Source organism: Priestia sp. SIMBA_032 (assembly GCF_046535215.1).
Taxonomy (GTDB): Bacteria; Bacillota; Bacilli; order Bacillales; family Bacillaceae_H; genus Priestia; species Priestia aryabhattai.
On sequence record NZ_JAWRXD010000006.1, the window covers coordinates 230686 to 287058 of the forward strand.

The window sequence follows — 56373 nt, forward strand, 5'->3', positions numbered from 1 at the left end:
ATGTTAGGAGAGAGCCTGCTTAGGGTTGACACTGACCAGTTAGTCATTTATATTTTAAGTTGTTGTGACCAATCAGTCAATTTTATTAGTATACATATATTTGAAGGAGGATATGCATTGGGGAAGTTTATTAAATTTTCATTGAAAAATAAATTTGCAGTATGGCTGTTAACACTCTTTGTTATTATTGCAGGGCTGTATTCAGGATTTAATATGAAGCTAGAGACTATTCCTGATATTTCAACGCCTGTTGTAACAGTCAGTGCAACTTATCCGGGAGCCACTCCGGAACAAGTGGCAGACAAGGTGAGTAAGCCGATTGAACAAAAGCTTCAGGGACTGAGCGGTGTTGACACAGTTAGCTCGTCTTCTTATGAAAATATGGCTACCATTCAAGTTGAATATAGCTTTAGTAAAAATATGGAGAAGGCAGAAGACGAGGTTAGACGAGCTCTTTCAAACGTGGATCTGCCAGATGATGTAGAGGAACCAAATGTTTCAAGACAAAGCATCGGTGATTTTCCGATTATTTCATTAAGTGTTTCAGATGATAAAAAATCATTAGAAGAATTAACGAAGTATGTAAAAAATACCGTTGTTCCACAAGTTGAAAAAGTGCAAGGAATTTCTTCGGTCAGCGTGTCAGGAGAACAAGTTGAGGAAGCAGAACTTGTATTCAAACAAGACAAGCTCAAGCAGCTGGGACTCGATGAAGATACGGTGAAAAAGCTGATCCAAGCATCTGATGCAAAAGTGCCAGCTGGTACATATACGATGGATGGATCTCAAAAATCTGTTGTGGTAGATGGAAAGATGACAACAGAAAAAGAATTGGAAAACTTAGAGATTCCAGCTGTGCCTAGTCAAGGAGCTGCTCAAGGTCAGCAACAAGGAATGAGCCAGCAGCAGACACAAGGAGCCGTGCAGCAGGCGTCGTCCGCAGCTTCGATTCCAACTGTGAAATTAAAAGAAATTGCGGATATTAAAGTGACGGGGAAAGCAGAATCCATTTCTCGCACGAACGGCAAGCCTTCAATTGCTGTACAAGTTGTCAAAGCGAAGGATGCGAACACAGTAAATGTTGTAAATGATATTAAAGAAAAAATGAATAGCCTAGAAAAGAAAAATAAAGACCTTCACGTTGACAATATTTTTGATCAAGGTAAACCGATTGAAGATTCTGTTCATACGATGCTAAATAAAGCTATTATCGGTGCGGTCTTTGCGGTTATTATTATTCTTTTGTTTTTACGTGATATTCGTTCAACGATTATTGCCGTTATTTCGATTCCACTTTCGTTATTAATCGCCATTTTGGCGCTCAAATCAATGGATATCTCTTTAAATATTATGACGCTTGGAGCGATGACTGTAGCCATCGGAAGGGTTGTAGATGATTCCATTGTCGTTATTGAAAATATTTACCGCCGCATGGCTTATCAGGAAGAAAAGCTTAAAGGAAAAGATTTAATTGTCGCGGCGACGAAAGAGATGTTTGTTCCAATTTTCTCTTCTACAGTCGTAACCGTGGCCGTATTCTTACCGTTAGGTCTCGTAGAAGGACCGGTAGGAGAGCTATTCTTACCGTTTGCGTTAACGGTTGTTTTTGCACTGTTAGCATCACTGCTAGTAGCAGTAACACTTGTGCCAATGCTTGCTCATTCGTTATTTAAAACAAACGTAAAAATAAAAGAAGAAAAACCAAGCAAACTAGCGCACGGATATAAGCGGATTTTGAACTGGACGCTAAACCATAAGCTTATTTCCTTTGGGTTAGCCGTACTACTGTTAGTAGGAAGTTTATTCTTAGTTCCTTCTATTGGAGTGAGCTTCTTATCATCCGATCAAGAAAAAACGCTGACGCTTACGTATACACCGAAAGCCGGACAGTCTCAAAGCGACGTAGAAAAAGCAGCAAATCGTGCAGAAGCGTACTTGATGAAGCGAGATGGTGTCAAAACGGTTCAGTATTCGTTCGGTGAAGGTAACTCTTTTAATCCGGGAAGCAAAAATAACGTTTTAACATTTGTGCAATATGACGAGGATACACAAAACTTTGATAAAGAGCAGGATAAAGTATTAAAGGCTCTTAATAAACAAGCGAATCAAGGTGAATGGGGCTCAATGAATACGGCGTCTAGCGGCAGCAATAATTCATTAAACGTCCTGATTTACGGAGATAGCTTAGATGAAATCAAACCTTATGCTGATAAAGTTCAGCATGTATTAGAAAAGCATAAAGAACTGAAAAATGTCGATTCTACGCTTTCAGATACGTTTGATGAATATACGTTAGTACCGAACCAAAAGAAAGCCGCTGAACTCGGCTTGTCTGCTAGTCAAATCGGCATGCAAATTTCCAACCTTGGACAGCGTGAAGTATTAACAACTATTCAAAAAGACGGAAACGAAATTAACGTGTACCTACCAAAAGAAAAAGAGGATTTTTCTACTTTTGCCGAACTTTCAAGCACAAAAGTGACCTCTCAAACTGGACAGGAAGTTACATTAAATGAAGTTGTAGACATTAAAGAAGGGAAGACATCGAATACGGTAACGCGCCGTGATAATAAGATTTATGCAGAGGTAAGTGCCGATATTAAGAGTGACGATGTAGGAGGCGTTTCTTCTAACGTCCAAAAAGAAGTGAAGAAAATTGATTTGCCAAGTGATATGGATATTAACTTTGGAGGAGCATCAGAGCAAATTAATGACTCATTTAGTCAATTAGGAATTGCCATGCTCGCAGCTATTGGTATCGTGTACTTCGTACTTGTACTGACATTTGGTGGAGGTTTAGCGCCATTTGCTATCTTATTCTCACTTCCATTTACACTCATTGGTGCGCTAGTGGCGCTTTTAATCTCTGGGGAAACGATTAGTATTTCTTCGATGATCGGAGCTCTTATGTTGATTGGAATTGTGGTAACCAATGCGATTGTTCTGATTGACCGCGTGATTCATAAAGAGCAAGATGGTCTTTCAACGCGTGAAGCTTTACTAGAAGCTGGAATGACACGTCTTCGCCCGATTTTAATGACAGCTATTGCAACGATTGGTGCACTGCTTCCATTAGCTTTTGGATTTGAAGGTGGAGGCCTTATTTCAAAAGGGCTAGGGGTTACCGTGATTGGAGGACTAACAAGTTCTACGCTGCTTACGCTCATTATCGTTCCAATTGTCTATGAATTTTTTATGAAGTTTAAGCGCAAAAAAGTAAAAGAGTAGAAGCAAGACAAATTTCCGCTTTTGAGGTGAATAGCGATGAAGTCAATTGATAAACTAATGAAACAGCTGATTCAACAAGGAATTAAAGCAAAGAAGGTGACGATTGATAAATCAAAGCGCCAGCAGTGGATGTCCATGTCATTGCCTAAAACGGCATGGCAGCATTCAAAATAAAAAAAGAGCTGACTTAGAGTCAGCTCTTTTTTTATTAACGATCTGTATCTTCAAATGATCCTTCTTGATAGGCATCGCTTACTTGCTCATGTGTTTCTGCTAGACCTTGTGAGAGCGCATCTTGTCGGTTATAATCTTCTGTTTCGAACTGACGGTCAGCCATTTCATTTGTATCTGGCTGCTTTTTAGGCTGTTTTTTTGAATTCATTTTCACCACTCCTATTTAATAAAGTGAGACCACGGTTAGTGTGCGATGAAAGGAAATACATTATGCATGCAAAAAGAGCTTCGATTCGTCGAAGCTCTTTCTTTCATATTATTATTGTTTTTTATCTAAGAAGATTTTTTCAATATCATCAAGTACGATATTAGCTGCTAACACACCGCCTGCTGTATTCCAAGTAGCATCATCTACTTTATGAACATGGTCTTCTTGAGCCACTTTTAGCTTTTTAAAGAGAGGATCGTTTATCCATTCTTTTTCAAGCTTTGTTGCTTCACCGTCTCCTGTTTCATAAGAGAAGTAGAATAGCTGATCGCCGTCCATTGCGGGAATGCGTTCTTTTGTTGCATTCATTTCCGCAAAATCATCCTTGTCTTGAGATTCAGGGCGAGCAAAGCCAAGCTGATCTAAAATAACGCCTGAGAACGAATCTTTATGATAGATACGAACGTCTCCAGCTGTAAAGCGTACAACTGAGATTTTTTGTTTTAACTGATCACCAAGGCGTTTCTTTAAACCCGCTACGCGGTTGTCGTAGTCCGCTAATACTTCTTTGCCTTTTTCTTCTTTATTTACCGCTTTTGCATATAGCTTAAAGTTTGATTTCCAGTCTCCGCGCAGCTCGTCAGAAAATACAGTCGGAGCAATTTGACTTAGCTGATCGTAAACTTTTTCTTGGCGCATCTTATTTCCGATAATCAAGTCAGGCTTTAAAGCAGCGATTGCTTCTAAGCTCGGCTCGCTTTCTGTACCTACACTTTTAACGCCTTTCATTTGACCTTTAATATGGTCATACCACGGATTTCCTAACCATGATTGAACAGCACCAACAGGCTTTACACCCATTGCAAGAAGAGCTTCAGTACCTTCGTTTGTTAAAACGACCACTCGTTTAGGTGTTCCTTTAATGTCTGTTTTATCCATTGCGTGTTTTACTGTATAAGTTTCGCCAGAACCCTCAGTTTTTTCTTTTTTATCGCCGTCAGCGCTGTTTGAATTACCGCAGGCTGCCAGCACAAGCAGTGTCATAATGGTAAGAATGGATAACAAATATGACAACTTGCTTTTACGATATGTATTCACGTCTTTTCCCCCTTGTGAGTGATAATGATTTTCATTAACAATTAAGATAATATTCTAACTTTTAAGCGGTGTCAATTAAAAAATGAAAATGATTCTCAAAATCATTGACACTTTTTTCAATGTTTCCTAAACTAAAGGTTAGATATATATAGGAATCATCTTAGAGGAGAGCAATGAAAATGATGCTACGCAGTGTTCAAATGAAAGTAATGGGGCTCATCATTGGAATCATGCTGCTTTTAATCTGTATTGGATTAAGTATCGTACTGGGATACACAGATACAAATATCAAAACAGCATTTGAAGCTTTTCAAGCGTTTAACGGTTCGAATGAGCACATAGTTATTCAAAATATTCGATTGCCGCGCGCTATAATCGGTGCTGTGGTAGGTATTTGTTTAGGAATTGCAGGAGCAATGATGCAGGCGTTAACGAAAAACCCACTTGCTTCACCGGATATTATTGGTGTGAACGCTGGGGCCAGCTTTTTTATTGTTGTTGCAGTGATGATTTTTTCGGTCAATTCACTTCAAGCTTTTACATGGATTGCATTTGTAGGAGCGGCATTAACCGTAGTGGTTGTCTATTTTCTTGGGTCCATCGGAAAAGAAGGATTAACGCCTATTAAACTGACGCTCGCAGGAGCGGCTATTGCAGCCTTTTTCTCTTCTTTAACACAAGGACTGCTGGCTGTGGATGAATCTTCGCTTGATCAAGTTCTCTTTTGGCTGGCTGGGTCTGTGCAAGGACGCAAGGTGGAAATGCTGTATGGCATACTGCCTTATGTAGTGCCAGCAATTATTGTTACTTTTTTTATCGCTTCAAAAATTAATATTTTAACGATTGGTGAAGATGTAGCTAAAGGATTAGGTCAAAGAACGGCTCTTGTCAAAATTATAAGCGGAATCATTATTGCAATCTTAGCCGGGGGAGCCGTTGCAGTAGCCGGTCCGATTAGCTTTGTAGGAATCATTGTTCCTCACGTTGTAAGAGCAATTGTAGGACAAGATTATCGCTGGGTATTTCCCTATAGTGCGGTTGTCGGTGGGATTTTAATTTTATTAGCTGATGTTGGCGCAAGGTACGTCATTATGCCTCAAGAAATCCCTGTTGGAGTCATGACTGCTGTTATTGGTACACCTTTCTTTATCTATATGGCAAGGAAAGGGGCGAAGGCGTCATGAAAACATACTTATCTCTTCGTTTAAAGAGAATTTCATTTTTAGTTAATATAAAAGCTGCTCTAATCATTATCGGATTTTCAGCTGTCCTTGTTGCACTCTTTTTGGTAAGTGCAGGTACGGGTGATTTATTTATCAATCCTTTTCGTGTGATTAACATTTTAGCGGGGCATGGACTGGAGTTTGAACGGTTAGTTGTTACCTCCTTTAGACTTCCGCGCATTATCGTTGCCATTTGTGCCGGTATTTGTTTAGCCATTGCCGGTGCTATCTTGCAGGGGCTTGTGAGAAATCCGCTTGCTTCACCAGATTTAATCGGACTAACAGGAGGAGCGTCAGTCGGTGTGGTGTTATTTTTGACACTATTTAGTGATAAAAGCAACTCGTTAACCGTAAGTATTAATTGGATGCCTGTTAGCGCATTTTTAGGTGCATTGGCAGTGGCGCTTTTACTTTATGTGTTTGCCTGGAAAAATGGCGTCTCTCCTATTACACTAGTATTAATAGGAATTGGATTAACAGCGTTAACGAAAGCTATGACCACGCTGTTTATGATTATGGGTCCTATCTATCGCGCCAGTCAGGCAAATATTTGGATTACGGGAACGGTGTATGGCTCAAACTGGGCCAGTGTTTCCGTACTAGTTCCTGTTACAATAGGGCTGGTTATAATCACAATTTTAATGATTCGAAATTTAAATGTTCAAGAATTAGGTGAAGAAATTGCGACTAACGTTGGAAGTCGCGTTCAAAAAAATCGATTGGCACTATTGCTGATGAGCACAGCTTTAACAGGAAGCGCCGTTGCATTTGCAGGCGGAATTAGCTTTGTAGGATTACTTGCTCCACATATTGCCCGAAAGCTTGTAGGTTCATCATTCGGAGCTTTAATACCACTATCGGCACTAATCGGAGCGATTTTAATCACAGCAGCAGATTTAATTGGCCGAACATTCTTCTTGCCAATCGAAGTGCCAGCAGGTGTATTTACAGCTGCAATTGGCGCACCGTACTTCATTTATTTACTATACAAACAAAGAAACGTATAGCATTCTTTGTAGAAGGAGCGATTCGCATGCATTCATTAGAAACAAAATCGCTAACATTATCATATGGAGAAGCGATGATTATAGATGAGCTTGACGTTACCATCCCAAAGGGTGAGATTACGGTTTTTATCGGCAGTAATGGATGCGGAAAATCTACGCTGCTGCGTTCACTAGCAAGATTATTAAAGCCACATGCCGGCTCTATTTTACTAGAAGGCTCTAAAATTTCCTCTCTTCCTACAAAGGAAATTGCAAAGCAGCTAGCAATCCTTCCGCAAGGTCCTGTTGCACCTGAAGGATTGACTGTGCTGCAGCTTGTTAAGCAAGGGCGCTATCCGTATCAAAATTGGTTCCGTCAGTGGTCTCAAGAAGATGAAGAGAAAGTACAAAACGCGCTTGAAGCCACAGGTTTAGCAGACTTGGCTGATCGTCAAGTTGATTCGCTTTCCGGAGGACAGCGTCAGCGCGCATGGATTGCCATGACATTAGCGCAAGATACGGATATTATTTTACTTGATGAACCAACAACGTATTTAGATATGACGCATCAAATTGAGATCTTGGACTTGTTGTTTGAACTCAATGAAAAAGAAAATCGTACCATCGTAATGGTGCTGCATGATTTAAACCTAGCCTGCCGCTATGCTCATCATATTGTGGCGCTTCAAGATAAAAAAATCTATGCACAAGGAAGACCAGAAGAAGTCATTAACTGCGATTTAGTACAGCGAGTCTTTAATATGAACTGTGAAGTGACGGTGGATCCGTTATTTGGAACACCTCTTTGTATTCCTCATGGGCGCGGACGGTGTATTGTGAATAAGCTGCGCGTTGAAACGCAGCATGCTCAATAAGAAAGAGCAAAGCGAGTTAGCAGAAAAATTTCGCTGTACGTTTAAAGATAACTCGCTGTATAGGTTGTCTCCCTCCAGCTGCATGGATGAAAGTACGCTGAGAGTGGAGTTGCTATGGATTCAACAGACGATGGAGGCTGCTAACTTGAGAGCAGCTGCTTCCATGTTAGCGAAGCGATATAGCTTTGTTGCGGTGGCGGCTTTGTATTCATTTATTGTGTTTCAAAAAAAGATAAACGCATCGACTGAAAATGTTTTGTTGCATACAGAAGACGCTGAAACGATGTGGCTTCCAAAAGTGTTTATCTCAGAAATTGAGACAATAGAAGTAACAGAGGGCAATCGGAAAATTCTTCTTGATGAACTTCTTGATGAATTGTTTACTCATCAAATTGAGCCGATATGGTCAGCACTGTGTAAAGTAACAAAAATTTCAAAGCTGACGCTGTGGGAAAACGTAGCTGTTTATATCCACTGGCTTTACGATTTGCTTTTAGCAAATGAAGAAATAGACAATGTGGAAGTGCAAAAAGTTTTACAGTACGTGTTAGAAGAAGCTGAGGGACATCAATTTGGTTCATATCATCATAATCCACTTGCTCGGTACAGTCCACTTCCTCAATATGTAGAGAAGCAAAAGCAGGAGGTAAGAGTTCGGCAAACGTGCTGTCTGTCTTACCAAACAGGAGCTAAAGAGACTTATTGTCGAACGTGTCCGGTTATTTGTAAACCAAAGAAAGGAGTGATTGTGCATGAATAAAACCTTTCAAGATCAATTCGACGGTTTGATTGAAAAGTATACGGAACTAATGGTGGGTGAAAGTGACGAGCAGCTGCAGGGAAAAGTGAAAATGTGGGCACTTTACAACCATATCTCAAAATCTATGCCGCCTTTAACAAAGCATTGGAATCAATTATATCCAGAAGCAAAAGCGGAAATGGTCGAGATTGTGAAGGAAATAAAAGAGCTGAATGAAGCGCATCGAGCGGCACAGCGAAAACCAGAATAAAAACATTCATCACAAAGCTGATGGATGTTTTTTTATCAAAAAGCTCTCGGTCGCTTTTTGATTTTGTATGCATATGTTAATAAAGGGTGCCTATCTATCTAGTTTAAAAAATGGTAAAATTAATGATAATTAAATAAAATTTGTGAGGTGTATGACAAGTGAAGGCGGGGGGTTGCTTTGGAACAAACGATAAGAAACTTTTTTTTATTGTTATCAAAAAGCAAAAAGTTAACAAAGCTGGCTAAGCGCTATGGCTTACGTTTTGGAGCAGCACGTTTTGTTGCAGGAGAAACCATCGACGAAGCGGTTAGTGTGATAAAAAAGCTAAATGAAAAGGGGTTAAAAGTAACGATTGATTATCTGGGAGAATTTGTGGAAAGTGAAGCTGAAGTCGATCATGCAGCGGCTCAATGCATAAAGGCCATCCACCTTATACACAAAGAAAGATTAGATTCAGAAATTTCTTTAAAATTAACGTCTATGGGACTGGATATTTCAGAAGATTTAGCGCTTCATCATATGCGGCGTATTCTTGAAGAAGCAGAAAAATATAGCGTATTTGTGACGATTGATATGGAGGACTATAAGCGCTGCAGCAAGACGATTAAGCTATTTAAACAATTAAAAAATGAGTATGAACACGTAGGGACTGTGCTTCAAGCATACTTATATCGTACAGAAAGTGACGTCCGTGAATTAGATGCTTATGCTCCTAAATTAAGGTTAGTGAAAGGAGCGTACAAAGAAGCGGCAGATGTGGCGTTTCCTGATAAAGAAGACGTTGACGAAAACTTTCAGAACATCATTGGACTTCACTTATTAAACGGCCACTACACAGCAGTTGCTACTCACGATGAACGAATCATTCAGTATACAAAAGAGTTTGTTAAAAAGCATGGAATTTCAATGAATCAGTTTGAATTTCAGATGCTATACGGCATTCGATCAGAAAGGCAAGTTCAGCTCGTAGCAGAACAATATAAAATGAGAGTTTACGTTCCTTATGGAACGGACTGGTATGGGTATTTTATGAGGCGCCTTGCAGAAAGACCTGCAAACGTCGCATTTGTCTTAAAAGGAATCGTAAAAAAATAATAGTGAAATGGTCGTGATGACAAAGTAAGAAATAATCAAAAATCGAACATGATTCGATTACTCATGTTCGATTTTGAGGTTAATGTCCTTGAGTATTATGCTTTGTGTACTGTTGGTTTTGAGATGTCTTTTTGCCGCGACCGTGCGGTTCATTAACCGGTCCAGCATTTCCTTTAACGCTTGCTGCGCTTACGCCTGCTGACGATGGATCCTTCTTTAATTTGCTCACAAAATCACCTCCTGTGTATTAAGATAACCAAACACATTAAAAATAGTTAGAGATAATATTGTGAATATATTGCGAAAATTTAAAAAATGTTTTATAGTAAAAACAGAGATTAACTGTGACTCTCTTTTTTTACACATAAAATGAATGACCATTCATTCAATATATTAAAGGGGATGTGGGGATAATTATGAACATAAAAAAAGCCGCCGTTTTAGGTTCAGGAGTTATGGGCTCTGGAATTGCAGCTCATTTAGCAAATGTAGGAATTCCAACGCTTTTGCTAGACGTGGTTCCAACTTCATTAACAGCAGACGAGGAAAAAAAACAGCTAACGCTTGAAGATAGGCAAGTGAGAAATCGGTTGAGTACAACTGCTCTAGCTAAATTAACGAAGCAAAAACCGGCGCCTTTAACGTCTAAGTCGTCACTATCGTTAATTACGCCAGGGAATTTTGAAGATCATTTGCAGCAGTTAAGTGAGTGCGATTGGATTATTGAAGTAGTAGTCGAACGTCTTGATATTAAACAGCAGCTGTTTGAAAGAATTGACAGTGTGCGAAAAAAAGGAAGTATCGTAAGTTCAAATACTTCGGGAATATCCATCCATGAAATGGCCAAAGGACGCTCAGAAGATTTTAAAGCGCATTTCTTAGGAACGCACTTTTTTAATCCACCGCGTTATTTAAAGTTATTAGAAATCATTCCAACTCATGAGACAAAATCAGAAATTGTTGAATATATGAAAACGTTTGGTGAAGATGTATTAGGTAAAGGAGTAGTTATTGCAAAAGATACGCCTAACTTTATCGCCAACCGTATCGGTACGTACGGTTTACTTGTGACCGTTCAAGAAATGTTAAAAGGTAATTACAGCGTGGGAGAAGTTGACTCTGTGACGGGTCCCTTAATTGGAAGACCAAAAAGTGCAACGTTTCGAACGTTAGACGTAGTGGGACTAGACACATTTATTCATGTGGCCAACAATGTGTTTGAAAAAGTGGAAGGCAAAGAAAAAGAAGTATTCGATGTGCCTTTATTTATGAAACAAATGCAGGAAAATGGCTGGCTAGGAAGCAAGTCGGGGCAAGGCTTCTTTTTAAAGAAAGGCAAGGAAATTCTAGAACTTGATCCTAGTACACTTCAATACGTCGAGAGAAAGAAGTTAAAAACAGCTTCTACGGAATTAAGCAAGCAGGCAAAAGGGCTGCAAAACAAAATGAAAGCGCTTATATATGCTGATGATCGTGCTGGGCAGCTTCTTTGGAACATCATCAGTCCCGTTCTTGTGTATGCAGCTCAGTTAAAAGATGAAATTGCCGACGATATCGTGGCTATTGATCAAGCTATGAAGTGGGGGTTTGGCTGGAAACTGGGTCCGTTTGAGACTTGGGATGCAATTGGTTTAGAAAAATCAATTGAGAAGATGGAGCAGGAGGGCTTAGCAATTCCGCAGTGGGTAAAACAAATGCAGGAAAACGGATTTACAAGCTTTTATAAAGAAATGGAAGGTCAAACGCTTTACTACGAAGATGATGAGTATAAAGCGGTAAAAGAAAATAAAAAGGTGATTCACCTGTCATCTTTACGCTCTCAAAATAATGTCATTTTAGAAAACAGCGGAGCGAGTTTAATTGATTTAGGAGATGATGTGGCGTGCCTGCAGTTTACTTCTCCTAACAATGCAATTGGGCTAGATATTATCAGCTTATTAAATCAGTCTCTTGAAGAAGTGAATAAGAACTATAAAGGGCTGGTCATAGGAAATCAGGGGAAAAATTTCTGCGTTGGCGCTAACTTAGCTATGATTTTAATGGAAGCACAAGATGACAATTATTTTGAAATTGAATTTGTTATTAAACAATTTCAACAGGCAATGATGAAGGTGAAATACAATGAGAAGCCGGTTGTTGCAGCTCCGTTTGCAATGGCTCTTGGAGGCGGAGCAGAAATTTGCTTGCCGTCAGCTAAAATTCAAGCTTCTGCTGAAACTTACATGGGCCTTGTAGAAGTAGGAGTCGGGTTAATTCCTGGCGGAGGAGGTAACAAGGAGCTTTATATCAAACAGTTAAGTGGTTTACCTAACGGTGTAACGCTCGATCTTCAGCAAATTGCGAATAAAACATTTGAAACAATTGCTACTGCAAAAGTATCAGCTTCTGCTGCAGAAGCTAGACAGCTAAACTTTTTAAATCGCCATGATGGCATCAGCGTAAACGGAGATCACTTGCTGAATGACGCGAAGAGCTCCGTCCTTGCTTTACATGACACGGGCTATAAACCGCCTGTAAAAGCTAAGGTTCCTGTCGTTGGAGAAACAGGATATGCAACGTTGCTGCTAGGAGCTCAATCCATGAAGTATTCAGGATATATATCAGAACATGATTATAAAATTGCTAGTCAGTTAGCATTTGTGTTAGCTGGAGGACGTGTAGCGTTTGGTTCGGAAGTTGATGAAGAGTATTTGCTGGACTTAGAGAGAGAAGCATTTTTAAGCCTGGTTGGAGAAGCGAAGTCTCAAGAACGTATGCAGCACATGTTAGTTAAAGGAAAACCACTGCGCAATTAAGGAGGAGAAAAAATGAGAGAAGCAGTTATTGTAGCAGGTGCTAGGACACCGGTCGGAAAGGCAAAAAAAGGTTCATTGGCAAGTGTTAGACCTGATGATTTGGGAGCCATTGCGGTTAAAGAAACTCTTCGCCGAGCAGGCGGATACGAAGGACCAATTGATGATTTAATTATTGGTTGTGCGATGCCTGAAGCAGAACAAGGTTTAAATATGGCTCGAAATATTGGCGCTCTTGCAGGTTTGCCTTATACGGTGCCAGCAATAACGATTAATCGTTATTGTTCATCAGGTTTGCAAAGTATTGCCTACGGTGCAGAACGAATTATGCTAGGGCAAGCCAAAGCAGTATTAGCTGGAGGAGCAGAATCAATGAGTTTTGTTCCGATGTTTGGAAACGTAGCGCGTCCGAATGTTCAGCTGGTTGAAAATGCGCCGGAGTATTATATGGGCATGGGACATACAGCAGAACAAGTGGCGATGAAATACGGCATTTCACGTGAAGACCAGGATGCATTTGCTGTACGCAGCCATCAAAAAGCAGCAAAAGCGCTTCAAGAAGGGAAGTTTAACGACGAAATTGTTCCCGTGGAAGTGACGCTTCGAAAAATCGATGAAAACAATAAGCTCCGTGAACAAAAGCTGATGTTCTCTCAAGATGAAGGAGTTCGTCCTGGCACAACTGCGGACGTATTAGGGAAACTTCGGCCAGCCTTTTCGATTAAAGGATCCGTAACAGCTGGAAACTCTTCGCAGACAAGTGACGGAGCTGCATCCGTTTTTCTAATGGATAAAGAACAAGCTGAAGCAGAAGGCTTAAAGCCTTTGCTTAAGTTTCGCTCATTTGCAGTTGGAGGAGTTCCGCCTGAAGTAATGGGGATTGGCCCGGTCGCTGCCATCCCTAAAGCTCTTAAACTAGCAGGGCTGGAGCTTTCTGATATCGGGTTGTTTGAATTGAATGAAGCATTTGCTTCTCAAGCACTCGGCGTTATTCGTGAATTAAATATTAATGAAGATAAAGTAAATGTAAACGGAGGCGCTATTGCCTTAGGTCATCCATTGGGCTGTACTGGAGCTAAGCTTACTCTTAGCTTAATGCACGAAATGCAGCGTCGGAATGAGCAGTTTGGAATTGTCACCATGTGTATTGGCGGAGGAATGGGAGCTGCTGGTGTATTTGAGTTGTTAGCATAATCATTTCAAAGGGGGATATGAACATGTCAAATAAAACAAAACAAATGATTAAAGGCGGAAGCTTTTTAATTGAAGAAGGCGATGCAAGCCGCGTCTACACGCCGGAGGATTATACATCTGAACAAAAGATGATTGCCAAGACGACAGATGAATTTGTAGAAAATGAAGTTCTTCCACAAGTGGAATATCTAGAAAAGCATGAGTTTGAGCGCTCTGTAAAGTTATTAAAACAAGCTGGTGAATTAGGTTTACTTGGTGCAGATGTACCGGAGGAATACGGTGGACTCGGTTTAGATAAGATTACCTCTGCTTTAATTGCTGAAAAAATGTCTCGAGCAGGCGGTTTTTCCATCACTCATGGTGCTCACGTAGGAATCGGGTCATTGCCAATCGTCTTATTTGGAACAGAAGAGCAAAAACAAGCATATTTACCTGCTTTAGCAGTTGGGGAAAAAATAGCAGCATATGCGTTAACTGAACCTGGTTCTGGTTCCGATGCTCTTGGTGCTCGAACAACGGCTCGCCTTAACGCAGAAGGCACACACTATGTGTTAAATGGAGAAAAGCAGTGGATTACGAATGCTGGATTTGCTGATGTGTTCGTGGTGTATGCGAAAATCGACGGCGATAAATTTTCTGCTTTTATCGTGGAGCGCGAATTCCCAGGCGTTTCGGTTGGACCGGAAGAGAAGAAAATGGGAATCAAAAGTTCATCAACAAGAACATTAATTCTTGAAGATGCGCTTGTTCCAAAAGAAAACGTTCTGGGTGAAATTGGAAAAGGTCATGTAATTGCGTTTAACATTTTAAATATTGGGCGCTATAAGCTTGGAGTTGGAGCAGTTGGAGCAGGAAAACGTGCATTAGAAATTACGTCTCAATATGTTAATCAGCGTCAGCAGTTTAAAACGCCAATTGCTAAATTCTCATTAACACAAGAAAAGTTAGCCACAATGGCTTCTAAATTGTATGCAACTGAAAGCTCCGTATATCGTACGGTAGGACTTTTTGAAGACCATATGGGCCAGCTTTCAGAAGAACAGCAAAAAGACGGAAAGCAAATTGCTGCTTCCATTGCTGAATATGCTATCGAATGTTCATTAAATAAAGTGTTTGCCACGGAAGCTCTTGACTACATTGTAGATGAAGGCGTGCAGCTTCACGGAGGCTACGGTTTTATGAGTGAGTATGAAATTGAGCGTCTGTATCGCGATTCTCGCATTAATCGTATTTTTGAAGGAACAAATGAGATTAACCGTCTTTTAGTACCAGGCACATATTTACGCAAAGCGCTAAAAGGAGAGCTTCCACTGCTTCAAAAAGCACAAACGCTTCAAGAAGAATTGATGATGCTTATGCCGCAGGAAGTAGGAAATGAGCCGTTAGATCAAGAAAAAATGCTTGTGCAAAACGGGAAGAAAATTGCGCTGTTGCTTTTGGGATTAGCTGCACAAAAGTATGGCAAAGAATTAGAGAAAGAACAAGAAATTCTCGTTAATATTTCCGATATGATCAGTAACGCATATGCAATGGAATCTACTGTTTTACGTACTGAAAAAGCTATTTCCAAAACAGGAACAGATCAGAATAGCTTAAAATTAAAGTATACCCAAGTATTTTGCCAAGAAGCATTTAATCGAATCGAAGCAGATGCAAAAGAAACGTTAATTGGCGTTGAACAAGGTGATACGCTTAGAGTCATGCTTTCGTCTCTTCGCAAGTTAACGCGCTATACACCAATCAATGTGATTAGCGTAAAGCGTGAGATTGCGAAAACGCTTCTAGAAGTAGAGAAGTTCACAGTTTAAGGAAAAAGGAGCTCGTTTTGCGAGCTCCTTTTTGTTTAAGAAGCCTCTATCTAGGTAAATGATAAAGGATGTGTTAAAATACGAAAAAAGCTTAAAATAAAGGGTGGTTGACGAAATGTCATTATTTTTTTATTCATATCCAAAGTGTGGGACGTGCCGAAAAGCAAAGAAGTGGCTGGATGATAACGGAGTAGCGTATGAAGAAATTCATATTGTAGAAAACCCGCCAACAAAAGAGCAGCTGCAGTCTTATTATCAGAACAGCGGCTTAGAATTAAAAAAATTCTTTAATACAAGCGGTAAAAAATATCGCGAATTAGGGCTTAAAGATAAAGTAAGCAGTGCGAGTGAAGATGAACTTCTGTCTATTCTTGCGTCAGATGGCATGTTAATTAAGCGTCCGCTGCTAACAGATGGACAAAAAGTAACGCTTGGTTTCAAAGAAGAGCAGTTTGAAGACGTGTGGAAGTGAGTTTTCAAATAGAAAATTTTTACCTTTTACGTTACACTGTTAATAGGAAGTTATTTTAGGTTGTAGAAAGTGTTCTCCACGTTGAAGGCGCTTTTTATATAAACAAATTACGATACATATTTTGGAGGGATTAAGATGAGTACACCAAAAGATTTGCGTTATTCTGAAGAGCATGAATGGGTAAAAACAGAAGGAGACGTTGTCCGCGTAGGTATTACACATTTCGCTCAAGCTGAGCTTGGAGACATCGTATTCGTTGAACTGCCAGAAGTAGGAGCAACAGTAGAAGCTGACGAGCCGTTTGGCAGCGTTGAATCAGTAAAAACAGTTTCTGAGCTCTATGCACCAATTAGCGGTGAAGTTGTAGCAGTAAACGACAACTTAAGCGATAGCCCTGAACTTGTTAATGAATCTCCATACGAGGAAGCATGGATGATTACAATCAAACCATCTGATTCTTCTCAAGTAGACAAGCTAATGACAGCAGAGCAATACGAAGAAATGACAAACGAAGGATAATATTCCTCCATAAATTGTCTTTATGAAAAATTTTTGACTGGACACTCTATTAGTAAACAAACTAAAGGAGTGTCTTTTTATGTTTGAAAAACAAAAAATGGACGTTACAGATCGCGTTACAGCTAAATTTCATGACGGTGGTATGAAATTATATGTTGATAAGCAGCCAATTGGTGAAGTTAGTTACGGAACAAGCGGCAATGAATACCGCTTTGAAGAAGGATATTCGCAAGAAAATAATAAGTTTTATCAATATACGGACGTACAAAAACAAGGTGAAACGCAAAAATATACAGACTGCGACGAAGAAGCAGGATGGTGCTAAACAGTGGCAACTGCCGCTGTTTTTCTTGTTTTATGGAAACAATATGGCCTAAGCTGCCTTTTAAAACAGTTCTTTCTTGCAAATTTCTTTTAAAAAACAGGTGAACTGTGATACATTAACGAATATTGTATAGCATAAAGAAATGATGTTACTATACAACTGACGATTATGGGTGATGAAAATGGGGCTAATTGAAATTGAAAAAGTAATTATTGTCGAAGGAAAATCAGATAAAAAACGTATTCAAGATATCATTCGAGAACCAATTGAAATTATTTGTACAAACGGTACGATTAGTTTGTCAAAGCTGGATGAAATTATTGACTGTACGTTTAATAAAGAGGTATACATACTCGTTGACTCTGATGATTCAGGGAATAAGCTAAGAAAACAATTTAAACGAGAGCTTCCGGAAGCAGAGCATCTATATATTGATAAAATGTACCGAGAAGTTGCTGCCGCCCCTAGACATCACATAGCAACAGTATTACTGAGTGCCAATATCGATGTTAATGCAGAATTTTTAACATAAAAGGAATGAGCAACATGCAAGAATGGAGCGAAAAACAGCTTGATGATCAGTTGAAAGAAGGAGAAAGAGCGTTTATCTTTTTCCATACGCCTTTTTGCGGAACATGTCAGCTGGCAAAAAAAATGTTAACCGTGGCAGAAGCGATGCTGCCGGATGTAACCATCGGAATGAGCAATTTAAATTATATGCCTTCAAAAGCAGAATTATTTTCAATTGAAAGCGTACCTTGTTTGATTGAAGTGGAAAATGGTGAAATGGTAAAAAAACTCTACGCGTTTCATTCCATCGAGCACGTACTCGAGGAGCTTCGATAATCAAACGTTTGTTTAAAATGAAGAAATGGAAAGAGAGCGAACCGTTGGGGTTGTTGAAATCTTGGGATATTATCCCAAGAACAAAATCTGTTGACAGCCTATCTGACACATGCTAAAATCACACTCATGAATGTTCATAAATGAATGAATATTTCCCAAAAACAAAATAATTGTTGCGAACTCTTATCAAGAGAGGTGGAGGGACTGAGCCCTGTGAAACCCGGCAACCGTCAGACTAACTGAAATGGTGCCAATTCCTGCAAAGCTATGCGCTTTGAAAGATGAGAGAAAGGATTAAATATCGAGCCTTTCTGTCATGCGCAGAGAGGCTTTTTTAATGTGGAAAATTGTTTTAAGGCTTTTTCATCCTATAGGGCAACCTAACATAATTAAGTTTTTATTAAAGAAGGTGAAGAAATATGATTACATTAACAGACGTTACGAAAATTTATCAGGCCAAAAGCGGTCAAGTAACAGCTGTTGATAATGTGAATCTAACCGTTAACCAAGGTGAAATTTACGGAATTATTGGTTATAGCGGAGCGGGGAAAAGTTCTTTGATTCGCTTGCTAAACGGATTAGAAACACCAACGACAGGAACGGTTGAAGTAGCAGGTAATGATATTGGAAAAATTAAAGGCAGAAAACTCAGAAAAGCTAGACAAGAAATTAGTATGGTATTTCAACACTTTAATATTTTGTGGTCGCGTACGGTGAGAGAAAATATTGCTTTTCCGTTAGAAATAGCAGGGATTTCAAAAGAAAAAAGAATGAAACGAGTAGACGAACTCATTAAGCTAGTTGGACTTGAAGGTCGTGAAAATGCTTATCCATCACAGCTTAGCGGTGGACAAAAGCAGCGCGTTGGTATTGCTCGAGCGCTAGCGAACAATCCAAAAGTATTGCTTTGTGATGAAGCAACATCAGCGCTTGATCCTCAAACGACAGATTCTATTTTAGATCTGTTAGTAGATATTAATGAGAAGCTAGGGTTAACCATTGTATTGATTACTCATGAAATGCACGTCATTCGTAAAATTTGTCATCGAGTAGCCGTTATGGAAAATGGGGCAGTAGTAGAAGAAGGACAAGTGCTAGAAGTATTCAGAAAACCTAAGCAGCCGATTACGAAACGATTCGTTCAACAGATTTCTGAACCAGAGGAAACGTTTGAAACGATTGAACAAGTGAAAGAGCTGTATCCAAGCGGGCAAATTATTCAGCTGACGTTTGTTGGCGGAAAAGCAGAGCAGCCGCTCATTACAACGATTTTAAAACAGTTTGATGTAACGATTAATATTTTGCAAGGAAAGATTTCTCACACACAAACAGGTTCATACGGGACGTTGTTTGTTCATTTAGACGGAGAATTAACAGAAGTTGAAAAAGTCATTGCATACATTCATGAGCAGCAGGTAGAAGTGGAGGTAATGACAAATGCTTGAGAAACTATTTCCAAACGTTATTTTAGATGATTTTATTCAAGCGACAAATGAAACACTATATATGACGGCTATTTCAGTTGTAGCCACATTTGTTCTAGGTATTTTATTGGGCTTGCTTTTATTTTTAACGTCCAAAGGACAGCTTTGGCAAAACAAACCTTTATATGCCATTGTGTCAGCGGTTGTAAATATCTTTCGTTCCATTCCATTCATTATTCTAATTGTTTTACTGATTCCATTTACCAAAGCATTGGTAGGAAGTATTTTAGGTGCTAATGCAGCGTTACCTGCTTTAATTGTTGGAGCAGCACCATTTTATGCGCGTCTTGTAGAAATTGGTCTGCGCGAAATTGATAAAGGTGTGATTGAAGCTGCTAAATCAATGGGAGCAACAACAAGCACCATTATTTTTAAAGTGCTGTTACCTGAATCGCTGCCAGCTTTAATTTCCGGTTTGACGGTAACAACGATTGCATTAGTTGGCTATACGGCAATGGCGGGTGTGATTGGAGCCGGAGGTCTTGGAAACCTTGCATATTTAGAAGGATTCCAGCGCAGTCATAATGACGTAACGCTAGCCGCTACAATCTTAATTTTGATTATTGTATTTATTATCCAACTTATTGGAGATGCGATTACTGCAAAAATTGATAAAAGATAAAGGGAGGATTATTTATTATGAAAAAATGGCTTTCGGCTTTAGCGTTAACATCTGCACTAGTAGTGGGATTAGCTGCGTGTGGATCTAACAATGGATCAAAAGATGAAAAGAAAATTGTCGTGGGTGCATCTAATACGCCTCATGCTGAAATTTTAGAACAAGCAAAACCGATTTTAGAAAAACAAGGAATTGACTTAGAAATTAAAAAATTCCAAGATTACATCTTACCGAACACAGCTCTTGCAAACAATGAAATTGATGCAAACTACTTCCAGCACGTTCCTTATATGAATTCAGTGTTAAAAGATCACAAGGGTGAAAAAGGGTATGATTTCGTAAGTGCCGGTGCTATTCACATTGAACCAATTGGTATCTACTCTAAAAAATACAAAAGCTTAAAAGATCTTCCGAAAAACGGTACAGTTATTATGCGTGATGCGGTAGCTGAGCAAGGACGTATTTTATCGATTTTTGAAAAAGCTGGCGTGATCAAATTAAAGCCAGGCGTAAAGAAAATAGATGCACAAATTAAAGATATCGTAGAAAACCCTAAAAATTTAAAATTTAAAGCCGATGTTGAAGGCGGATTGTTACCTCAAATGTACAAAAATAATGAAGGTGATGCTGTTGTTATCAATGCTAACTATGCTATCGATGCTGGTTTAGATCCAGTAAAAGATCCAATCGCAGTTGAAAGCAAAGAAAATAACCCTTATGCAAACATCATTACGGTTCACAAAGGTGACGAAAATAAAGATACAGTGAAAGCTTTAGTAAAAGTTCTTCACTCTAAAGAAATTCAAGATTACATTAAAGAAAAATACAAAGGCGGAGTATTGCCGGTAAATAAATAATAGAAGAAAAGCACTTGCCCAGAGTGGGCAAGTGCTTTTTTTGTATGCGGCAAAACGAATAACTCTTATTTTTCTCACGCATACTAACCGTGAAAACTTTACTGATGATGGGAGCTGACGTTATGCAGCAAGAAGCACGTCATTCAACTGAGCAAGCACTTCATGACTATAAAATGGGTGTTGGGAAATTTAGTGAAAAATTGCCGGAAGTAACAAAAACGTTTAATGCGTTTACTGAAGCATGTTTTGGAGAAGGTTCTCTTTCTAAAAAAGAAAAGCAGTTAATCGCGTTAGGGATCAGCGTAGTAGCTCAAGACGAGTACTGTATGATTTATCATACAAAAGGCTGCATTGATCAAGGTGCAACTGAGCAAGAAATTTTAGAAGCATGCGGAGTATCAGCAGCATTTGGCGGAGGCGCAGCGATGAGTCAGTCCGTTACGCTTGTCCAAGAGTGTGTTTCAGAACTGACTAGCCACACGCACTAAGTAAATAAAGCGGGTAAAAAGCTTGTCTTAGAAGGCTCTATAGAGTCTTTTAAGGCAACTTTTTTATGAGTGGATTTAGTCTTAAAAAACGTACATAATGGTTTAAAACCTTTTGGGTCAAAAGGTTGCTATAAGTTTTCATTTGTTATAAGATTGTAATGAGAATAAAATGAGAATAATTAAAAAGATATAGGTATATCGTTTTTTACTATATACGTCTATAACTGGAGGTTTTAATATGGCAGGGTCAACTTTAACAATTAAAGATCTTCATGTTGCAATTGAAGGTAAAGAAATTTTAAAAGGTGTTAATTTAGAAGTTAAGGGCGGCGAAATCCATGCAATCATGGGACCAAACGGTACTGGTAAATCAACATTATCTTCAGCAATCATGGGGCATCCTAAATACGAGGTTACACAAGGAAGCATCACGCTAGACGGCGAAGATGTACTTGAGATGGAAGTAGATGAGCGTGCTCGTGCAGGTCTATTCCTAGCGATGCAATATCCAAGTGAAATCAGCGGTGTAACAAATGCAGACTTCCTACGTTCAGCAATTAATGCTCGTCGTGAAGAAGGCGAAGAAATTTCACTAATGAAATTCATCCGTCAATTAGACAAAAACATGGATTTCTTAGAAATGGATCAAGACATGGCACAGCGTTACCTAAATGAAGGTTTCTCTGGCGGTGAGAAGAAGCGTAACGAAATTCTTCAATTAATGATGCTTCAACCAGGAATTGCAATTTTAGATGAAATCGACTCTGGTTTAGATATCGATGCGTTAAAAGTTGTATCAAAAGGTATTAATGAACTGCGCGGCAGCGAGTTCGGTTGCTTAATGATTACTCACTATCAACGTTTATTAAACTACATTACGCCAGATAAAGTTCACGTTATGATGCAAGGTCGCGTTGTAAAATCAGGCGGACCAGAATTAGCACAGCGTCTAGAGGCAGAAGGTTATGACTGGATCAAACAAGAATTAGGTATTGAAGACGAAACTGTAGAGCAAGAAGCTTAAGAGTTAGGAGGATCTCTATGACTATTGATACGAAATTACCATTTGATCAAGAGTACATCAGCAGCTTTTCAAAAGAAGCTAATGAACCAAGTTGGCTGCTAGATCTTCGCTTACAAGCTCTTGCGAAAGCAGAAGATCTTGCACTTCCAAAGCCAGATAAAACAAACATTTCGAAATGGAATTTTACTGCTTTTGACAAGCACGCTTCACAGGCAAGCACAATCTCATCTGTAGAAGAGCTTCCAGAAGTGGTTAAAGCATTGATTGATACAGAAGCTGTTAAAAATCTATATGTTCAGCGTGACCAAACAGCTGCATACTCAACGTTAACAGAAGAGCTAAAGTCTCAGGGTGTTATCTTCACAGATATTCAAACAGCTGCTAAAGAGCATAGCGACCTTGTTGAGAAGTACTTCATGAAAGACGGAGTTAAAGTAGATGAGCACCGTTTAACTGCATTAAACGCAGCGTTATTAAACGGCGGTGTATTTGTATACGTTCCTAAAAATGTAGAAGTACAAGAGCCGCTTCAAGCTGTATTTGTCCGCGAAGATGAAGAAGCAGCTTTATTCAACCATGTGATTGTTGTAGCTGAAGACAACAGCTCAGTAACATATGTAGAAAACTACATTGCTACTGCTGAAGAGTCAAACGGTGTTGTCAATATCGTGACGGAAGTATTCGCTAACAGCAATGCAAAAGTAACGTTTGGAGCTGTTGACTACTTAGCTAAAGGCACAACTACTTATGTGAACCGCCGCGGCGTAGCGGGCAAAGATGGTCGCATTGAGTGGGCTTTAGGCTTAATGAGTGAAGGAAATACAGTTTCAGAAAATACAACGTATCTAATGGGCGACGGTTCATATGGAGATACAAAAACGGTAACAGTTGGACGTGGAGAGCAGTCTCAAAACTTAACAACAAGTATCGTACACTTCGGAAAACATTCTGAAGGCTACATTTTAAAACACGGCGTTATGAAAGAAAGCGCGTCTTCAATCTTTAACGGTATCGGTAAAATTGAACACGGTGCATCTAAATCAAACGCTGAGCAGGAATCTCGTGTGTTAATGTTAAGTGAAAAAGCACGTGGAGACGCAAACCCAATTCTTCTAATTGATGAAGACGATGTAACAGCAGGACACGCTGCATCTGTTGGACGCGTAGATCCAATTCAGCTTTACTACTTAATGAGCCGCGGTATTCCACAAACAGAAGCAGAACGTTTAGTTATTCACGGGTTCTTAGCACCAGTTGTAAACGAGTTGCCAATCGAAACGGTTAAAAAACAATTAACGGATTTAATTGAAAGGAAAGTTCGATAATGAATATCTCTGATATTCGTAAACAATTTCCTATTTTAGACCAAGAGGTAAATGGCAGCCCACTCGTTTATTTAGACAGTGCAGCAACTTCACAAAAGCCGCTTGCTGTAATTGAAGCGATTGAGAAGTATTACAAAGAATACAACTCAAACGTACACCGAGGTGTTCACACGCTTGGTACAAGAGCAACAGACGGATACGAAGGAGCTCGTGAAAAGGTTCGTAAGTTTATTAATGCAAAATCAACGGAAGAGATTATCTTTACGCGCGGTACAACGACAGCTCTTAATACAGTAGCTGCAAGCTATGGCCGTGCGAATCTTAAACCTGGTGATGAAATTGTGATTACTTATATGGAACATCACAGTAACATCATTCCTTGGCAGCAAGTTGCCAAGGAAACAGGTGCAACGTTAAAATATATTTCATTAACAGAAGATCATGCACTTTCACTAGAAGAGGTAAAAAGCACGATTACATCTAACACAAAAATTGTATCGATTATGCAAGTATCTAACGTATTGGGCACAATTAACCCAGTAAAAGAAATTGCAGAAATTGCACACGCTAACGGTGCAGTAATGGTTGTGGATGGTGCGCAAAGTACGCCTCACATGAAGGTGGATGTACAAGATTTAGACTGTGATTTCTTTGCTTTCTCTGGACATAAAATGGGCGGACCGACTGGAATCGGTGCTCTTTATGGAAAGAAAGAGCTTCTTGAAAAAATGGAACCAATCGAGTTTGGCGGCGAAATGATTGACTTCGTAAACCTATACGAATCAACGTGGAAAGAGCTTCCTTGGAAATTTGAAGGAGGTACGCCAATCATTGCAGGTGCCATTGGTTTAGGTGCAGCGATTGATTTCTTAGAAGAAGTTGGTTTAGATAATATTCAAGCACATGAGCACAAGCTAGCGCAATATGCACTGGATCGCTTATCGCAAGTAGATGGAATTACGATTTACGGACCGAAAGAGCGAGCGGGTGTTGTGACGTTTAACATTGAAGATGTGCATCCGCACGACGTTGCGACAGTAGTAGACGCTGATGGAATTGCGATTCGTGCAGGTCATCACTGTGCGCAGCCGCTGATGAAATATTTAAACGTATCTTCTACTGCACGTGCAAGCTTCTATCTGTATAACACGGAAGAAGAAGTAGATAAATTGGTGTCATCATTAATAAAAACGAAGGAGTATTTTACAAATGGCTTTTAATAATTTAGATACTCTCTATCGTCAAGTAATTATGGACCATTATAAAAACCCGCGTAATCGTGGAACGTTGAATGAAGATACTGTGAACATTCATATGAATAACCCGACGTGCGGAGACCGCATTGAACTTTCTTTAAAAGTAGAGGACGGCAAAGTGGTGGATGCAAAGTTCGAAGGTGAAGGATGTTCAATTTCAATGTCATCAGCTTCAATGATGACACAAGCAATTAAAGGTCAAGAAGTAGACAAAGCGTTTAAAATGGCCCATATCTTCTCTGACATGATGCAAGGTAAAGAGTATGATGATAGTATAGATTTAGGAGATATTGAAGCACTTCAAGGTGTAGCAAAATTTCCTGCGCGTATTAAATGTGCAACACTAGCGTGGAAAGCGATGGAAAAAGGTCTTAACGAACAAAAATAAGACCTTCATTCATTCCCAATCCTATCAAGTAGGGGGTAATAAAAGATGGCTAAAAAAATGCCAGAAATCGGCGATTATAAATATGGATTTTCCGATAAAGACGTATCAATTTTCCGCTCTAAACGCGGTTTAACAAAAGAAATCGTAGAAGAAATTTCTCGTATGAAAGAGGAACCACAATGGATGCTTGACTTCCGTTTGAAATCTCTAGAGCACTTCTACAACATGCCAATGCCACAGTGGGGCGGAGACATGGCAAGCTTAGACTTTGACGAAATTACGTACTACGTAAAACCATCTGAGAAGTCTGAACGTTCTTGGGATGAAGTTCCTGAAGAAATTAAACAAACGTTTGATAAACTTGGTATTCCTGAAGCAGAGCAAAAGTATCTTGCGGGTGTATCAGCTCAGTACGAATCTGAAGTGGTTTATCACAATATGAAAGAAGATCTTGAAGCGCAAGGTATCGTATTTAAAGATACAGATACGGCACTAAAAGAAAACGAAGATATTTTCCGTGAGCATTTTGGAAAAGTTATCCCGCCAACGGATAACAAATTCTCTGCTCTTAACTCAGCGGTTTGGTCTGGTGGATCATTCATTTACGTACCAAAAGGCGTAAAAGTAGATACACCGTTACAAGCTTATTTCCGTATTAACTCTGAAAATATGGGACAGTTTGAGCGTACGTTAATTATTGCTGATGAAGGCTCACACGTCCACTATGTAGAGGGCTGTACAGCACCTGTTTATACAACAAACTCTCTTCACAGTGCCGTTGTAGAAATCATTATCAAAAAAGACGCGTATTGCCGCTATACAACAATTCAAAACTGGGCGAACAACGTATACAACCTTGTAACAAAACGCGCGGTTTGTGAAGCAAACGCAACAATGGAATGGATTGATGGAAACATCGGTTCTAAGTTAACAATGAAATATCCAGCTGTTATTTTAAAAGGTGAAGGTGCACGTGGTATGACATTATCTATTGCACTTGCTGGTAAAGGACAGCACCAAGATGCTGGTGCAAAAATGATTCACTTAGCACCGAACACATCTTCAACGATCGTATCAAAATCAATTTCGAAACAAGGCGGTAAAGTAACATACCGCGGTATCGTACACTTCGGCCGTAAAGCAGAAGGTGCACGTGCGAACATTGAGTGTGATACGCTGATTATGGATAATCAATCAACTTCTGATACAATTCCGTACAATGAGATTTTAAATGATAACATCTCACTTGAACACGAAGCGAAAGTATCAAAAGTATCTGAAGAACAATTATTCTATCTAATGAGCCGCGGTATTTCTGAAGAAGAAGCGACAGAAATGATTGTAATGGGCTTTATTGAGCCATTTACAAAAGAGCTTCCAATGGAATATGCAGTAGAAATGAACCGTCTAATCAAATTTGAAATGGAAGGTTCAATCGGTTAATAATAGATAAAAACTCGTTTGCTGTTTATGCAAACGGGTTTTTTTGTATCGTTTGTATTAAAATAAAGAAAAGCGATGCTAAGAAAATAGAGGAGGAATGGCATGATTTATATTGGAGTCACAGGCTGGGGAGATCATGATTCATTATATGAAGCGGGTGTTTCATCAAGAGACAAGCTTGCCGTATACGCAGGCCATTTTCCAATTGTTGAAGTCGATTCATCTTTTTATGCAATTCAACCTAAATCAAATGTAGAAAAGTGGGTGAATGATACACCCGAATCTTTTCGTTTTGTGGTAAAAGCCTATCAAGGCATGACAGGGCATATGAGAGAAGGAAATCCGTTTGATAGCAAGGAAGAAATGTTTCATGCATTTTTAGAATCAGTGAAGCCGTACGTAAGTTCAAATAAGCTGGCCATGATTTTATTTCAAATGCCACCGTGGTTTGACTGTACAAAAGAAAACGTAGCCTATTTGAGATATAGCCGTGAGAAGTTTGGAGATTTACCAGTAGCCCTTGAGTTTCGAAATCAGTCTTGGTTTAAGCCGTTTTTCTACGATAAAACGCTAACGTTTATGGAACAAGAGAAGTGGATTCATGGTATTTGTGATGAACCTCAGGCGGGAGAAGGATCTATTCCCATTGTGATTCATGCTACGGATAAACAGAAAACACTCATACGTTTTCATGGACGAAACGTACACGGTTGGAACAAGCCCGCAGAAGGCAATTGGCGAGCGGTAAGGTTTTTGTATCGCTACAATGAAAAAGAGCTTCTAGAGTGGAAAGAACGTCTTGAAAAGCTGCAAAAGCAAACGAAGGACATTTACCTGTTATTTAATAATAACTCCGGCGGAGATGCTGTACATAATGCCAAACAGCTCATGAGTTTATTAAATATTAAATATGAGAATTTAGCTCCTAAACAATTAGATTTTTTTAATGAATTTTAGCACTGAGTTCTATAAAAGTTTATATAAACAAGGAAGAAGGAATACAAACGTCAAATAGGTAGAAAAGTATATGTAAAACCTCACTTTTTTCTTTCAAAATCATAAATTGATTAAGAAAGGAGTGAGTTACTATGATTACCTTAGCGCCTATCGTAATTGAAGGTCATACGTTTAACGCAGTTACCGTATTGCTCCCAAAAACAACTCTGTTAACAATTTCATCAGATAAAGGGTACATTATGTGCGGAGCACTAGACGTAGGTCTATTAAATGATAAATTAGCTGATCGTCAAATAATAGCTGGAAGAGCTGTAGGTGTACGTACAATTGAGCAGCTTCTTGAAGCGCCGCTTGAATCTGTAACGCTTGAAGCTGAAAAAAGAGGGATTTTTAAAGGAACAATTGGCAAAGATGCTTTATTGAAAATGCTTTAATATAGTCGAGAATTTAAGATAAAACTTTTTAAAAGAAGCGTGAACCTCCTTATACATGCATACATATAGCTTGTAAGGAGGGATTTTTTTTGGTTAAACTTCGTCGGAAATTAACAAGAAAAGGCCCGCTTCCTTTTCGTTACGTTCTGTTGCTCACCTTTCTTTTTTTTATGCTTTCCACAGGGGTAGGATTATGGCTAATTAATAGAGGGATTGAACCGACGTTAATGAAATATGCTGAAGCACAAACAAAAGAGATTGCAACTTTAGTTATTAATAAAGCGGTGAATAAACAGGTACTTGATCAACTGGACGTAGATGTCATTAAAGTGGAATCTACTCCTAACGGTCAAGTAGCCAAAATTGACACAGCGCTTGTAAATCGGGTTAGAGCTCAAACTACGTCATTTGTCCAGGCTAACTTAAAAGAAGCAGAGAAAGGGAATTTAGATGCACTTGAACTTCCAACAGATATTCGTATTGAAAAAAGTGAAAAGTTGCGGAATCAAGGAATTGTATACCAAGTTCCGCTTGGGCAAGCGACTAATAATGCGCTGCTTGGAAATCTAGGTCCGCTGATTCCGGTTAAATTTCATGCTATTGGTGACGTTCAAACAGACGTAGTGAGAAAAATCGAAGAGTATGGAATAAATAATGCGTTTCTTGAAGTATCTATCAAAGTAAAAGTAAACATGCAAATCATTATCCCATTTGCAACTAAAAAAACAACCGTTACGGCTACAATCCCGGTCGGAGGCACCGTTATTCCTGGAAATGTTCCTGACTATTTTAATGGTGGAAACTCATCTTCTCCGGCGATTGAACTTCCGAAGAAAAATTAACAATATTATATTAACGTGATAAAGTATTATTAAAAAAGCAGGTGCGGAAGTTCAAAAAGACTTTCATACTTGCTTTTATTCATTGGATAATTTGTCTGAATTTTCTATAAAAAATATTTTGACATACCATCTTCTCCCTTCTATAATTTGAGATAGGAAGTTATAGAAAGAATAATCTAAAAATTATAAAAATTCTCGTTGATCTACGATAAAAAGAGAGTAGGGAGAGAACAAGAGGGGGAATTACAGTGGAAAATAGGCCGCAGTGGGGATCAAGAGCAGGGTTTATTTTAGCAGCAGCAGGTTCAGCAATTGGACTAGGGAATATATGGAGGTTTCCAGCTACTGCATATGAAAACGGAGGAGGAGCATTTTTTCTTCCCTATTTATTTGCTTTGTTGACGGCAGGAATTCCTATTTTAATCATGGAGTTTGCTATAGGTCATAAATATAAAGGTTCTTCTCCTTTATCATTAGCGAGACTAAGTCCAAGGGCTGAGTGGCTAGGCTGGTGGCAAGTAGCTATTTCCTTTTTTATTTCAGTTTACTATTCCGTTATTATCGCGTGGGCGATGTCGTATTTTATCTTTTCATTTAAGTTAAGCTGGGGAAAGGATACGGAAGCGTTTTTATATGGAGATTATTTAAAATTAGCTGAAGCACCAGGACAAACAGGAAGCATCGTATTACATGTTTTAATTCCGCTTGTACTTGTATGGATTGTCACGTTAGGTGTGTTATTAAAAGGAATCAAAAAAGGAATTGAAGCGGCAAACAAAATCTTTTTACCAACACTAATTGTTCTATTTTTAATCATCGTCATTCGAGCAGTAACATTAGACGGAGCAATGGAAGGTCTGCACGCTTTCTTTAAACCAAACTGGAGCGCAATTGGAGATGGAAAGGTTTGGATTGCGGCATATGGTCAAATTTTCTTTAGTTTATCTGTTGGTTTTGCTATTATGATTACTTATTCCAGTTACCTTCCAAAAAAATCTGATTTAACTAATAATGCGTTTATTACTGGATTCGGTAATTCCGCTTTTGAATTACTAGCAGGAATCGGTGTGTTTAGCGCACTTGGTTTTATGGCTACTCAGCAAGGTATCCCAATCGATAAAGTGGTTCAGGGAGGGGTAGGACTAGCCTTTGTTGTTTTCCCGCAAATTATTAATGAATTTCCGGCCTTTAAACAGCTGTTCGGAATGTTATTCTTTGCTTCCTTAACATTAGCAGGATTAACATCGCTTATTTCAATTATTGAAACCTTTGTAGCAGGCATTCAAGATAAATTTACTATCTCACGTACAAAATCTGTATTAATAGGCGGAGGAATCGCTTCAATTTGCTCGCTGTTATTTGCAACACAAGGCGGACTTTATTTCTTAGATGTGGTCGACTATTTCATTAATAACTTCGGAGTTGCTTTAGCAGGCTTAGTAGAAGTTGTATTAGTTGCTTGGGTATTTAAAAAGTTGAGCAGCCTTCAGCAGCATGCAAATGAAGTCTCTGATATCCGAATGGGATCATGGTGGAAAATATGTTTAGGAGTCGTTACACCACTTGTACTTGGGTATATGATGTTTGATAACTTCCGGAAAAATATTTCGGAAAATTACGAGCAGTATGCAACGACTTTTGTAGGTCCTTTTGGTTGGGGCGTGGCAGCTCTGGCTGTTATTTTAGGAATTGTTTTCTCTTTTGCACGATGGAAAGATGGGACGATGCGTTTGTCAGTTAAAGAGAAGGGGGTTTCCAAATAATGGATGGAAGTTCAATCACAATGATGGTTGTAGGGATGGTCATCATATGGGGCGGCTTGGCCGCGAGTATTGCTCATGCTGTGAAAAAAGCAAAAGAAAGCAAAGCATCAGGATAAAAAAACAGGAAGCGTCGGCTTCCTGTTTTTTTATTTTTTCTTTAGTTCTAAACGATCATTTCTTTCCCACGTTCTTAACTGAGGATATGGGTCAAACGACCACTCATTTTTGCCGTTATCTTTATACATTCCATAATGCAAGTGAGGAGGGAATTTCCCAGAAGTTCCAGGAGGTCCATAACCGGAACTTCCTACTCCGCCAATGAGTGTTCCTGGTTCTACAATTTGCCCTACTTTTAAATTTTTTGCAAACCCGCTTAAATGAGCTAAATAATGATAGTTATTATGAAGGTCACGAATACCGATTCGCCAGCCTCCATATTTATTCCATCCTTTAAGCTCAATAATGCCATAGCAAGGGGATTTTACTGGAACTCCGTAATCTGCAAAAATGTCTGTTCCTTCATGGATTCGTTTTCCACCCCAGCCGCGCGCATCTCCCCATGTACTGCGATAACTGTAGTTCGCACGGAGAGGCACAGGAAATGAAGAACCTTTTAAATCAATGCGACCGTAATGACGAAAAATTTTAGCATTCCCTAAAATAATATCAACCGCTTTAGCCCGGTGATAATAGTTCCAAAGCGCAATTTTAATATAGTCTTCGGATACCCCGAACGTCCGAATATAATCTGCCATGGTAAAAAGCATATCTTCATCATTAAATTGGTCTGCTTTTTTGTCTCCATTCCCGTCTTTACCCATTCCCCCGAGGAGAGAAATAGTGAGTGGGTTTGTATCTTCCAAATTTGGATTTAGAGAGCCTGACCATTTTTCTGGAGGGTAATAAATGGCGATTGCACCTTTTTCTCTTGGAATATCTTTATGAGAGCGTCGAATATTTCGTTCATACTGGTCAATCCCAGCAAAGTAATACCAAGGAATTGTAGTAGCGGCTTCCATTTGTTTATACAGCTCTAATCTCTTTTGAATAAGCATTTTTTCTTGATCTGCTGAAGATTCAGCTGTTACGTGGTGCCATCCTGTGAATATAGACATGAACATAAAAAGTAAGATAATCGTTTTGCGCATCGTGTTTCCCCCTTTCTAAAAATAGTTTGTAACACTAGTTTGCAGCGAGAAAAAAGATTTCATAAATATTAATTAATGGAAATCGCTTCAAAACTTTTTTAAAGAATTTTATTCAGAAGATAAATGGAAATTATACGGAGGATGAAAACGCACACATTCGGATGGGAAATAGAAGAAAACTGAGGAAAATAAAGAGCAGACAACTTGTCGAATCTCACTTTTTTATGATAAAGTGACATATAGTTATGTTTTTAATATGTAGTTAAAATTAAGCATATAGGTTATAGACATTTTCTAGATTGGTGGAGTTGATAATATGGCAACAAAAGAAGAGCATGTCCGCAAACCCGAGTGGCTGAAGATTAAGCTAAACACAAACGAAAATTACACAGGCTTAAAGAAAATGATGCGTGAAAAAAACCTTCATACAGTTTGTGAAGAAGCAAGATGTCCGAATATTCATGAGTGTTGGGCTGTTCGTCGTACGGCAACTTTTATGATTTTGGGAGAAGTATGTACACGTGCCTGTCGTTTTTGCGCGGTTAAGACAGGTTTGCCAACGGAATTAGATTTAGAAGAGCCGGAACGCGTAGCGGATTCTGTTCAGCTAATGAACTTAAAACATGCGGTTATTACAGTAGTAGCTCGCGACGATTTAAAAGACGGAGGAGCAAGCGTATTAGCTGAAACAATTCGTGCGATTCGTCGTAAAAATCCATTCACAACAATTGAAGTATTGCCTTCTGATATGGGTGGTGTGGAAGAGAACTTACGTATTGTAATGGACGCACGTCCTGATATTTTAAACCATAATATTGAAACAGTACGCAGCCTTACGCCTCGTGTTCGTGCTCGTGCTAAATATGAGCGTTCTCTTGAGTTCCTTCGCCGTGCAAAAGAAATGCAGCCGGAGATCCCTACAAAATCAAGTATCATGCTTGGTCTAGGAGAAACAAAAGAAGAAATTATTGAAACGATGGATGATTTGCGTGCGAACAATGTAGATATTATGACGCTAGGCCAATATCTACAGCCAACTAAAAAGCACATAAAAGTTCAGAAATATTACCATCCAAATGAGTTTGAAGAGCTAAAAGAAATTGCATTATCAAAAGGATTCAGCCATGTCGAAGCAGGTCCTCTTGTACGTTCTTCTTACCATGCAGATGAGCAAGTTAACGCTGCTGCAAAAAACAAAGCACAAGAAAGCAAATAAGGTAAAAAGAGGCTGGAACAAAAGTAGTTTAGCCGAAGTGAAAAACGAACCACTAATCAAACTGTTTGATTAGTGGTTCGTTTTTTTTGTTACGGTTAACGTAAAATTTATCTGTTTTGTTCCTTCTAGCAGTTGATTGGAGGGCAAGGCGAAGACTCCTGCGGGAACAGCGGAACAGGTGAGACCCCACAGGAGCGCAAGCGACGAGGGCCGCCCGCGGAAAGCGAAGCCTTGCACGGAAATCAACTGCGGTGTCACAAGCGGTTCAGCTCATGTGTCTCATTTCTTCGTCTTTTGATTACATTCTTTTAGTTACGTCTCAACTTTTTTGTTTATTCCACCATATCTTTGTCCGTCATCGGTTCATTCAATTCGTTTTTCTCTCTTCCATTTGCATCTTCTCCGCCGTTCATTTTACGCCCTTGGGGAGATTTTAGCATTTGTTGAATAACGGCATCGATTCGTTTTCTAGCATCATTTGTTTGTGTATTCATTTCACTAATATTTTCGATTTGGTCCATATGTTTCGGATTATCTGAGACGTATACATGATAATAACGAGGGACTACAGACATAGCTGTACGTTTTACCTGATCGGCTGCGTTATTCCTATTTTTAGCATCTGTTTTATAAGCAATAAGCACATCTTTATCCGTTACTAGCGTAGCGGCTTGTTTAATATTTGGGATAGCGGTGCTCAGTTTACTAATATTGTCGGCTGCTTCTTCTCGATTAAATGTTCCTACTTGGTTCATATTGGAATTTTGTTCATTTGTGTTTTTAGTGTATCGGACATATCCATAATTTGTGCCGCTATTATTATTTGGATTATAATAATGATTAGGCTCGTTTACATTAATGGCATCTGGGTTGTTTGGTGATAAATTTTCATTTTCAGCTGTGTTTTTATTTTGACAGCCAATGGTTAAAATACTTGTTATCAAAGCGATTCCAAGAATAGATTTCTTCACCATTTCCACCTCCTGTAGTTAAATATCGTACGCCAGGTAAACCGGCGAACCTTCATGTGGAGCATAAAAGATCAGTAGGTATACCGATAAAACTCCTACAGGATTAGAGTGCTGCTTATACGTGAAAAATTTCATGTTAATTGATGGTTTCATCATCATAATTATGGTATGGTAAATTTTAAGAGAAGAGGTGTGAGCAATGGTCTGTATCAATAATATTTGTTATGAAGTATTAAAAGATGAGCGCGAAGCATTTAATGAAGAGGCGTTTAGAGGTCGCTTTATTGACGTGCTGAGCCGCTATGACTATATTGTGGGAGATTGGGGATACAATCAGCTTCGACTGCGAGGCTTTTTTGATGACCGAAATCAAAAGGCAACGTATGATACGAAGATTAGTACGCTTCAAGACTATTTACATGAATATTGTAATTTTGGCTGTGCGTATTTTGTCTTAAAAAAAGTCCATAAGTAAAAAAAGGCAAGCCGAAGACACTAATTGTCCTTCACGCTGCCTTTTTTTTTAGATGAGTTCATATAAAAATTCGCGAAGTTCCTGACCGTCTTCACTATTTAATTTAAATACTTCTTCAAGATAGTTTGGTTCTTCAAGGTCATCTTGTCCAATGATGGCAAAGCGTCCTCCTTGAATATCAAGAACAACTTGTTTGCCATAATAACGGTCGGTTTGGATAATAGCTAAATCAAATCGTTGATTTTCGCCCATAAAGCTGACAAACCGGGTCTTTGTAGATACAACATCGTCATATAGATAAAAGCGTTCGCTCATAGGTATACTCCTTTCATAGGTTGTATTTGTATCATATCAAATAAGGTCAAAAACAAAAATGAATTTATCAAATGGATAATGGGTCATGATAAAATAGAACAGGAACCCCGTTTGTTTATGAAAAAAGATTTATAGAGAGCTGACAACTAGGGAGGAAATAATATGTACTTTGTAGATCGTGAAAAAATAGAAGCCACGCTTGTTTTTTTTGATGAACACGTTCGTTTGTTTACTGAGCATTCGAGCTGGAACACAGAAATAGAGAAAAAGGCATTAGAGAGAATTGTACATCTTTTAATTGAAAACGTTTTAGATGTAGGAAATGCAATGATTGATGGATTTATTATGAGAGATCCAGGCAGTTACGACGATATCATTGATATTTTAGTTGATGAGAAAGTGGTTAAAAAAGAGGAAGAAACGCCATTAAAAGAGATTGTTCAATTGCGTAAAAGCCTTGTTCAAGAATATGTGGATGTTAATCATCAGGATATTTATCAAAAAGTGATGCAGCATAAAGACGTACTGGCAGCATTTTCAGAGCGCGTAAGGACATATATAGAGACAGAATTAGGGCCTGTGTCGGCTTTTCGTAACTAAAGGCAAGCAAGTTGTAGTTGTATAAAAAATAAGCTATGATTTCAAGTATGAGACTTGAAAGGAGATCACACACAACATGAAGGAATATAAAGGATATTTGATTGATTTAGATGGAACAATGTACAAAGGAACAGAGCTAATTGCCGAGGCGCGTGATTTTGTTATTAAATTAAAGGAAAAAGGAATTCCTTATTTATTTGTAACAAACAACTCAACAAAAACGCCCGATAAAGTAGCTGAAAAGCTAGAGGCATTTGGCATTCCTGCAACAGAAGAGCAAGTTTTTACAACGAGTCAGGCAACAGCTAACTATTTGCATGAACGCAAAGCAAACGCTTCAGCCTATGTAATTGGCGGAGAAGGAATCCGACATGCATTGCTTGAAAAAGGATTTACCATTGAAGAGGAAGATACGGATTTTGTAGTTGTTGGTTTGGATCAGGAAATTACATATGAAAAATTGGCAAAAGCATGTTTAAACGTTCGAAACGGCGCCTTTTTTGTTTCAACGAACGGAGATATTGCGATTCCTACTGAAAGAGGCTTATTGCCTGGTAATGGATCTATCACGTCCGTTATTACGGTTTCTACTCAAACAAATCCAGTATTTATTGGCAAACCAGAAAGTATTATTATGGAGCAAGCCCTTGAAGTCATCGGTACGCCAAAAGAAGAAACAATCATGATTGGTGATTACTATGATACAGATATTTTAGCAGGGATGAATGCAGGCTTAGATACATTATTAGTCCATACAGGGGTAACAACAAGAGAGTTACTAGAAGGATATGAGAAAAAGCCAACTTATACGGTAGATTCACTAAAAGAGTGGATGGATCGAATTTAAAAAGCTGTCAATTGACAGCTTTTTTTGTTTTTAAAACCTATTCTTGACTGGCAGCCCGATGCGCTAACCGGCTAGAAGCAGCAGCAGCAATTGCGCCTACTAAATCATCTAAGAAAGTATGGCACTCTCCAGTAGATTTATCGTTTAATCTTTCTAAAATGCCCGGCTTTTGTTTATCAATATACCCGTAATTGGTAAAGCCGATTGATCCGTAAACATTTACAATCGATAATGCTAAAATTTCGTCGATACCGTATAAACCTTCGTCTTTCTCAAGAATATCCAACAGAGGCGGCTCAATCACTTTTTTTTCCGTGAGGACATCTAGTTGAATACCGGTTAAAATAGCATTTTGAACTTCTCGTTTAGAAATGACGCGTTCAACATTATATAAACAGTCTTCGATTGTTAAGTTTGGGTGATACTTTTTTTGCAAGTAATAGACCAGTTCAGCAATGTCCGTAAGAGCCACGCCGCGTTCTATTAACCATTCTCTTGCTTTTTTTTCTAACTCACTTTGTGTATGTTTTTTCTCCAAGTATCATCACCTGTTTTCTATATATTTTTAAGTCTAAAGTTGTTTCATACTACTAACCCGGAGTAAATAACTATAAATGGTGTATTTCTAATCTATTCATTCCTCCGTAAATATTATGACAAGTAATGTTGTTTTCCATCATATAATTTCTTGAATGAATGAAGAGAGGGATTAAAATGATACAAACCATTTATGAGCATTACGGATTACGTCCAAACGAATTTATGCCCGTTGGTAAATTTGAAGGTTTTCAGTATCGAGATATTTTATATACGATTATTAATGTAAAGCAAATGGAACAAGACGAGTTAAATGAACTATATCAAATGAGTCAATTTCTAATGGGGCAAGGTGATCGCCATGTGGCAACATTTATGCCTAATTTGAATGGTGAAATGATTACAGAAACTGAAACTGAAAAATTTATCATTTGCCGCTGTCTTGCGGAAGAGAAAAACCCCAATTTTTCACCTGGGCACGAGCTAGCTGTTTTTCATCAAAAAGGGAGGCTGTTTCCTTATGAAGTGGAAAAAGCAAACCGGCTAGGGCAATGGAAGTCCATGTGGGAGAAGCGTCTCGACCAGATGGAGCAATTTTGGTATGGAAGATTACGTGCTTTACCTAATCAAGAGATGGAAAAACGTTTTTTAGAAACTTTTCCTTATTACCTAGGATTAACGGAAAATGCTATTCAATACCTAGTAGACACGGAAATTGACGATTTGCCCCGGTCAGTTGACGCTGCAACGATTTGTCATCATCGGTTCGGCCAAAAAACATGGGGGGAAGACCACGTTTACAAGCTCCCGGCAGACTGGGTTTTCGATCACCCTAGCAGAGATATAGCTGAATATATAAGGGAACAATATTTATTAACATACGCTGTCGATGAAAGGCACATGCATCAGTTTTTAAGTGAATATGAAAAGGTAAATCCACTTTCTTCTTTTTCATGGAGACTGTTATATGCTAGACTGCTTTTTCCTGTTCATTATTTTGAGGTCATTGAAGGGTACTACAGTGTACAAGATGAGCGGGAAAAACAAAAGTATTATGAGAAGCTGGAAGGGGTATTAGCTCATTCTTCTCACTACGAAGCGTTTCTCAAGCGCTTTTATCAGTCGGTGGGCATTTCAACGTCTCGTTATCACATTCCTGAATTAACATGGATTCATTAAAAAGCGATTACTATAGAATATGATAAAATAGAAAAATAGGTGTTGGATAATCCAAACCCGTTTTTCTATTTTGTTTTTGTGCAAGCAGTTTAAAAAGGATAAAGAGGTGGCGTACATATGGACAAGCCGTTTGTATTTATTACGAGAAAAATACCGAATGAATTAATCGAACCTTTAAAGGCAGTAGCGAATGTGGAAATGTGGGATAAAGAAGATGAGGCAGTTCCTCATGAGCTGCTTTGTGAAAAAGCTAAGCGCGCACATGCTCTATTAACAATGCTTTCAGATCGTATTGACAGTGAATTGCTTACGCAAGCTCCTCATTTAAAGCTTGTAGCTAACTTGGCGGTCGGATTCGATAATATTGACGTAGAAGCGGCAACTGAACGAGAAGTTATCATTTCTAATACGCCCGATGTTTTATCTGATACAACAGCGGATTTAACGTTTGGTTTATTAATGAGTGTAGCTAGACGTTTAGTAGAAGCTGCTGAATACGTGAAAGAAAATCAGTGGAAAAGCTGGAGCCCATTTTTGTTAGCGGGTAGAGATGTTCACCATAAAACCTTAGGTATTGTTGGAATGGGGAAAATTGGAGAGACACTTGCGAAACGTGCTACAGGTTTTGATATGGAAATTCTGTACCACAACCGAAGCCGCAACCTTCAAGCAGAACAAAAGCTCGATGCAGTTTACTGTGAGTTAAATGAGCTGCTTGAACGATCTGATTTTATTGTTTGTTTGACACCATTAACGGACGAAACCAAATATTTATTTAATGCTGAAGCATTTGAACAGATGAAAACAACTGCAATCTTTATTAATGCCTCAAGAGGAGCAGTGGTTGATGAGCAAGCACTGTTACATGCGATTCAATCCGGTGAAATTGCTGGAGCTGGCTTGGATGTATTCGATCAAGAGCCTGTTTCTGCTTCTCACCCTCTTCTTCAATTGCCTAATGTTGTAGCGCTTCCTCATATCGGCAGTGCGAGTATCGAAACGCGCACGGAAATGATTTCTTTATGCGTAAAAAACATTAAAGCAGTGCTCACAAACGAGTCTCCTATTACAATTGTAAATAAAGAAGCGTTTGCGAAAAAATCATAATGGAAAAAGGCAATTTCATTTCGGTGAAATTGTCTTTTTTTATTAAAAAACAGTAGTAGCCATGTTATGATAATAAAATGAAATATTTTAAAAATTTACATTTATCTTTATATACCAATTTTTTTAACAAGTTTACGAGAAAAGATGGCAAGTAAACCTTGTAAAAAAGAAAAATAAGGTCTATAATGTCCTCTATAAGAGAACAAATGTATACGTAGAAAGAACACAGAGGTGAGGAATATGACAAAAAGTATTTCAGTAGGATTATTAGGATTAGGAACGGTAGGAAGCGGAGTAGTCAAAATTATTGAAAATCATCAGGATAAATTAAGTCATCAAGTCGGGTGTCCTGTAGAAGTTAAAAAAGTAGTAGTTAAAGATATTGATAAGAAACGTGACGTGGAGATCAGTGAAGATAAATTAACAACGAATGTTGAAGACGTTTTACATAACGCGGAGATTGACGTTGTCATTGAAGTAATGGGTGGCGTTGAAGAAACAAGAGATTATATCTTAACAGCCCTTCGTAATAAAAAGCATGTTGTAACGGCAAACAAAGACTTAATGGCGGTTTACGGCTCAGAATTGTTAACAGTAGCTTCTGAAAATAATTGTGATTTATTTTATGAAGCAAGTGTAGCTGGCGGTATTCCAATCCTTCGTGGATTAGCAGATGGGTTAGCATCTGATCGTATTACGAAGATGATGGGAATTGTAAATGGGACAACAAACTTCATTTTAACGAAAATGACAAAAGAAGGAAGCGCCTATGATGAAGTGTTAAAAGAAGCGCAGGATTTAGGATATGCTGAAGCGGATCCAACTTCTGACGTAGGTGGTTTAGATGCTGCTCGTAAAATGGCAATTTTGGCTACATTAGGATTTTCAATGAAAATTGACTTGGATGATGTTCGTGTTCAAGGAATTACAGAAGTAACGGAAGAAGACTTGCAATATAGTAAACAACTAGGCTATACGATGAAACTGATTGGATATGCACATCGTGACGGTGACAATGTAGAAGTTAGTGTTCAGCCAACTCTTTTAGCAGATACACATCCTCTTGCTTCAGTAAGCGATGAGTACAACGCTGTATATGTATACGGAGAAGCTGTTGGAGAGACTATGTTCTATGGACCAGGGGCGGGAAGCCTGCCAACGGCCACTGCTGTCGTATCCGATTTAGTAGGTGTTATGAAAAACATGCGTTTAGGTGTGAATGGTAAAAGTGCGGTAACACCTCAGTATCCAAAACAGTTAAAAGCAGAAGATGAAATGTTCTCGAAGCATTTCTTACGTATTCATGTTAAAGATCAGGTTGGAGCATTTGCAAAATTAACAACGCTATTTTCAGAGCGTGGCGTGAGCTTCGAAAAAATTATCCAACTTCCTGTGAAAGGAAGCGAGTTAGCTGAGATTGTTGTGGTTACACACAAAACATCTCAAAAAGATTATGAGGAAATCCTTCAGCAGCTTCGGGATTTACCAATTGTAGAAAATGTAAAAAGCAGTTACCGCGTAGAGGGAGTTGGCACAGTATGATGTGGAAAGGTCTATTAGCTGAGTATAAAGAATTTTTACCTGTAACAGAGAAAACACCTATGCTTACATTACATGAAGGAAATACGCCTTTAATTCATCTTGCTCAGTTATCAAAAGAGCTAGGCATTGATTTGCATGTGAAAGTAGAAGGGTTAAATCCAACGGGATCATTTAAAGACCGCGGAATGGTAATGGCTGTAGCAAAAGCAAAAGAAGAAGGAAGCAATACGGTTATTTGTGCATCTACAGGTAACACATCCGCAGCTGCCGCAGCTTATGCATCACGCGCTGGCATGCGCTGTATCGTTGTTATTCCAAATGGGAAAATTGCGATGGGGAAATTAGCTCAAGCTGTTATGTATGGTGCAGAAATTGTAGCGATTGAAGGGAACTTTGACCAAGCGCTTTCTATGGTTCGTAAGCTAAGTGAAACATCACCGGTTGCACTTGTAAACTCCGTAAACCCATACCGTATTGAAGGGCAAAAAACAGCTTCATTTGAGATTTGTGAACAGCTTGGAAAAGCGCCGGACGTTTTAGCTATCCCAGTGGGGAATGCAGGGAATATTACAGCTTACTGGAAAGGGTTCAAAGAATACAGTGAGCGTCACCAAACGTCCCTTCCTCATATGCATGGTTTTGAAGCAGAGGGTGCAGCGGCGATCGTGCGTAATCAAGTTATCGAAAATCCTGAAACAATTGCAACGGCTATTCGAATCGGAAATCCAGCAAGCTGGGATTATGCTGTAAACGCAGCAAAAGAATCAAACGGAAAAATTGATGAAGTGACAGATGAACAAATCTTAGAAGCATATCGTACAATTGCACGCAAAGAAGGCGTATTTGCAGAGCCAGGTTCTTGCGCTTCAATTGCTGGTGTATTCAAAGATGTAGCTTCTGGTAAAATTGCAAAAGGTTCAACGGTTGTAGCTGTACTAACAGGTAATGGATTAAAAGATCCAAACGTAGCGATCGATGCTCATAACGTAAAGCCAGTGGTTTTACCAAATGATGAAGAAAAGGTATTTGAGTATATCCAAGGTGTCGTTGCTTCATGCTAGAAAATGAGCGTTTTGTCATTACGGTCCCAGCTAGCTCTGCTAATTTAGGGCCAGGGTTTGATTCCATTGGAGTGGCTTTATCCCGCTACTTAAGATTAACAGTAGAGCGTCATGACGGATGGATTTTTATTCCTGAAACGAAAGAAGTACAAAATATTCCTACAGGTATAGATAACTTGATGTATGAAGTGGCACAAGACGTGGCTCGTCAATTTAACATTAATCTTCCAAGTGCGAAGGTCAATGTTTGGAGCAACATTCCATTAGCAAGGGGACTTGGAAGCAGCGCATCGGCTATTGTAGCCGGAATTGAGCTGGCAAATGTATTATGTGACTTGTGTTTATCTAAAAGAGAAAAGCTTCGCATCAGCAGCTTAATGGAAGGACATCCCGATAACGTCAGTCCTTCTATTTACGGAGGCATCGTTGTTGGTTACCACCATGAAAGTGAAACATATATTGCTCAAATACCTGAATTTGATGTTGATATCGTGATGGCTATTCCAGAATATGAATTAAAAACAACGGATGCCCGTGATGTGCTGCCTTCCGATATTAATTATCGCCATGCAGTAGAAGCTGGGGCGATCGGGAACATGCTAGTAGCAGCCCTGTTAAATAAAGATTTACCTCTGGTAGGCGAATTTATGGAGAAAGATTTATACCACGAACCTTATCGCATGAGACTCGTGCCAGAGCTTTCTCTTGTGCGAAAAGAAGCAAAAGCTCTCGGCGCATACGGTGTGTCACTAAGCGGAGCCGGTCCGAGTGTATTATGTTTAGCACCAAAAGGAAAAGGAAAAGCGATTGCTGAACATATGTATGCTTTACTGCCGAACTGCGAAATAGATGTTTTACAAATTGACCGCAAAGGTGTATTTGTAGAAGCTGAAGTCACAACGAGCTAATAAAAAAATCCTCATTCATTTGAATGAGGATTTTTCATTCGCAAGCCCCAATAAAATGGGAGGTTGCTTTTATAATAAAATCAAAGAGATTAGAATACTTGTTCTACTTCAACTACACCAGGTACTTCTTCTAAAAGGGCACGTTCGATACCAGCTTTTAGCGTAATTGTTGAACTTGGGCAGCTTCCGCAAGCGCCTAAAAGACGTAATTTTACAATACCATCCTCTACGTCTACTAGCTCACAATCTCCACCGTCGCGAAGTAAAAACGGACGAAGTTTTTCTAATACTTCTTGAACTTGCTCGTGCATTTCTGACATAACTATCGACTCCTTTCTTCTACTCTTATTATAAACGGTCTTTCATGAAAAATCTATCGGAGTATACATCGTAATGTTACCTTAAAAGAAAAAGATGTGCAATGAATCAGTTTTGTGTAAAATAGTATTCATAACGAAGTAAAAGTGTGAATAATCTTACAGTTTATATGTCAAGATTCAAGGGGGATGTGCTATGCAGTCAACTGAGGTAGAAGTGTGTATTTATGGAGCTGAAATTGTTTGTGCAAGCTGCGTTAACCTGCCGTCTTCAAAAGACACCTATGATTGGCTAGAGGCAGCTATTTCTCGCAAATATCCGAATCAGCCGTTTGCTATCACGTATGTAGATATAAACGAGCCGCATACGGATCCGGAAAAAGCAGCTTTTGCTAAGCGTGTGATTGAAGAAGATTTATTCTATCCTGTAGTGGTCATTAACGGAGAAATTGTTGGGGAAGGCAATCCGAAATTAAAGCGCGTATTTGAGGAAATGGAGAAGTATGGTTTCCGCGCATCATAACGAAAAAAGCCGTTAGATTGTCAGTCATCTAACGGCTTTTGTTTTATCCACTGTGGTGTTTATACATCCAAAGAATACCTGATTTCAATAATCGGGCTACGCGTCCTGTAATCGGACGTTCGGCAACTAAGCCAAACCCGTGCTTTTTGCCTAATGAACCAAGTATGCCCTTTAATTTAATAGTTGGCAATTCATCAGGAAGCGCTTCGCCTTTCCAGCGGTGAAGAAGCACTTGCACAATTTGTTCAGCCTGACCTTCTGCAAGCTGCGCACTTGGCGCATGCGGTAGGCTTGCACAGTCACCTAAAATGTAGACATTTTCATCGTCAGGCAAGTTATGGTATTTCGTCAATACGACGCGTCCTTGAGGGTCTTTCTCTACGTCTAAATCGCGTACCACTTTATTTGGCTGAATGCCTGCTGTCCACACGATTGCATCGCTTTGAATGGGCTCATCATGATTATAAAGAATGTTAGGCTCTACTTTTGTAATATTAGCACTATTTACAATTTCGACACCGTTTGAAGTAAACCAAGTTTGAACGTAATTACTTAAACGTTCTGGGAAAGCAGATAAAATTAATTTACCGCGGTCAAATAAGATGATTTTTAAATCCGGGCGGCTTTCTCTTAGCTCACTTGCCAGTTCTACTCCGCTTAATCCGGCTCCGACAATCGAAACAGTAGCGTGGGCTGGCAAGTTGTTTAATGTCTGATAAGTTGCTCGTGAAGCATCAATGGATTGAATGCTGTATGTATGCTCAAGAGCTCCGGGAACTCCATGATATTTATCTTCGCATCCGAGTCCTACAATCAGGTCATCGTAAGCAATCATTTGATCATCCACATAGACGCATTTTTCTTTCAGATCTATGCGTTTTACACAGCCGTAGCGGATTTTTAAGCGAGGGTGTTCAGGAAAAGCAACACGGACATGCTGATCAGAGATTGTTCCAGCTGCAAGTGCATAGAATTCAGTTTTTAGTGAGTGATAAGGTGCTTTGTCAATAAGCGTTACTTCTACATCGTTAGGCAATTGATTCGGAAAAATGCGCTGCAAAATGCGCATACCACCGTATCCGCCGCCCAGTATGACAAGGTTCTTCATGTGAATTTCCCCTTTAGCTTCATGCATTTTTGTTTTCTCTCTATTATTCTTGCTTTTAAGAATAGGAGGGTACAAATTACCGTTAATAAGGATGGTTGCCAAAAAGATATGAAAGGCTATATAAGATAACATATTTTACTTAAATAATAATTTAATATAACCTCGTTTGGTTTTCTATACATAAAAGTATAACTAAATTAATAAAAAACCACAATATGTTTCAACATAATTTCAAGCTATCCACGTAATATAGCTTATTTATGCATTTTTGAAAAAAGTCTATAAAGCTAAAAAGCGTGCGCGAAATGAACGTGAATTTCTAAAGTTGACGTTGAAAATGAAAGGAGATAGGATAAACTAATAGTAGAGAGGTGAGAAAACGTGATACAGCCAATTATTGAATTTTGCGTTAGCAATTTAGCCAGCGGTTCTCAAACAGCTTTAGAAAAGCTTGAAAAAGATCCAAATCTAGATATTATTGAATACGGATGTTTAGGTTATTGCGGGAAATGTTCACAATCTTTATTTGCCTTGGTAAATGGAGAGATTGTTACGGCGGAAACACCTGAACAGTTAGTAGATAATATCTATATTCATTTAGAAGAAAACCCAATGTTTTAAACTATCCCCGCTGTCGTATCCCTTTTTATCAGGAGAGTGACATGAGGCTAATAGAATAGATGATGTAAGCACGGCTAGTTTTGCCGTGCTTATTTATACATTTTTGAGCAAATATGTGCGCTTTAACCATCCTCTTTGCAATCATAATGCTTATTTTATTTTTTAATACTCCAAAGGAGGACAAAATAAAAAACCCCTTAATCTTTGTGATTAAGGAGCTAAAAAAACGGGGGATGATATTATTGTGTACAAAAGAGAATCACTTTATACTAGAGCTACATAAAAAAATAATGGGTGATAATATGAAAAAATTTCAGTTTACAAAAATGCATGCACTTGGCAACAACTATATCTACGTAAATATGTTTGAAGAACATATAGAAGAGCAAGAGTTAGCACCGCTTGCTGTAAAAGTCTCAAATGTTTATACGGGAATCGGATCGGATGGAATGATTCTTATTTGCCCATCTGAACGTGCAGATGTGAAAATGCGCGTATTTAATAATGACGGCTCGGAAGCAAAAAACTGCGGAAACGGTTTAAGATGTGTAGCTAAATATGCATATGAACATAATTTAGTAACAAGCGAAAGATTCTTTATCGAAACGCTTTCTGGAGTTGTAGAAGCAACGGTGCATCCGCAGGGAAATGAAGTTCCAGAAGTAACAATCGATATGGGAGAGCCTATTTTAGCTAGAGAACAAATTCCAATGACGGGAGAAAGCCAACACCAAGTTGTTGATGAAGAGATGGAATTTGGAAAAGAACGGTTAAAAGGGACGGCTGTATCAATGGGAAATCCTCACGTCGTCTTTTATGTAAATGATATTGAACAAGCGCCTCTTACTACATTAGGCCCTGTGGTTGAAAAAGATTCCCGTTTCCCAGAAGGAGTGAACGTTGAATTTGTTGAGGTAGTGAACGAAAGAGAGCTGAACTTTCGCGTATGGGAAAGAGGTTCGGGTATCACTCAAGCATGCGGGACAGGAGCATGCGCTGCTGTTGTTTCGTCTGTGTTAAATGAGAAGACGAAAAAAGATGTTCCTACTGTCGTACACCTCGCTGGAGGAGATTTAACAATTGTTTGGCAAAATAAAGGCAATGTGTTAATGACAGGTCCAGCCAATGTGATTTGTGACGGCACGTATTATTATTAAAAAATGAAGAAGCAGACGATTTGTCGTCACAGACATTTCGTCGTATACTAAACAAAAAAGGAGGTCTGTTTAAAAATGAGTCAAGATATCCTAACAATTACAGAAGCTGCAAGCTTTCAAATAAAAGATATGATGAAAGAACATGAAGAAGAAAATGCTTATTTACGTGTTAATGTAAATGGAGGAGGCTGCTCAGGTCTTTCTTACGGCATGGGTTTTGCACACGAAGTAAATGAAAACGATACGCTGTTTGAACAACATGGCATTAAGATTCTTGTAGATAGTGAAAGTGCTCCAATTTTAAGAGATGTAAAAATTGATTACAAGCAATCTATGCTAGGCGGAGGGTTTACAATTGATAACCCGAACGCCATTGCAGCATGTGGCTGCGGCTCTTCTTTCCGTACAGCAAGCAACGCAGGTGCTCCTGAAGAGTGCTAAGTATATGTTTATAGAAAAGCTTTCTTCACCTCATCTGGTGAAGAAAGCTTTTTTAGTGAGAAATTTTTGTATGTTACATCATCTATCAAATCTGTTGACTGAATAATCAGTCTTTTTTATACTCAATAAAAAAGAGGAGATGAACGGATTTGATAGATGCGACTCATTACGACGGGGAACAAGTAAGAGGTTACGGAAGTTTTCGCAGAAAAAACACCCTGCCTATTCTATGGAGGGGGTTTATAAACTGGTTAAAACTTGAAAGTAGGAAAATGGAGTCTAAGGATGCAAAAAGTATTCACTTTAGTGAATCGCATTTATTTGTTCAACATTTGCCTTTTTCCGCAGGTGAAGCCTGTCATCAAAACTCGTCCTCTGCGCCTCTTAACCATTCTGAACCTTACATTCGCTATTATGAAAATGCTAACGCAGCTCTGGCTGAAAGCTACGGAGCAGTTAAAGGAGAGCATATTCTGCTGATTGAACGTATTGCCGGTCAATCAGAGGTAGTAAAATATTTAAGCAAGCTCGAAGGTTTGAAGACCTACAGGATGAGCGTAACTAGTCAAGAAGGAAACCATTCCTTTTATGAAATCTGTTTAATAAGCAGTGATGCGGAAATGATGAGTGAAATCATTCATCGAATGGTTACACCAATCCAGCAATGAAAAAAAGCAGGCGAGAGCCTGCTTTTTTTATGAGAACATTGATGTACTGTGCATAGGCTGTAAGCGAGCCTTTGGATCAATGTATGCTTTAGCGTTATTAACGGCAGTCGGACCTTCGCCAAATCCTGCCACGATGAGTTTTACTTTTCCATCATATGTGCAGACATCACCTGCTGCATAGATGCCAGGAATGTTTGTTTCTTGCTTTGAGTTAACAACAATTGCATTTTTCTCTAAATCTAAGTCCCATTCTTTAATTGGACCTAGAGAAGAAACAAATCCAAAGTTTACAATAACATCATCTACGTCTACTACTGTCTTTTCTTCACCTTTTGTGTTTTCTAACACAACTTGTGTAATACGGTCATCTCCAACAAATTCAACCGGTACATACGGTGTTTTAATATCAACTGATGAATTATGCAAGTTTTCTACGCTGTGTTCATGAGCGCGGAACTTGTCTCGGCGATGCGTTAACGTTACTTTTTCTGCGATCGGCTCTAACATAAGAGACCAGTCTACAGCAGAATCCCCGCCTCCGCATACTAATACTTTGCGGCCTTTGAATTTATTCATATCATCCACAAAATAATGAAGGTTCGTTTGCTCGAACTGTTCTGCGTTTTCTAGCTCGATTTTACGGGGCTTAAATGCACCGTTTCCAGCCGTAATAATAATTGTTTTTGAATAGTGGACTTCAGAATTAGTAGTTAATCGAAATACGCCGTCCGCTTGTTTTTCTACCTTTTCTACAGCTTGCTCTAGCGCAACTGCAGGTTTAAATTGATCCATTTGCTCTTTTAGGTTATCGACTAATTCTTGAGCGCGTACTTTTGGAAAACCAGCTACATCATAAATATATTTTTCAGGATATAAAGCAGAAAGCTGTCCACCAAGCTGTGGTAAGCTTTCAATAATTTTTACGCTCGCTTGACGCATACCGCCATAAAATGCTGTAAATAAGCCTGTAGGGCCGCCTCCGATGATGGTAATATCATATACTTGTTTATCTTCTTTCATTTATAATCACCTCTAGATTGTTCTGTGCCAATGCATATTCTACTTTATGATAGCATAGTAAATTATAAAATATCATTAAAACACGCTGGAATGTTTGAGAAACTTTCTCAACTTAAAGATCAGTATTTGCAATCATTAACATAACCACACGTTTTGGTCAAATATAAAACTGGGTATACAGGAAAGTAATTGAAAATTTAAAAGCTTGTAAATAAAAAGTGAAGGGTTGAAAAACCGATAAAAAAAGCATAAGATGTTTGTGTAAATCAAGCTAGGACTTATGCTTACATTTTTTTGAAAAAGAAAAATGTATTTTTTTAGAAAAGAACGTGAAGTGATTCACATTATTTTTCTTATATGAATAATAAATGGATAGCGATGATCGTTCTTGCTCAAACTAACGTAAAAAAGCAAACCAAATAAAATTGCTCTTATCATTATATTTGTAAGACATACTTGTGACTATAACTAAAAAAGGTGGATGACATTCCTATGAAAAAGCCTAAAATCGTCATTTTGGGTGCCGGGTATGGCGGCATTATGACAATTGTTAATTTACAAAAGAAACTGGGTGCTAGTGATGCGGAAATTGTTTTAGTAAATAAAAACGATTACCATTATGAAACGACATGGCTTCATGAAGTATCAGCAGGTACAATTCATCAAGATCGCTCTCGTGTTCCTGTTAAAAATTTAATTAACACAAATAAGGTTACATTTATTAAAGACACGGTCGCGGATATTAAGTTAGATGAAAAGCGTGTTCTTCTTGAAAACAGTGAGCTAACGTACGATTATTTAGTTGTTGCATTAGGATATGAAGCAGAAACTTTCGGAATTAAAGGTTTAAAAGAACATGCATTTACCATTACGAGCATTAATGCAGCACGTCAAATTCGTGAACATATTGATTATGTGTTTGCGACGTACAACAATGAAGTGGAAAAAAGAGACGAACTTCTGACAATTATTGTTGGAGGTGCTGGCTTTACCGGCATTGAATTTGTGGGAGAATTAGCAAATCGAGTCCCTCAGCTCTGCAAAGAGTTTGATATTCCGCGTGAAAAAGTACGCGTTATTTGTGTAGAGGCAGCGCCTACGGCTTTACCAGGTTTTGATCCAGAACTTGTAGAATATGCGGTAACACAGCTAGAACGAAAAGGAATCGAGTTCAAGATCGGAACAGCGATTAAAGAATGTACAGAAGAAGGAATTATTGTATCAAAAGATGACCAAGTGGAGGAAATCAAATCAGCAACAGTTGTATGGGCTGCAGGTGTTCGAGGCAGTCATGTGATTGAAAAAGCTGGATTTGAAAACATGCGCGGACGTGTAAAAGTAAGCAATAGTTTGCTGGCACCAGGGCATGAAGATGTGTTTGTTATTGGTGATTGTTCACTAATGATTAATCCAGAAACAGAACGTCCTTATCCGCCAACAGCTCAAATCGCTATGCAGCAAGGCGGTACCTGCGCTGAAAACATTAGCCGTTTGATGAAAGGTCAAAAAGAATTAAGCGAGTTCAAACCAGATATTAAAGGAACGGTATGTTCCTTAGGGCATGATGATGCAATTGGCGTTGTATACGGTCGAAAACTATTTGGTTCAAGCGCATCTTTTATGAAAAAAGTTGTTGATAATCGCTCGCTTTTCCTTCAAGGCGGAGCAGGTCTTGTATTGAAAAAAGGAAAATTTAATTTCTTTTAAAACAAAAAGCAAAAGGTCTTTGAACCTTTTGTTTTTTTTGGTATTAACTTACTTTTCTGTGATTGACGCCTTGATTACTCTTAAGTAAACTGAGAGTATAAAGAGTAACGGAGGCGAAAAGCAATGGAAATGAGTGTGCCTGTCCTAATTATCTCCATCTTGTTGTTTTTTGTTTTGTTTTTTGGAATCGGTTTCTTGTTGAATATGCTGCTTCGCATGTCTTGGATTATGGCTATTATTTATCCCGTGATTTTTATTTTTATTATTGATGATGTAAGAGCGGTTGATTACATTCAGCATCCCGCTCACTCTTTTCAGCAGCTAGGTACAAAAGTGCTATCTTTAGCCACAGCTGACATTGCGATTTTAATGGCTGGTTTTATAGGTGCACTAGCTTCAGGCATTACCATTAAATCTTTACGAACAAGAGGGTACCAAATGTTTTAAATGTAAATTCTTCTCGCAAACGAATAATTTGTTTTTATGTTGGAAACAAATAGATTCGTGAGAGGAGTTGTGGAAATCACAATGATTGGAAAAATAGCAAAGCGATTCATTATGTGCCTACTACTGGTCGGAGCGCTGTTTACAACATATGAAGCAATTACCGGCGTCCCAATAACCACAGTCATCAAATATATGCCTTTTATAAACAGTACAGGGCATCCTCTAATGAATGAAAGGCTCTTACCATCATTTCTAAAACCACTAAGAGCTGAAGCGGCTAGCAATGACAAAGAGCGTCTGACGATTGAAGAAGCGTTTGATTGGTCGCGTTATCCAACTAAGAATGTATTGGCTACGGGTTACACAGCTGGTTACGAATCAACTGGGAAAAATCCCAATCATCCAGGGTATGGTATTACATATTCGGGCGTTAAAGTAAAACGTGACTTGTATTCAACCATCGCTGCTGATTTAACCATATTTCCAATCGGCACGATCTTGTTTATTCCGGGCTATGGCTATGGAGTGGTAGCAGATAAAGGTGGGGCTATTAAAGGCAATCATCTTGATTTATATTTTGAGACTGTTTCTGATGTGTACAATATATGGGGTAAGAAAGAATTAAACGTCTATGTAGTGAAATCAGGAGACGGCCGTTTAACTGAAGAAGACTTAACAATGCTGAATGAAAAGAAATCAATGCAAGTTTTTCGTCAGCAGGTGAAATAAATGAGAAACACATGAAGAATGCTTCATGTGTTTTCTTATGTTTTATGGCCATACATAATACATAACAAAAGCAACTGCTATTCCTGTTAAGGCTCCAAAGAAAACTTCAATGGGTTTATGTCCAAGCAGCTCTTTTAGTTTCACTTGTTTTTCGTCTTCTTCATTGGTCGTCCACAGCTTTGCCTCTTTTACCGCGCGCTGAAAATCTTCAACCAAACGATTTAAAACCGTTGCTTGCTCTCCTGCGTGTCTTCTTACTCCTTTAGCATCGAACATCACAATGATGGCGAAAATAGCGGAGAGAGCAAAAATAGGGGATTTAAGACCTTCTGCTAGCCCAATGGCAGTTGCTAAGGAAGTTACGGCTGCGGAGTGAGAGCTTGGCATGCCTCCCGTACTAAAAAATAAGCTGCCGTCTATTTTTTTAGTAGCTACAAAAGAAAGCGGAATCTTAATAAATTGAGCAAAGAAAATAGCGATTAATGAACTCCAAAGTGGAAAATTTGAGAATAACTCCATTGAGACGTCCTCCCTCAACTTAAAATGTCTGAAAAGCTAAACCCGTATGATGAAAAAAGGGGTAGATGAAAGTATATGTGTGAAACTAAGGTTTTTGAACTGTGATTAAAAATTGTATTTCTGCTATCATATGTATATAGATGAAAACAGTGGTGAATATGATATATATTCCACTTGCTGAATAGATTAAACAAAGCAGATGATAAATAAAAATAAAATCTCTATACGTAAAAGGGAGGAATTTTATGTTTTCGCATGTAGAAACATTTGGTGCTGATCATCAAACAGAAGCGCTCGTAATCGGGTTATTTAATCAAAATCAACAATTTGAAGGCCTTCTAAAAGAAATTGATGAAGCTTTAGGTGGACAGCTTATTCATTTGATTAAAGAAGGAGATATTCGCGTACAGGAAAAGCGTATATCAACGATTCATACACTAGGAAAATTAGGAGCAAAACGTCTTTATTTTGTGGGACTCGGACGAAAGCGAGCGCTAACTAAAAATGGGCTCAAAGAGAGCTTTGGACTTTTATTTAAAAAGTTAAAAGAAGCAAAAATTTCAAACGCATCGGTTGTCCTTCCTACATTTGATACAGGAGAGTGGTCAGAGCAAGAAACTGCAGCTTTACTAGGAGAAGCTCAACAGCTTGCTATGTATGAGTTTGAAAACTACAAAAAGAAATCAAATGAACCTGACAAGCAGCTTGAGAAAATTGAACTGTTTTCTTGTTATAAAGACGTTTTACAATCTGCGTTGGTTGGATATACGTACGGTAAAGCAACAAACTCAGCGCGCACCCTTGTTAACTTACCAAGCAACATGCTAACGGCTACAGATTTAGCTAATTATGCAGTAGAAATGGCACATACATATGGTTTTGAATATGAAATTTTAGAAAAAGAAGAGATGGAAACACTAGGAATGGGCGCACTGTTAGCAGTTAATCAAGGTTCCGCAGAGCCTCCTAAAATGATTGTCCTGAAATATCAAGGAAAAGAAAAATGGGAAGACGTTATTGGGTTAGTAGGAAAAGGGATTACCTTTGACACAGGTGGTTACTCTATTAAATCTAAAGACGGGATTGTAGGTATGAAAACAGATATGGGCGGAGCTGCATCTGTTCTTGGTGCAATGGAAGCGATTGGAGAATTAAAACCTCATCAAAACGTAGTAGCGGTCATTCCATCAACTGACAACGTTATTAGCGCGCGTGCTTTTAAGCCAGATGACGTAATTACAGCAATGAATGGAAAGACAATAGAAGTACTGAATACTGACGCTGAAGGGCGTTTAGCGTTAGCTGATGGTATCTCCTATGCCAAACACCACGGAGCAAATTATTTAGTAGACGTGGCGACATTAACGGGTGGTGTAATTGTAGCTCTTGGTACACATACAACTGGGGCAATGACGAATGATTCTGCTTTATTGCAGCAAATAGCGAAAGCGAGCATTGAGACAGGCGAACCGATTTGGGAGCTGCCTATTACAGAACGAGACAAAAAGCGTGTTCGGGGAAGTAAGGTAGCAGATTTAAATAACTCTCCTGGAAGAGAGGGGCACGCAATTATGGCAGGAACCTTTATTGGTGAGTTTGCAGAGCAAACACCATGGGTTCACTTGGATATTGCTGGAACTGCAACATCCGCTGCTTCTCATGAGTTAGGACCTTCAGGTGCAACAGGCGTGATGGTGCGAACACTAGCTGCAATGGTTCGTTCATTTGAAGCCAATTAATGAAAAGAACATAGCAGTGATAGAAAGAAACGTAAAAAGAAGCATCGAGGATGCTTCTTTTTTAATATGTTTACATAATGTTTTTTTCCCTTTAGGAAGAAAAGGTTATGTGAAAAAATCTTTATATTGTTAAGGCTGTAGAGAAGTTAAACAAACGTTTATTTAGTAAGATGATTGACTTTTTTTCTATACCTAATATAATGAACATGTTGTTTATCTCTCTAATGTTTTAATGTGATAAAGTAAAAAGAAAAATGGAGGTTTCAAAATGAATGCAGTATTAATAGCTGTGCTCGTGATGCTGATTTTGAGCTTATTGCGTATCAACGTTGTCTTTTCTTTAGCGGTCGGAGCGCTAATTGGAGGACTTGTTGGCGGTATTAGCCTCACAGATACAGTAAGTATATACACAGATGGTCTTGGAAACAGTGCTTCTGTTGCATTAAGCTATGCTTTGCTTGGAGGATTTGCAATGGCTGTTTCGCGGACAGGGCTGCCTGATGCCGTTGTTCAGCTAGCGTTAAAAATAGTAGGAAAAGAAGGAGAAACGAAAAAGAAGTCACTGTCAAAAGTACTAATTTTATTAATCATCCTTATTATTTCGTGTTTTTCTCAAAACGTTATTCCGGTTCACATTGCATTTATTCCGCTTTTAATTCCACCGCTATTAAAAGTATTTAATCAGTTGAAAATAGATCGCCGATTAGTCGCAACAGTTATTACATTTGGATTGGTTACACCTTATATGTATTTGCCGGCAGGATTCGGTAAGATTTATCACGACATTTTATTTACTAACATCAAAGAAAGCGGATTAACAATTGATAAAGGAGATATTACCACGGCGATGGCTCTTCCAGCTTTAGGAATGATAGCGGGCTTATTGTTTGCTGTGTTTATTTCGTACCGTAAACCGCGCAGTTATGAGGATATTGACATTGATCAAGGCGCAGAGGAGCGTACAGGTTACACAACAAGAGGAATCATAGTAGCTTTACTTGCGATTGTAGCGGCTTTAACTGTGCAGCTCTTAGTAGATTCTATGATTTTCGGAGCGCTTGCAGGGATTGTTGTCGTTTACTTCAGCGGGGCTTTGGAGTGGAACGAAGCAGATCCAGTATTAACGAACGGAATGAGAATGATGGCTTTCATCGGATTTGTTATGCTGTCAGCCTCTGGTTTTGCAAAAGTTCTTCAAGAAACTGGAGATGTAGAAGCGCTTGTAAAAGGCTCTGTTGCTCTTATTGGCGGAAACCAAATGCTCGGTGCATTTCTTATGCTTGTCATCGGGCTTTTAGTCACAATGGGCATTGGTTCTTCTTTCTCTACCATTCCAATTATCGCGACAATTTTTGTTCCTCTTTGCTTAGAACTTGGTATGAGTCCAATGGCAACGATTTGTATTGTTGGTACAGCGGGAGCGCTTGGGGACGCTGGTTCACCAGCTTCAGACAGTACGCTTGGACCAACATCTGGATTAGCAGTCGATCGTCAACATGATCATATTTGGGATACGTGTGTACCAACTTTTCTTCACTATAACATTCCACTCATTATTTTTGGGTGGATTGCCTCAGTTATCTTGTAAATAGAGGGTCTATAATGAAAAAGAGCAGCCGATCAAAACCGGCTGCTTTTTTTTATGCTTGAGAAAGAGTAGAAGCAGTGCTGTCACAAGCTCCTAATGCTTGCTCTACAGCCTGAAGAGATTGTTCAATACGTTCGCGATTTGAATCTTTCTCTACTGTTTGAAGAGCTTGTTCAAGGCTTGCTTTTGCCTGATTTAATGACGTACAAGAATCCTGCACGTAACCTCTAGCGTTTTTAGACATTCTTCTTCCTCCTAACTAACCAAAAATGAGAATCAATAAGTAGTATGAGTAATTTGCAGGGAATTATGAGGAGAAATAATAAAAAGGATTAACTCTTATGAAAGGAGTTAATCCTGTCAGCCTAACTGTTTAAATTGGTTGGAATGTAGAAGTTCAAGCACTTTCTTATCAAGCTCCTTAATTTTCTTTACAGCCAAGTTATATTCCATTTCACGGTAATGATGTTTGCCGCCTGGCTCTTCATCAGCTTCATCAGCTAGTTTCACTACTTTTTGAAGAGGGCGTTGTTGAATGGTTCCTTCAGGCAAATATGAGTCTGTGTGCAGTAAAATAGCTAAGGCAATTTCTTTTGCCGCCTGAGGTTCCTCACCTAAACGAATGAGTAATTTATGTGCACGTTCAGCACCTTTAATAGCGTGAATATCATTTTGACGATACTTCTCATAATCCCACTGACCATTTGTGTACCATTCGTAGTGGCCAATATCATGAAGCAGCGCAGCTTTTGTAGCTAAATCGGGGTTTACATTATGCTGTACAGATAGACGAAACGCATGATAGGCGACGGATACAGCATGCGCAACGCCAGATCGAGTTAAATATTTTTGAGCGATAGGATGCGTGAAAATTTCTACTAGCGTAACATGTCTCATCATGTCATCCCTCCTAAAGAAAAAATATATTTCCAAATACAATATCATATTTATTTCCTAAATACAATTATCGTGTAATTTGTTTTTACATTCAAAAATGGCATATATTATAATATTCAAAACAAAACAACATGTACATCTTTTTTAAAAGAAAATAAGACTTTTTTCCTTGTATATTACCATTTAATATTTAACGAAACGTGACAGCAGTCAAATTGGTTATCGGGATGAATAAACGTAATTTTAATATAGT

General features: G+C 38.8%; 63 protein-coding genes and 1 riboswitch (1 of these 64 only partly in view). Of the genes, 49 read left to right on the forward strand and 14 right to left on the reverse strand.

What is annotated here, in order from left to right:
• Positions 1 to 117 precede the first annotated feature (117 nt).
• Together SB717_RS20430 and SB717_RS20435 are read left to right on the forward strand one after the other, a co-directional pair.
• A complete protein-coding gene (locus tag SB717_RS20430; RefSeq protein WP_410904567.1) occupies positions 118 to 3228 on the forward strand; it encodes an efflux RND transporter permease subunit in 3111 nt (1036 codons plus the stop codon).
• 36 nt (positions 3229 to 3264) lie between these two features.
• The gene (locus SB717_RS20435; RefSeq protein ID WP_014457868.1) at positions 3265 to 3402 is read left to right on the forward strand and encodes a hypothetical protein; all 138 of its coding nucleotides are present in this window, start codon (positions 3265 to 3267) and stop codon (positions 3400 to 3402) included.
• Positions 3403 to 3436: 34 nt separating this feature from the next.
• Here the strand turns inward: SB717_RS20435 and SB717_RS20440 are convergent, their stop codons facing one another.
• Together SB717_RS20440 and SB717_RS20445 are read right to left on the reverse strand one after the other, a co-directional pair.
• Positions 3437 to 3610, reverse strand: coding sequence for a YozQ family protein (locus SB717_RS20440; RefSeq protein ID WP_013085357.1), 174 nt, complete (start codon positions 3608 to 3610; stop codon positions 3437 to 3439).
• Positions 3611 to 3721: 111 nt separating this feature from the next.
• Positions 3722 to 4708 carry an ABC transporter substrate-binding protein gene (locus SB717_RS20445; RefSeq protein WP_410904568.1) on the reverse strand — a complete coding sequence of 329 codons (987 nt, stop codon included), beginning with the start codon at positions 4706 to 4708 and terminating at the stop codon, positions 3722 to 3724.
• Between the two features lie 179 nt (positions 4709 to 4887).
• Between SB717_RS20445 and SB717_RS20450 the strand changes: the two genes are divergently transcribed.
• From SB717_RS20450 to SB717_RS20475, 6 genes are all read left to right on the forward strand, one after another.
• Entirely contained in the window at positions 4888 to 5892 is a 1005-nt protein-coding gene (locus tag SB717_RS20450; protein WP_074681682.1) for a FecCD family ABC transporter permease, read from the forward strand.
• On the forward strand, positions 5889 to 6938 hold the full coding sequence (locus tag SB717_RS20455) for a FecCD family ABC transporter permease (RefSeq protein ID WP_098621246.1): 1050 nt from the start codon (positions 5889 to 5891) through the stop codon (positions 6936 to 6938). The genes SB717_RS20450 and SB717_RS20455 overlap by 4 nt, the downstream gene beginning before the upstream one ends.
• Positions 6939 to 6964: 26 nt before the next feature.
• The gene (locus tag SB717_RS20460) at positions 6965 to 7792 is read left to right on the forward strand and encodes an ABC transporter ATP-binding protein (protein ID WP_013059664.1); all 828 of its coding nucleotides are present in this window, start codon (positions 6965 to 6967) and stop codon (positions 7790 to 7792) included.
• 103 nt (positions 7793 to 7895) lie between these two features.
• Positions 7896 to 8552 carry an IucA/IucC family C-terminal-domain containing protein gene (locus SB717_RS20465; RefSeq protein ID WP_410904569.1) on the forward strand — a complete coding sequence of 219 codons (657 nt, stop codon included), beginning with the start codon at positions 7896 to 7898 and terminating at the stop codon, positions 8550 to 8552.
• The gene (locus SB717_RS20470) at positions 8545 to 8802 is read left to right on the forward strand and encodes a YusU family protein (protein ID WP_410904570.1); all 258 of its coding nucleotides are present in this window, start codon (positions 8545 to 8547) and stop codon (positions 8800 to 8802) included. The genes SB717_RS20465 and SB717_RS20470 overlap by 8 nt, the downstream gene beginning before the upstream one ends.
• 177 nt (positions 8803 to 8979) lie before the next feature.
• The gene (locus SB717_RS20475) at positions 8980 to 9897 is read left to right on the forward strand and encodes a proline dehydrogenase family protein (RefSeq protein ID WP_074681674.1); all 918 of its coding nucleotides are present in this window, start codon (positions 8980 to 8982) and stop codon (positions 9895 to 9897) included.
• A gap of 79 nt (positions 9898 to 9976) precedes the next feature.
• On the opposite strand, the gene SB717_RS20480 is transcribed toward SB717_RS20475, so the two are convergent.
• Entirely contained in the window at positions 9977 to 10126 is a 150-nt protein-coding gene (locus tag SB717_RS20480; RefSeq protein WP_013059660.1) for a YuzL family protein, read from the reverse strand.
• A gap of 184 nt (positions 10127 to 10310) precedes the next feature.
• Here SB717_RS20480 and SB717_RS20485 point away from each other — a divergent pair, with 184 nt between their 5' ends.
• From SB717_RS20485 to SB717_RS20590, 22 genes are all read left to right on the forward strand, one after another.
• Complete coding sequence (locus SB717_RS20485) at positions 10311 to 12692, forward strand: 3-hydroxyacyl-CoA dehydrogenase/enoyl-CoA hydratase family protein (RefSeq protein WP_410904589.1); 2382 nt, start codon at positions 10311 to 10313, stop codon at positions 12690 to 12692.
• A 12-nt stretch (positions 12693 to 12704) separates the two neighbouring features.
• Entirely contained in the window at positions 12705 to 13883 is a 1179-nt protein-coding gene (locus SB717_RS20490; RefSeq protein WP_014457877.1) for an acetyl-CoA C-acetyltransferase, read from the forward strand.
• 23 nt (positions 13884 to 13906) lie between these two features.
• On the forward strand, positions 13907 to 15691 hold the full coding sequence (locus SB717_RS20495) for an acyl-CoA dehydrogenase family protein (RefSeq protein WP_182006508.1): 1785 nt from the start codon (positions 13907 to 13909) through the stop codon (positions 15689 to 15691).
• 115 nt (positions 15692 to 15806) lie between these two features.
• Positions 15807 to 16163 (forward strand): arsenate reductase family protein, encoded by a 357-nt coding sequence (locus SB717_RS20500; RefSeq protein WP_013059656.1) that lies wholly within the window; start codon positions 15807 to 15809, stop codon positions 16161 to 16163.
• A 135-nt stretch (positions 16164 to 16298) separates the two neighbouring features.
• The gene (gene gcvH / locus SB717_RS20505; protein ID WP_074681668.1) at positions 16299 to 16682 is read left to right on the forward strand and encodes a glycine cleavage system protein GcvH; all 384 of its coding nucleotides are present in this window, start codon (positions 16299 to 16301) and stop codon (positions 16680 to 16682) included.
• Between the two features lie 79 nt (positions 16683 to 16761).
• Positions 16762 to 17007 (forward strand): YusG family protein, encoded by a 246-nt coding sequence (locus SB717_RS20510; RefSeq protein ID WP_013059654.1) that lies wholly within the window; start codon positions 16762 to 16764, stop codon positions 17005 to 17007.
• Between the two features lie 181 nt (positions 17008 to 17188).
• Positions 17189 to 17539, forward strand: coding sequence for a toprim domain-containing protein (locus tag SB717_RS20515; RefSeq protein WP_025752660.1), 351 nt, complete (start codon positions 17189 to 17191; stop codon positions 17537 to 17539).
• Between the two features lie 14 nt (positions 17540 to 17553).
• Positions 17554 to 17853, forward strand: a complete 300-nt coding sequence (locus SB717_RS20520) for a thioredoxin family protein (protein ID WP_033580445.1) — start codon at positions 17554 to 17556, stop codon at positions 17851 to 17853.
• 180 nt (positions 17854 to 18033) lie between these two features.
• Positions 18034 to 18141, forward strand: a riboswitch (SAM riboswitch).
• A 131-nt stretch (positions 18142 to 18272) separates the two neighbouring features.
• A complete protein-coding gene (locus SB717_RS20525) occupies positions 18273 to 19298 on the forward strand; it encodes a methionine ABC transporter ATP-binding protein (protein WP_074681666.1) in 1026 nt (341 codons plus the stop codon).
• Positions 19291 to 19959 (forward strand): methionine ABC transporter permease, encoded by a 669-nt coding sequence (locus SB717_RS20530; RefSeq protein ID WP_016765829.1) that lies wholly within the window; start codon positions 19291 to 19293, stop codon positions 19957 to 19959. Before SB717_RS20525 ends, SB717_RS20530 begins: the two co-directional genes overlap by 8 nt.
• Positions 19960 to 19976: 17 nt before the next feature.
• Positions 19977 to 20813 (forward strand): MetQ/NlpA family ABC transporter substrate-binding protein, encoded by an 837-nt coding sequence (locus SB717_RS20535; RefSeq protein WP_013059649.1) that lies wholly within the window; start codon positions 19977 to 19979, stop codon positions 20811 to 20813.
• A gap of 122 nt (positions 20814 to 20935) precedes the next feature.
• The gene (locus SB717_RS20540) at positions 20936 to 21301 is read left to right on the forward strand and encodes a carboxymuconolactone decarboxylase family protein (protein WP_016765828.1); all 366 of its coding nucleotides are present in this window, start codon (positions 20936 to 20938) and stop codon (positions 21299 to 21301) included.
• 238 nt (positions 21302 to 21539) lie between these two features.
• Positions 21540 to 22325, forward strand: coding sequence for a Fe-S cluster assembly ATPase SufC (gene sufC / locus SB717_RS20545; protein ID WP_013059647.1), 786 nt, complete (start codon positions 21540 to 21542; stop codon positions 22323 to 22325).
• A gap of 17 nt (positions 22326 to 22342) precedes the next feature.
• On the forward strand, positions 22343 to 23650 hold the full coding sequence (sufD, locus tag SB717_RS20550) for a Fe-S cluster assembly protein SufD (RefSeq protein ID WP_013085340.1): 1308 nt from the start codon (positions 22343 to 22345) through the stop codon (positions 23648 to 23650).
• Complete coding sequence (locus SB717_RS20555) at positions 23650 to 24870, forward strand: cysteine desulfurase (RefSeq protein ID WP_013059645.1); 1221 nt, start codon at positions 23650 to 23652, stop codon at positions 24868 to 24870. The genes sufD and SB717_RS20555 overlap by 1 nt, the downstream gene beginning before the upstream one ends.
• Positions 24860 to 25294 carry a Fe-S cluster assembly sulfur transfer protein SufU gene (gene sufU / locus SB717_RS20560; protein ID WP_013085338.1) on the forward strand — a complete coding sequence of 145 codons (435 nt, stop codon included), beginning with the start codon at positions 24860 to 24862 and terminating at the stop codon, positions 25292 to 25294. Before SB717_RS20555 ends, sufU begins: the two co-directional genes overlap by 11 nt.
• 45 nt (positions 25295 to 25339) lie before the next feature.
• Positions 25340 to 26737 (forward strand): Fe-S cluster assembly protein SufB, encoded by a 1398-nt coding sequence (sufB, locus tag SB717_RS20565; RefSeq protein ID WP_013059643.1) that lies wholly within the window; start codon positions 25340 to 25342, stop codon positions 26735 to 26737.
• Positions 26738 to 26839: 102 nt separating this feature from the next.
• On the forward strand, positions 26840 to 27694 hold the full coding sequence (locus SB717_RS20570) for a DUF72 domain-containing protein (RefSeq protein WP_074681662.1): 855 nt from the start codon (positions 26840 to 26842) through the stop codon (positions 27692 to 27694).
• 131 nt (positions 27695 to 27825) lie between these two features.
• A complete protein-coding gene (locus SB717_RS20575) occupies positions 27826 to 28128 on the forward strand; it encodes a YunC family protein (RefSeq protein ID WP_013059641.1) in 303 nt (100 codons plus the stop codon).
• Between the two features lie 89 nt (positions 28129 to 28217).
• Positions 28218 to 28970 carry a sporulation protein YunB gene (gene yunB, locus SB717_RS20580; protein ID WP_013085335.1) on the forward strand — a complete coding sequence of 251 codons (753 nt, stop codon included), beginning with the start codon at positions 28218 to 28220 and terminating at the stop codon, positions 28968 to 28970.
• A 248-nt stretch (positions 28971 to 29218) separates the two neighbouring features.
• Positions 29219 to 30733 (forward strand): sodium-dependent transporter, encoded by a 1515-nt coding sequence (locus SB717_RS20585; protein WP_410904571.1) that lies wholly within the window; start codon positions 29219 to 29221, stop codon positions 30731 to 30733.
• Complete coding sequence (locus SB717_RS20590; RefSeq protein WP_016765823.1) at positions 30733 to 30849, forward strand: methionine/alanine import family NSS transporter small subunit; 117 nt, start codon at positions 30733 to 30735, stop codon at positions 30847 to 30849. Before SB717_RS20585 ends, SB717_RS20590 begins: the two co-directional genes overlap by 1 nt.
• Positions 30850 to 30879: 30 nt before the next feature.
• Here the strand turns inward: SB717_RS20590 and SB717_RS20595 are convergent, their stop codons facing one another.
• Positions 30880 to 31881, reverse strand: a complete 1002-nt coding sequence (locus tag SB717_RS20595) for a M23 family metallopeptidase (protein WP_071269738.1) — start codon at positions 31879 to 31881, stop codon at positions 30880 to 30882.
• A gap of 316 nt (positions 31882 to 32197) precedes the next feature.
• Here SB717_RS20595 and lipA point away from each other — a divergent pair, with 316 nt between their 5' ends.
• Positions 32198 to 33097, forward strand: coding sequence for a lipoyl synthase (gene lipA / locus SB717_RS20600; RefSeq protein WP_074681660.1), 900 nt, complete (start codon positions 32198 to 32200; stop codon positions 33095 to 33097).
• A 332-nt stretch (positions 33098 to 33429) separates the two neighbouring features.
• Here the strand turns inward: lipA and SB717_RS20605 are convergent, their stop codons facing one another.
• A complete protein-coding gene (locus SB717_RS20605; protein WP_410904572.1) occupies positions 33430 to 34071 on the reverse strand; it encodes a YhcN/YlaJ family sporulation lipoprotein in 642 nt (213 codons plus the stop codon).
• 196 nt (positions 34072 to 34267) lie between these two features.
• Between SB717_RS20605 and SB717_RS20610 the strand changes: the two genes are divergently transcribed.
• Positions 34268 to 34543 carry a YutD family protein gene (locus SB717_RS20610; RefSeq protein ID WP_013059635.1) on the forward strand — a complete coding sequence of 92 codons (276 nt, stop codon included), beginning with the start codon at positions 34268 to 34270 and terminating at the stop codon, positions 34541 to 34543.
• Between the two features lie 48 nt (positions 34544 to 34591).
• Here SB717_RS20610 and SB717_RS20615 read toward each other — a convergent pair whose 3' ends face one another.
• Positions 34592 to 34858, reverse strand: coding sequence for a DUF3055 domain-containing protein (locus SB717_RS20615; RefSeq protein ID WP_071269732.1), 267 nt, complete (start codon positions 34856 to 34858; stop codon positions 34592 to 34594).
• A 162-nt stretch (positions 34859 to 35020) separates the two neighbouring features.
• On the opposite strand from SB717_RS20615, the gene SB717_RS20620 reads away from it, so the two are divergent.
• Positions 35021 to 35458: a DUF86 domain-containing protein gene (locus SB717_RS20620; RefSeq protein WP_410904573.1), complete on the forward strand. Its 438-nt coding sequence runs from the start codon at positions 35021 to 35023 to the stop codon at positions 35456 to 35458.
• Positions 35459 to 35534: 76 nt separating this feature from the next.
• Positions 35535 to 36305, forward strand: a complete 771-nt coding sequence (locus SB717_RS20625; RefSeq protein ID WP_074681658.1) for a TIGR01457 family HAD-type hydrolase — start codon at positions 35535 to 35537, stop codon at positions 36303 to 36305.
• 37 nt (positions 36306 to 36342) lie between these two features.
• On the opposite strand, the gene SB717_RS20630 is transcribed toward SB717_RS20625, so the two are convergent.
• Positions 36343 to 36843 (reverse strand): phosphatidylglycerophosphatase A family protein, encoded by a 501-nt coding sequence (locus SB717_RS20630; protein ID WP_013059631.1) that lies wholly within the window; start codon positions 36841 to 36843, stop codon positions 36343 to 36345.
• A 176-nt stretch (positions 36844 to 37019) separates the two neighbouring features.
• Here SB717_RS20630 and yutH point away from each other — a divergent pair, with 176 nt between their 5' ends.
• The 5 genes from yutH to thrB all read left to right on the forward strand — a co-directional run bounded on the left by yutH (position 37020) and on the right by thrB (position 42639).
• Positions 37020 to 38021 carry a spore coat putative kinase YutH gene (gene yutH, locus SB717_RS20635; protein WP_028412623.1) on the forward strand — a complete coding sequence of 334 codons (1002 nt, stop codon included), beginning with the start codon at positions 37020 to 37022 and terminating at the stop codon, positions 38019 to 38021.
• A 117-nt stretch (positions 38022 to 38138) separates the two neighbouring features.
• Positions 38139 to 39128 (forward strand): 2-hydroxyacid dehydrogenase, encoded by a 990-nt coding sequence (locus SB717_RS20640; protein WP_410904574.1) that lies wholly within the window; start codon positions 38139 to 38141, stop codon positions 39126 to 39128.
• A 240-nt stretch (positions 39129 to 39368) separates the two neighbouring features.
• The gene (locus SB717_RS20645; RefSeq protein ID WP_013059628.1) at positions 39369 to 40670 is read left to right on the forward strand and encodes a homoserine dehydrogenase; all 1302 of its coding nucleotides are present in this window, start codon (positions 39369 to 39371) and stop codon (positions 40668 to 40670) included.
• On the forward strand, positions 40670 to 41731 hold the full coding sequence (thrC, locus tag SB717_RS20650; protein WP_026106720.1) for a threonine synthase: 1062 nt from the start codon (positions 40670 to 40672) through the stop codon (positions 41729 to 41731). Before SB717_RS20645 ends, thrC begins: the two co-directional genes overlap by 1 nt.
• Positions 41725 to 42639: a homoserine kinase gene (gene thrB / locus SB717_RS20655; protein WP_410904575.1), complete on the forward strand. Its 915-nt coding sequence runs from the start codon at positions 41725 to 41727 to the stop codon at positions 42637 to 42639. Before thrC ends, thrB begins: the two co-directional genes overlap by 7 nt.
• 89 nt (positions 42640 to 42728) lie before the next feature.
• Here thrB and SB717_RS20660 read toward each other — a convergent pair whose 3' ends face one another.
• Positions 42729 to 42959 carry a NifU family protein gene (locus tag SB717_RS20660; RefSeq protein WP_013059625.1) on the reverse strand — a complete coding sequence of 77 codons (231 nt, stop codon included), beginning with the start codon at positions 42957 to 42959 and terminating at the stop codon, positions 42729 to 42731.
• Positions 42960 to 43152: 193 nt separating this feature from the next.
• Between SB717_RS20660 and SB717_RS20665 the strand changes: the two genes are divergently transcribed.
• Entirely contained in the window at positions 43153 to 43479 is a 327-nt protein-coding gene (locus SB717_RS20665; RefSeq protein ID WP_028412620.1) for a YuzD family protein, read from the forward strand.
• Between the two features lie 43 nt (positions 43480 to 43522).
• Here the strand turns inward: SB717_RS20665 and SB717_RS20670 are convergent, their stop codons facing one another.
• Positions 43523 to 44587 carry an NAD(P)/FAD-dependent oxidoreductase gene (locus SB717_RS20670; RefSeq protein WP_074681912.1) on the reverse strand — a complete coding sequence of 355 codons (1065 nt, stop codon included), beginning with the start codon at positions 44585 to 44587 and terminating at the stop codon, positions 43523 to 43525.
• A 381-nt stretch (positions 44588 to 44968) separates the two neighbouring features.
• Between SB717_RS20670 and SB717_RS20675 the strand changes: the two genes are divergently transcribed.
• The 4 genes from SB717_RS20675 (at position 44969) to SB717_RS20690 (ending at position 47474) form a co-directional block, all read left to right on the forward strand.
• Positions 44969 to 45208: a YuzB family protein gene (locus tag SB717_RS20675; protein WP_013059622.1), complete on the forward strand. Its 240-nt coding sequence runs from the start codon at positions 44969 to 44971 to the stop codon at positions 45206 to 45208.
• Between the two features lie 302 nt (positions 45209 to 45510).
• Positions 45511 to 46365, forward strand: coding sequence for a diaminopimelate epimerase (dapF, locus tag SB717_RS20680; protein ID WP_074681911.1), 855 nt, complete (start codon positions 45511 to 45513; stop codon positions 46363 to 46365).
• A 75-nt stretch (positions 46366 to 46440) separates the two neighbouring features.
• Positions 46441 to 46806, forward strand: a complete 366-nt coding sequence (locus SB717_RS20685; protein ID WP_045291588.1) for a HesB/IscA family protein — start codon at positions 46441 to 46443, stop codon at positions 46804 to 46806.
• Positions 46807 to 46955: 149 nt separating this feature from the next.
• On the forward strand, positions 46956 to 47474 hold the full coding sequence (locus SB717_RS20690) for a hypothetical protein (RefSeq protein ID WP_074681652.1): 519 nt from the start codon (positions 46956 to 46958) through the stop codon (positions 47472 to 47474).
• Positions 47475 to 47501: 27 nt separating this feature from the next.
• Here SB717_RS20690 and SB717_RS20695 read toward each other — a convergent pair whose 3' ends face one another.
• Positions 47502 to 48494, reverse strand: a complete 993-nt coding sequence (locus tag SB717_RS20695; protein WP_410904576.1) for an NAD(P)/FAD-dependent oxidoreductase — start codon at positions 48492 to 48494, stop codon at positions 47502 to 47504.
• Between the two features lie 492 nt (positions 48495 to 48986).
• Here SB717_RS20695 and SB717_RS20700 point away from each other — a divergent pair, with 492 nt between their 5' ends.
• From SB717_RS20700 to SB717_RS20710, 3 genes are all read left to right on the forward strand, one after another.
• A complete protein-coding gene (locus tag SB717_RS20700) occupies positions 48987 to 50201 on the forward strand; it encodes an NAD(P)/FAD-dependent oxidoreductase (RefSeq protein WP_045291584.1) in 1215 nt (404 codons plus the stop codon).
• Positions 50202 to 50324: 123 nt separating this feature from the next.
• On the forward strand, positions 50325 to 50648 hold the full coding sequence (locus SB717_RS20705; protein WP_013059616.1) for a YuiB family protein: 324 nt from the start codon (positions 50325 to 50327) through the stop codon (positions 50646 to 50648).
• An 81-nt stretch (positions 50649 to 50729) separates the two neighbouring features.
• Positions 50730 to 51377: a 3D domain-containing protein gene (locus SB717_RS20710; protein WP_098621257.1), complete on the forward strand. Its 648-nt coding sequence runs from the start codon at positions 50730 to 50732 to the stop codon at positions 51375 to 51377.
• Positions 51378 to 51419: 42 nt separating this feature from the next.
• Here SB717_RS20710 and SB717_RS20715 read toward each other — a convergent pair whose 3' ends face one another.
• A complete protein-coding gene (locus tag SB717_RS20715; protein ID WP_045291581.1) occupies positions 51420 to 51896 on the reverse strand; it encodes a divergent PAP2 family protein in 477 nt (158 codons plus the stop codon).
• A gap of 245 nt (positions 51897 to 52141) precedes the next feature.
• Between SB717_RS20715 and SB717_RS20720 the strand changes: the two genes are divergently transcribed.
• Both SB717_RS20720 and SB717_RS20725 read left to right on the forward strand, forming a co-directional pair.
• Positions 52142 to 53635 (forward strand): leucyl aminopeptidase, encoded by a 1494-nt coding sequence (locus tag SB717_RS20720; protein ID WP_410904577.1) that lies wholly within the window; start codon positions 52142 to 52144, stop codon positions 53633 to 53635.
• Positions 53636 to 53903: 268 nt separating this feature from the next.
• Positions 53904 to 55223 (forward strand): Na+/H+ antiporter family protein, encoded by a 1320-nt coding sequence (locus SB717_RS20725; RefSeq protein WP_410904578.1) that lies wholly within the window; start codon positions 53904 to 53906, stop codon positions 55221 to 55223.
• A gap of 52 nt (positions 55224 to 55275) precedes the next feature.
• Here the strand turns inward: SB717_RS20725 and SB717_RS20730 are convergent, their stop codons facing one another.
• The 3 genes from SB717_RS20730 to SB717_RS20740 all read right to left on the reverse strand — a co-directional run.
• Positions 55276 to 55467 (reverse strand): hypothetical protein, encoded by a 192-nt coding sequence (locus SB717_RS20730; RefSeq protein WP_013059611.1) that lies wholly within the window; start codon positions 55465 to 55467, stop codon positions 55276 to 55278.
• 116 nt (positions 55468 to 55583) lie between these two features.
• Positions 55584 to 56120 (reverse strand): HD domain-containing protein, encoded by a 537-nt coding sequence (locus tag SB717_RS20735; protein ID WP_013059610.1) that lies wholly within the window; start codon positions 56118 to 56120, stop codon positions 55584 to 55586.
• Positions 56121 to 56296: 176 nt separating this feature from the next.
• Positions 56297 to 56373, reverse strand: partial view of a YuzC family spore coat inner layer protein gene (locus tag SB717_RS20740; protein ID WP_074681642.1) — the end only. Its footprint extends 292 nt past the window's final position; the window shows 77 of its 369 coding nt (coding positions 293–369); its start codon lies off the right edge, out of view — the gene reads right to left on this strand; its stop codon occupies positions 56297 to 56299.

What these genes read in the sequence shown, in the direction of transcription:
- thrC (WP_026106720.1), top strand. Translation starts at nt 40,670, where the DNA reads ATGTGGAAAGGTCTATTAGCTGAGTATAAAGAATTTTTACCTGTAACA.
- SB717_RS20470 (WP_410904570.1), top strand. Translation starts at nt 8,545, where the DNA reads ATGAATAAAACCTTTCAAGATCAATTCGACGGTTTGATTGAAAAGTAT.
- SB717_RS20610 (WP_013059635.1), top strand. Translation starts at nt 34,268, where the DNA reads ATGGTCTGTATCAATAATATTTGTTATGAAGTATTAAAAGATGAGCGC.
- SB717_RS20645 (WP_013059628.1), top strand. Translation starts at nt 39,369, where the DNA reads ATGACAAAAAGTATTTCAGTAGGATTATTAGGATTAGGAACGGTAGGA.
- SB717_RS20520 (WP_033580445.1), top strand. Translation starts at nt 17,554, where the DNA reads ATGCAAGAATGGAGCGAAAAACAGCTTGATGATCAGTTGAAAGAAGGA.
- SB717_RS20725 (WP_410904578.1), top strand. Translation starts at nt 53,904, where the DNA reads ATGAATGCAGTATTAATAGCTGTGCTCGTGATGCTGATTTTGAGCTTA.
- SB717_RS20615 (WP_071269732.1), bottom strand. Translation starts at nt 34,858, where the DNA reads ATGAGCGAACGCTTTTATCTATATGACGATGTTGTATCTACAAAGACC.
- SB717_RS20730 (WP_013059611.1), bottom strand. Translation starts at nt 55,467, where the DNA reads ATGTCTAAAAACGCTAGAGGTTACGTGCAGGATTCTTGTACGTCATTA.
- SB717_RS20605 (WP_410904572.1), bottom strand. Translation starts at nt 34,071, where the DNA reads ATGGTGAAGAAATCTATTCTTGGAATCGCTTTGATAACAAGTATTTTA.
- thrB (WP_410904575.1), top strand. Translation starts at nt 41,725, where the DNA reads ATGCTAGAAAATGAGCGTTTTGTCATTACGGTCCCAGCTAGCTCTGCT.
- SB717_RS20625 (WP_074681658.1), top strand. Translation starts at nt 35,535, where the DNA reads ATGAAGGAATATAAAGGATATTTGATTGATTTAGATGGAACAATGTAC.
- dapF (WP_074681911.1), top strand. Translation starts at nt 45,511, where the DNA reads ATGAAAAAATTTCAGTTTACAAAAATGCATGCACTTGGCAACAACTAT.
- SB717_RS20595 (WP_071269738.1), bottom strand. Translation starts at nt 31,881, where the DNA reads ATGCGCAAAACGATTATCTTACTTTTTATGTTCATGTCTATATTCACA.
- SB717_RS20695 (WP_410904576.1), bottom strand. Translation starts at nt 48,494, where the DNA reads ATGAAAGAAGATAAACAAGTATATGATATTACCATCATCGGAGGCGGC.
- SB717_RS20555 (WP_013059645.1), top strand. Translation starts at nt 23,650, where the DNA reads ATGAATATCTCTGATATTCGTAAACAATTTCCTATTTTAGACCAAGAG.
- SB717_RS20495 (WP_182006508.1), top strand. Translation starts at nt 13,907, where the DNA reads ATGTCAAATAAAACAAAACAAATGATTAAAGGCGGAAGCTTTTTAATT.
- sufC (WP_013059647.1), top strand. Translation starts at nt 21,540, where the DNA reads ATGGCAGGGTCAACTTTAACAATTAAAGATCTTCATGTTGCAATTGAA.
- sufB (WP_013059643.1), top strand. Translation starts at nt 25,340, where the DNA reads ATGGCTAAAAAAATGCCAGAAATCGGCGATTATAAATATGGATTTTCC.
- yutH (WP_028412623.1), top strand. Translation starts at nt 37,020, where the DNA reads ATGATACAAACCATTTATGAGCATTACGGATTACGTCCAAACGAATTT.
- SB717_RS20590 (WP_016765823.1), top strand. Translation starts at nt 30,733, where the DNA reads ATGGATGGAAGTTCAATCACAATGATGGTTGTAGGGATGGTCATCATA.
- SB717_RS20710 (WP_098621257.1), top strand. Translation starts at nt 50,730, where the DNA reads ATGATTGGAAAAATAGCAAAGCGATTCATTATGTGCCTACTACTGGTC.
- SB717_RS20685 (WP_045291588.1), top strand. Translation starts at nt 46,441, where the DNA reads ATGAGTCAAGATATCCTAACAATTACAGAAGCTGCAAGCTTTCAAATA.
- SB717_RS20500 (WP_013059656.1), top strand. Translation starts at nt 15,807, where the DNA reads ATGTCATTATTTTTTTATTCATATCCAAAGTGTGGGACGTGCCGAAAA.
- SB717_RS20455 (WP_098621246.1), top strand. Translation starts at nt 5,889, where the DNA reads ATGAAAACATACTTATCTCTTCGTTTAAAGAGAATTTCATTTTTAGTT.
- SB717_RS20460 (WP_013059664.1), top strand. Translation starts at nt 6,965, where the DNA reads ATGCATTCATTAGAAACAAAATCGCTAACATTATCATATGGAGAAGCG.
- sufD (WP_013085340.1), top strand. Translation starts at nt 22,343, where the DNA reads ATGACTATTGATACGAAATTACCATTTGATCAAGAGTACATCAGCAGC.
- SB717_RS20640 (WP_410904574.1), top strand. Translation starts at nt 38,139, where the DNA reads ATGGACAAGCCGTTTGTATTTATTACGAGAAAAATACCGAATGAATTA.
- SB717_RS20535 (WP_013059649.1), top strand. Translation starts at nt 19,977, where the DNA reads ATGAAAAAATGGCTTTCGGCTTTAGCGTTAACATCTGCACTAGTAGTG.
- SB717_RS20575 (WP_013059641.1), top strand. Translation starts at nt 27,826, where the DNA reads ATGATTACCTTAGCGCCTATCGTAATTGAAGGTCATACGTTTAACGCA.
- SB717_RS20660 (WP_013059625.1), bottom strand. Translation starts at nt 42,959, where the DNA reads ATGTCAGAAATGCACGAGCAAGTTCAAGAAGTATTAGAAAAACTTCGT.
- SB717_RS20515 (WP_025752660.1), top strand. Translation starts at nt 17,189, where the DNA reads ATGGGGCTAATTGAAATTGAAAAAGTAATTATTGTCGAAGGAAAATCA.
- sufU (WP_013085338.1), top strand. Translation starts at nt 24,860, where the DNA reads ATGGCTTTTAATAATTTAGATACTCTCTATCGTCAAGTAATTATGGAC.
- SB717_RS20720 (WP_410904577.1), top strand. Translation starts at nt 52,142, where the DNA reads ATGTTTTCGCATGTAGAAACATTTGGTGCTGATCATCAAACAGAAGCG.
- SB717_RS20735 (WP_013059610.1), bottom strand. Translation starts at nt 56,120, where the DNA reads ATGAGACATGTTACGCTAGTAGAAATTTTCACGCATCCTATCGCTCAA.
- SB717_RS20670 (WP_074681912.1), bottom strand. Translation starts at nt 44,587, where the DNA reads ATGAAGAACCTTGTCATACTGGGCGGCGGATACGGTGGTATGCGCATT.
- SB717_RS20705 (WP_013059616.1), top strand. Translation starts at nt 50,325, where the DNA reads ATGGAAATGAGTGTGCCTGTCCTAATTATCTCCATCTTGTTGTTTTTT.
- SB717_RS20450 (WP_074681682.1), top strand. Translation starts at nt 4,888, where the DNA reads ATGATGCTACGCAGTGTTCAAATGAAAGTAATGGGGCTCATCATTGGA.
- gcvH (WP_074681668.1), top strand. Translation starts at nt 16,299, where the DNA reads ATGAGTACACCAAAAGATTTGCGTTATTCTGAAGAGCATGAATGGGTA.
- SB717_RS20700 (WP_045291584.1), top strand. Translation starts at nt 48,987, where the DNA reads ATGAAAAAGCCTAAAATCGTCATTTTGGGTGCCGGGTATGGCGGCATT.
- lipA (WP_074681660.1), top strand. Translation starts at nt 32,198, where the DNA reads ATGGCAACAAAAGAAGAGCATGTCCGCAAACCCGAGTGGCTGAAGATT.
- SB717_RS20715 (WP_045291581.1), bottom strand. Translation starts at nt 51,896, where the DNA reads ATGGAGTTATTCTCAAATTTTCCACTTTGGAGTTCATTAATCGCTATT.
- SB717_RS20530 (WP_016765829.1), top strand. Translation starts at nt 19,291, where the DNA reads ATGCTTGAGAAACTATTTCCAAACGTTATTTTAGATGATTTTATTCAA.
- SB717_RS20440 (WP_013085357.1), bottom strand. Translation starts at nt 3,610, where the DNA reads ATGAATTCAAAAAAACAGCCTAAAAAGCAGCCAGATACAAATGAAATG.
- SB717_RS20490 (WP_014457877.1), top strand. Translation starts at nt 12,705, where the DNA reads ATGAGAGAAGCAGTTATTGTAGCAGGTGCTAGGACACCGGTCGGAAAG.
- SB717_RS20510 (WP_013059654.1), top strand. Translation starts at nt 16,762, where the DNA reads ATGTTTGAAAAACAAAAAATGGACGTTACAGATCGCGTTACAGCTAAA.
- SB717_RS20620 (WP_410904573.1), top strand. Translation starts at nt 35,021, where the DNA reads ATGTACTTTGTAGATCGTGAAAAAATAGAAGCCACGCTTGTTTTTTTT.
- SB717_RS20570 (WP_074681662.1), top strand. Translation starts at nt 26,840, where the DNA reads ATGATTTATATTGGAGTCACAGGCTGGGGAGATCATGATTCATTATAT.
- SB717_RS20435 (WP_014457868.1), top strand. Translation starts at nt 3,265, where the DNA reads ATGAAGTCAATTGATAAACTAATGAAACAGCTGATTCAACAAGGAATT.
- SB717_RS20665 (WP_028412620.1), top strand. Translation starts at nt 43,153, where the DNA reads ATGCAGTCAACTGAGGTAGAAGTGTGTATTTATGGAGCTGAAATTGTT.
- SB717_RS20525 (WP_074681666.1), top strand. Translation starts at nt 18,273, where the DNA reads ATGATTACATTAACAGACGTTACGAAAATTTATCAGGCCAAAAGCGGT.
- SB717_RS20540 (WP_016765828.1), top strand. Translation starts at nt 20,936, where the DNA reads ATGCAGCAAGAAGCACGTCATTCAACTGAGCAAGCACTTCATGACTAT.